This window comes from Pseudomonas sp. dw_612, from assembly GCF_018449725.1.
Lineage (GTDB): Bacteria > Pseudomonadota > Gammaproteobacteria > Pseudomonadales > Pseudomonadaceae > Aquipseudomonas.
Genome location: NZ_JAAVVC010000002.1, coordinates 1 through 57671 on the forward strand (window position 1 = coordinate 1; position 57671 = coordinate 57671).

Annotated in this window: 55 protein-coding genes and 2 pseudogenes (1 of these 57 running past the window's edge); 27 read left to right on the forward strand and 30 right to left on the reverse strand. The window is 59.6% G+C overall.

What is annotated here, in order from left to right; all coding sequences use genetic code 11:
- From HB680_RS03185 to HB680_RS03200, 4 genes and pseudogenes are all read right to left on the reverse strand, one after another.
- Window positions 1-186, reverse strand: a pseudogene (locus tag HB680_RS03185) (hypothetical protein); the annotation flags it as partial.
- Window positions 187-589: 403 nt separating this feature from the next.
- On the reverse strand, window positions 590-1315 hold the full coding sequence (locus tag HB680_RS33010; protein ID WP_213937111.1) for a hypothetical protein: 726 nt from the start codon (window positions 1313-1315) through the stop codon (window positions 590-592).
- Window positions 1279-1452: a hypothetical protein gene (locus HB680_RS03195; RefSeq protein ID WP_213937112.1), complete on the reverse strand. Its 174-nt coding sequence runs from the start codon at window positions 1450-1452 to the stop codon at window positions 1279-1281. The genes HB680_RS33010 and HB680_RS03195 overlap by 37 nt, the downstream gene beginning before the upstream one ends.
- On the reverse strand, window positions 1449-1592 hold the full coding sequence (locus HB680_RS03200) for a hypothetical protein (RefSeq protein ID WP_213937113.1): 144 nt from the start codon (window positions 1590-1592) through the stop codon (window positions 1449-1451). The genes HB680_RS03195 and HB680_RS03200 overlap by 4 nt, the downstream gene beginning before the upstream one ends.
- Window positions 1593-1772: 180 nt before the next feature.
- Here HB680_RS03200 and HB680_RS03205 point away from each other — a divergent pair, with 180 nt between their 5' ends.
- Window positions 1773-3197 carry an IS1182 family transposase gene (locus tag HB680_RS03205; RefSeq protein WP_213937590.1) on the forward strand — a complete coding sequence of 475 codons (1425 nt, stop codon included), beginning with the start codon at window positions 1773-1775 and terminating at the stop codon, window positions 3195-3197.
- A 134-nt stretch (window positions 3198-3331) separates the two neighbouring features.
- On the opposite strand, the gene HB680_RS03210 is transcribed toward HB680_RS03205, so the two are convergent.
- From HB680_RS03210 to HB680_RS03250, 9 genes are all read right to left on the reverse strand, one after another.
- Complete coding sequence (locus tag HB680_RS03210; RefSeq protein WP_213937114.1) at window positions 3332-6928, reverse strand: glycosyltransferase; 3597 nt, start codon at window positions 6926-6928, stop codon at window positions 3332-3334.
- Between the two features lie 116 nt (window positions 6929-7044).
- Window positions 7045-8625, reverse strand: a complete 1581-nt coding sequence (locus HB680_RS03215; RefSeq protein WP_213937115.1) for a flagellar hook-associated protein 3 — start codon at window positions 8623-8625, stop codon at window positions 7045-7047.
- 13 nt (window positions 8626-8638) lie between these two features.
- The gene (flgK, locus tag HB680_RS03220; protein ID WP_213937116.1) at window positions 8639-10678 is read right to left on the reverse strand and encodes a flagellar hook-associated protein FlgK; all 2040 of its coding nucleotides are present in this window, start codon (window positions 10676-10678) and stop codon (window positions 8639-8641) included.
- 23 nt (window positions 10679-10701) lie between these two features.
- Window positions 10702-12006 (reverse strand): flagellar assembly peptidoglycan hydrolase FlgJ, encoded by a 1305-nt coding sequence (gene flgJ, locus HB680_RS03225; protein ID WP_213937591.1) that lies wholly within the window; start codon window positions 12004-12006, stop codon window positions 10702-10704.
- Window positions 12007-12020: 14 nt separating this feature from the next.
- A complete protein-coding gene (locus HB680_RS03230) occupies window positions 12021-13109 on the reverse strand; it encodes a flagellar basal body P-ring protein FlgI (RefSeq protein ID WP_163909044.1) in 1089 nt (362 codons plus the stop codon).
- Between the two features lie 27 nt (window positions 13110-13136).
- The gene (flgH, locus tag HB680_RS03235; protein ID WP_213937117.1) at window positions 13137-13832 is read right to left on the reverse strand and encodes a flagellar basal body L-ring protein FlgH; all 696 of its coding nucleotides are present in this window, start codon (window positions 13830-13832) and stop codon (window positions 13137-13139) included.
- Between the two features lie 52 nt (window positions 13833-13884).
- The gene (gene flgG, locus HB680_RS03240; protein WP_054049256.1) at window positions 13885-14670 is read right to left on the reverse strand and encodes a flagellar basal-body rod protein FlgG; all 786 of its coding nucleotides are present in this window, start codon (window positions 14668-14670) and stop codon (window positions 13885-13887) included.
- 46 nt (window positions 14671-14716) lie between these two features.
- The gene (locus HB680_RS03245) at window positions 14717-15457 is read right to left on the reverse strand and encodes a flagellar basal body rod protein FlgF (protein WP_213937118.1); all 741 of its coding nucleotides are present in this window, start codon (window positions 15455-15457) and stop codon (window positions 14717-14719) included.
- 258 nt (window positions 15458-15715) lie between these two features.
- A complete protein-coding gene (locus HB680_RS03250) occupies window positions 15716-17278 on the reverse strand; it encodes a sigma-54-dependent transcriptional regulator (protein WP_213937119.1) in 1563 nt (520 codons plus the stop codon).
- 406 nt (window positions 17279-17684) lie between these two features.
- Here HB680_RS03250 and phhA point away from each other — a divergent pair, with 406 nt between their 5' ends.
- The 5 genes from phhA to HB680_RS03275 all read left to right on the forward strand — a co-directional run bounded on the left by phhA (window position 17685) and on the right by HB680_RS03275 (window position 22108).
- Window positions 17685-18476 carry a phenylalanine 4-monooxygenase gene (phhA, locus tag HB680_RS03255; RefSeq protein ID WP_054049250.1) on the forward strand — a complete coding sequence of 264 codons (792 nt, stop codon included), beginning with the start codon at window positions 17685-17687 and terminating at the stop codon, window positions 18474-18476.
- A gap of 113 nt (window positions 18477-18589) precedes the next feature.
- Window positions 18590-18946 carry a 4a-hydroxytetrahydrobiopterin dehydratase gene (locus HB680_RS03260; protein WP_123509107.1) on the forward strand — a complete coding sequence of 119 codons (357 nt, stop codon included), beginning with the start codon at window positions 18590-18592 and terminating at the stop codon, window positions 18944-18946.
- On the forward strand, window positions 18943-20139 hold the full coding sequence (locus tag HB680_RS03265) for an aromatic amino acid transaminase (protein ID WP_213937592.1): 1197 nt from the start codon (window positions 18943-18945) through the stop codon (window positions 20137-20139). The genes HB680_RS03260 and HB680_RS03265 overlap by 4 nt, the downstream gene beginning before the upstream one ends.
- A gap of 482 nt (window positions 20140-20621) precedes the next feature.
- Entirely contained in the window at window positions 20622-20804 is a 183-nt protein-coding gene (locus tag HB680_RS03270) for a hypothetical protein (RefSeq protein WP_213937593.1), read from the forward strand.
- 104 nt (window positions 20805-20908) lie between these two features.
- A complete protein-coding gene (locus HB680_RS03275) occupies window positions 20909-22108 on the forward strand; it encodes an MFS transporter (protein WP_213937120.1) in 1200 nt (399 codons plus the stop codon).
- Here HB680_RS03275 and arfB read toward each other — a convergent pair.
- From arfB to HB680_RS03290, 3 genes are all read right to left on the reverse strand, one after another.
- The gene (arfB, locus tag HB680_RS03280; protein ID WP_213937121.1) at window positions 22105-22518 is read right to left on the reverse strand and encodes an alternative ribosome rescue aminoacyl-tRNA hydrolase ArfB; all 414 of its coding nucleotides are present in this window, start codon (window positions 22516-22518) and stop codon (window positions 22105-22107) included. The two genes, HB680_RS03275 and arfB, sit on opposite strands and share 4 nt — an antisense overlap.
- A gap of 678 nt (window positions 22519-23196) precedes the next feature.
- Window positions 23197-23895: a DUF4225 domain-containing protein gene (locus HB680_RS03285; protein ID WP_346657339.1), complete on the reverse strand. Its 699-nt coding sequence runs from the start codon at window positions 23893-23895 to the stop codon at window positions 23197-23199.
- On the reverse strand, window positions 23888-24388 hold the full coding sequence (locus HB680_RS03290) for an Hcp family type VI secretion system effector (protein WP_213937122.1): 501 nt from the start codon (window positions 24386-24388) through the stop codon (window positions 23888-23890). Before HB680_RS03290 ends, HB680_RS03285 begins: the two co-directional genes overlap by 8 nt.
- 268 nt (window positions 24389-24656) lie before the next feature.
- Between HB680_RS03290 and HB680_RS03295 the strand changes: the two genes are divergently transcribed.
- Window positions 24657-25499 (forward strand): alpha/beta hydrolase, encoded by an 843-nt coding sequence (locus tag HB680_RS03295; protein ID WP_213937123.1) that lies wholly within the window; start codon window positions 24657-24659, stop codon window positions 25497-25499.
- Between the two features lie 451 nt (window positions 25500-25950).
- Here the strand turns inward: HB680_RS03295 and HB680_RS03300 are convergent, their stop codons facing one another.
- Window positions 25951-27372, reverse strand: a complete 1422-nt coding sequence (locus HB680_RS03300) for an amino acid permease (RefSeq protein WP_213937124.1) — start codon at window positions 27370-27372, stop codon at window positions 25951-25953.
- A 928-nt stretch (window positions 27373-28300) separates the two neighbouring features.
- On the opposite strand from HB680_RS03300, the gene HB680_RS32625 reads away from it, so the two are divergent.
- A complete protein-coding gene (locus HB680_RS32625; RefSeq protein WP_054049237.1) occupies window positions 28301-28435 on the forward strand; it encodes a hypothetical protein in 135 nt (44 codons plus the stop codon).
- 69 nt (window positions 28436-28504) lie between these two features.
- Window positions 28505-29470, forward strand: coding sequence for a leucyl aminopeptidase (locus HB680_RS03305; protein WP_213937125.1), 966 nt, complete (start codon window positions 28505-28507; stop codon window positions 29468-29470).
- 201 nt (window positions 29471-29671) lie between these two features.
- Here HB680_RS03305 and rluB read toward each other — a convergent pair whose 3' ends face one another.
- The 6 genes from rluB to HB680_RS03335 form a co-directional block, all read right to left on the reverse strand.
- The gene (rluB, locus tag HB680_RS03310) at window positions 29672-30964 is read right to left on the reverse strand and encodes a 23S rRNA pseudouridine(2605) synthase RluB (RefSeq protein WP_213937126.1); all 1293 of its coding nucleotides are present in this window, start codon (window positions 30962-30964) and stop codon (window positions 29672-29674) included.
- Window positions 30965-31119: 155 nt separating this feature from the next.
- Window positions 31120-31311, reverse strand: a complete 192-nt coding sequence (locus tag HB680_RS03315) for a DUF1289 domain-containing protein (protein ID WP_213937127.1) — start codon at window positions 31309-31311, stop codon at window positions 31120-31122.
- 102 nt (window positions 31312-31413) lie between these two features.
- Complete coding sequence (gene scpB / locus HB680_RS03320; protein WP_213937129.1) at window positions 31414-32406, reverse strand: SMC-Scp complex subunit ScpB; 993 nt, start codon at window positions 32404-32406, stop codon at window positions 31414-31416.
- Between the two features lie 11 nt (window positions 32407-32417).
- Window positions 32418-33176, reverse strand: a complete 759-nt coding sequence (locus HB680_RS03325; RefSeq protein ID WP_177331463.1) for a ScpA family protein — start codon at window positions 33174-33176, stop codon at window positions 32418-32420.
- Window positions 33177-33236: 60 nt separating this feature from the next.
- Window positions 33237-33866, reverse strand: a complete 630-nt coding sequence (locus HB680_RS03330) for an L-threonylcarbamoyladenylate synthase (protein WP_213937130.1) — start codon at window positions 33864-33866, stop codon at window positions 33237-33239.
- A 13-nt stretch (window positions 33867-33879) separates the two neighbouring features.
- Entirely contained in the window at window positions 33880-34743 is an 864-nt protein-coding gene (locus tag HB680_RS03335; protein WP_213937132.1) for a PHP domain-containing protein, read from the reverse strand.
- Between the two features lie 87 nt (window positions 34744-34830).
- Here HB680_RS03335 and HB680_RS03340 point away from each other — a divergent pair, with 87 nt between their 5' ends.
- From HB680_RS03340 to HB680_RS03365, 6 genes are all read left to right on the forward strand, one after another.
- On the forward strand, window positions 34831-35427 hold the full coding sequence (locus tag HB680_RS03340; RefSeq protein WP_213937135.1) for a septation protein A: 597 nt from the start codon (window positions 34831-34833) through the stop codon (window positions 35425-35427).
- A gap of 1 nt (window position 35428) precedes the next feature.
- Entirely contained in the window at window positions 35429-35728 is a 300-nt protein-coding gene (locus HB680_RS03345; protein WP_213937137.1) for a YciI family protein, read from the forward strand.
- A gap of 110 nt (window positions 35729-35838) precedes the next feature.
- Window positions 35839-36249 carry a translation initiation factor 2 gene (locus tag HB680_RS03350; protein WP_213937139.1) on the forward strand — a complete coding sequence of 137 codons (411 nt, stop codon included), beginning with the start codon at window positions 35839-35841 and terminating at the stop codon, window positions 36247-36249.
- Between the two features lie 7 nt (window positions 36250-36256).
- Complete coding sequence (locus HB680_RS03355) at window positions 36257-36934, forward strand: response regulator transcription factor (RefSeq protein ID WP_123598925.1); 678 nt, start codon at window positions 36257-36259, stop codon at window positions 36932-36934.
- A 311-nt stretch (window positions 36935-37245) separates the two neighbouring features.
- Window positions 37246-37695, forward strand: a complete 450-nt coding sequence (locus tag HB680_RS03360) for a Spy/CpxP family protein refolding chaperone (protein ID WP_123509089.1) — start codon at window positions 37246-37248, stop codon at window positions 37693-37695.
- A 175-nt stretch (window positions 37696-37870) separates the two neighbouring features.
- Entirely contained in the window at window positions 37871-39211 is a 1341-nt protein-coding gene (locus HB680_RS03365) for an ATP-binding protein (RefSeq protein ID WP_213937140.1), read from the forward strand.
- Window positions 39212-39323: 112 nt separating this feature from the next.
- Here HB680_RS03365 and HB680_RS03370 read toward each other — a convergent pair whose 3' ends face one another.
- Window positions 39324-39890 (reverse strand): nitroreductase family protein, encoded by a 567-nt coding sequence (locus HB680_RS03370; protein WP_213937142.1) that lies wholly within the window; start codon window positions 39888-39890, stop codon window positions 39324-39326.
- 121 nt (window positions 39891-40011) lie between these two features.
- Between HB680_RS03370 and HB680_RS03375 the strand changes: the two genes are divergently transcribed.
- Window positions 40012-41466, forward strand: a complete 1455-nt coding sequence (locus tag HB680_RS03375; RefSeq protein WP_213937144.1) for a TrkH family potassium uptake protein — start codon at window positions 40012-40014, stop codon at window positions 41464-41466.
- Here HB680_RS03375 and HB680_RS03380 read toward each other — a convergent pair.
- Complete coding sequence (locus HB680_RS03380; protein ID WP_213937145.1) at window positions 41423-42484, reverse strand: AraC family transcriptional regulator; 1062 nt, start codon at window positions 42482-42484, stop codon at window positions 41423-41425. The genes HB680_RS03375 and HB680_RS03380 overlap by 44 nt on opposite strands.
- A 160-nt stretch (window positions 42485-42644) precedes the next feature.
- Here HB680_RS03380 and HB680_RS03385 point away from each other — a divergent pair, with 160 nt between their 5' ends.
- The 3 genes and pseudogenes from HB680_RS03385 to HB680_RS33065 all read left to right on the forward strand — a co-directional run.
- Window positions 42645-42956: an Mpo1-like protein gene (locus tag HB680_RS03385; RefSeq protein WP_213937151.1), complete on the forward strand. Its 312-nt coding sequence runs from the start codon at window positions 42645-42647 to the stop codon at window positions 42954-42956.
- Between the two features lie 96 nt (window positions 42957-43052).
- Window positions 43053-43643 (forward strand): HD domain-containing protein, encoded by a 591-nt coding sequence (locus tag HB680_RS03390; protein WP_213937152.1) that lies wholly within the window; start codon window positions 43053-43055, stop codon window positions 43641-43643.
- A 19-nt stretch (window positions 43644-43662) separates the two neighbouring features.
- Window positions 43663-43752 (forward strand): annotated as a pseudogene (locus HB680_RS33065) (DUF4381 domain-containing protein); the annotation flags it as partial.
- 25 nt (window positions 43753-43777) lie between these two features.
- Here HB680_RS33065 and HB680_RS03395 read toward each other — a convergent pair.
- On the reverse strand, window positions 43778-44593 hold the full coding sequence (locus HB680_RS03395) for a UDP-2,3-diacylglucosamine diphosphatase (RefSeq protein ID WP_095051704.1): 816 nt from the start codon (window positions 44591-44593) through the stop codon (window positions 43778-43780).
- A gap of 128 nt (window positions 44594-44721) precedes the next feature.
- Here HB680_RS03395 and HB680_RS03400 point away from each other — a divergent pair, with 128 nt between their 5' ends.
- Both HB680_RS03400 and HB680_RS03405 read left to right on the forward strand, forming a co-directional pair.
- Window positions 44722-45486 carry an AraC family transcriptional regulator gene (locus tag HB680_RS03400; protein ID WP_213937154.1) on the forward strand — a complete coding sequence of 255 codons (765 nt, stop codon included), beginning with the start codon at window positions 44722-44724 and terminating at the stop codon, window positions 45484-45486.
- Window positions 45487-45742: 256 nt separating this feature from the next.
- Window positions 45743-46633: a DMT family transporter gene (locus HB680_RS03405; RefSeq protein ID WP_213937156.1), complete on the forward strand. Its 891-nt coding sequence runs from the start codon at window positions 45743-45745 to the stop codon at window positions 46631-46633.
- On the opposite strand, the gene HB680_RS03410 is transcribed toward HB680_RS03405, so the two are convergent.
- The 4 genes from HB680_RS03410 to recQ all read right to left on the reverse strand — a co-directional run bounded on the left by HB680_RS03410 (window position 46627) and on the right by recQ (window position 51769).
- Window positions 46627-46914, reverse strand: a complete 288-nt coding sequence (locus HB680_RS03410; protein ID WP_054049193.1) for a SelT/SelW/SelH family protein — start codon at window positions 46912-46914, stop codon at window positions 46627-46629. The genes HB680_RS03405 and HB680_RS03410 overlap by 7 nt on opposite strands.
- Window positions 46915-47204: 290 nt before the next feature.
- Window positions 47205-48959 (reverse strand): FimV/HubP family polar landmark protein, encoded by a 1755-nt coding sequence (locus HB680_RS03415; protein ID WP_213937157.1) that lies wholly within the window; start codon window positions 48957-48959, stop codon window positions 47205-47207.
- 129 nt (window positions 48960-49088) lie between these two features.
- Window positions 49089-49523, reverse strand: a complete 435-nt coding sequence (locus HB680_RS03420; RefSeq protein ID WP_213937159.1) for a MarR family transcriptional regulator — start codon at window positions 49521-49523, stop codon at window positions 49089-49091.
- Window positions 49524-49642: 119 nt separating this feature from the next.
- Window positions 49643-51769, reverse strand: coding sequence for a DNA helicase RecQ (gene recQ / locus HB680_RS03425; RefSeq protein WP_123509076.1), 2127 nt, complete (start codon window positions 51767-51769; stop codon window positions 49643-49645).
- 397 nt (window positions 51770-52166) lie between these two features.
- Here recQ and HB680_RS03430 point away from each other — a divergent pair, with 397 nt between their 5' ends.
- From HB680_RS03430 to ptuB, 6 genes are all read left to right on the forward strand, one after another.
- Window positions 52167-52754 (forward strand): YecA family protein, encoded by a 588-nt coding sequence (locus tag HB680_RS03430; protein ID WP_213937161.1) that lies wholly within the window; start codon window positions 52167-52169, stop codon window positions 52752-52754.
- A 10-nt stretch (window positions 52755-52764) separates the two neighbouring features.
- Window positions 52765-53160 (forward strand): YbaN family protein, encoded by a 396-nt coding sequence (locus HB680_RS03435; protein ID WP_213937163.1) that lies wholly within the window; start codon window positions 52765-52767, stop codon window positions 53158-53160.
- Between the two features lie 234 nt (window positions 53161-53394).
- Entirely contained in the window at window positions 53395-54099 is a 705-nt protein-coding gene (gene lapG / locus HB680_RS03440) for a cysteine protease LapG (RefSeq protein ID WP_213937164.1), read from the forward strand.
- 22 nt (window positions 54100-54121) lie between these two features.
- Window positions 54122-56029 (forward strand): cyclic di-GMP receptor LapD, encoded by a 1908-nt coding sequence (gene lapD, locus HB680_RS03445; protein ID WP_213937165.1) that lies wholly within the window; start codon window positions 54122-54124, stop codon window positions 56027-56029.
- A gap of 126 nt (window positions 56030-56155) precedes the next feature.
- Window positions 56156-57559 carry an AAA family ATPase gene (locus tag HB680_RS03450; protein ID WP_213937166.1) on the forward strand — a complete coding sequence of 468 codons (1404 nt, stop codon included), beginning with the start codon at window positions 56156-56158 and terminating at the stop codon, window positions 57557-57559.
- 17 nt (window positions 57560-57576) lie between these two features.
- Window positions 57577-57671 carry the start of a retron Ec78 anti-phage system effector HNH endonuclease PtuB gene (gene ptuB / locus HB680_RS03455; RefSeq protein WP_213937167.1) on the forward strand. It continues 556 nt past the right edge of the window, so the window shows 95 of its 651 coding nt (coding positions 1-95); its start codon is at window positions 57577-57579; the stop codon falls past the right edge of the window.

Sequence of the window (57671 nt, forward strand, 5' to 3'; positions counted from 1 at the left end):
GATGTCGACGTTGATTGCTTCGCTCGAGGTCGAGTAGTCGACGGTGTCGGTACCCAACCCACCGTCCAGCTTGTCCGCGCCTGCGCTACCGATCAGGACATCATTGCCTCCCAAACCATTGATCTCGTCATCGCCACTGGTACCTGTCAGCGTATCCACGCCATTTGTCCCGCTAATCACTGCCATTTTTTTCTTCCTTGCCCTGTTGGTAAAACCGGTACTGGTGAATGGGCTTACATGCCGACTGGTGGTTCACCACTTGCTCAATAAACGAATCTGTCATGAGATATCGACGGGAGCAGCCCGAAACTTTATGCCTATCCAAAAATTGTTCGAAGGACCAGTCTGCGTGTTGGTGCAAAAAAAAAACCGGACCAGTCATGATCAGGTTCCCTCTCGTACCCCCTCATCTGCCCTCAATCACATTCAGGCATTGAAGACAGAACGGCGCAGGTATCAGCCAAACATGCTGAACGCATCCGCGTTGACCGGCAGGATGTCGCAATTGGCTGCCTGGAGATGCTCGATGGTGTTAGAGCCTGCGTACCAGCCCTGAAGTTTCACACCATGGTCAGGCTCTACGGCCTGACTATCCAGGCGACTGTAGAGAGTCTTCCCCCACCCGCATGACGTTCAGGTCGGCGGCAGTGGCAACGTTGTTCAGTGCCAGTGTGTCGCCTGTGGCATTGCTCCGGCCACCATTAAGGATCGTCACCAAGCTGCTGGTGTTGACGATATAGGTGTCGTCACCGTCGCCCCTTTCAAAGGTGACGCCGCCGAAGGAGGTAGTGAACGTGTCAGCTCCGAACGAACCAATGACCTTCTCCACATTCGTCAACATATTGCCCCCGGCACCTGCGTCGACACCTTCGCGCAGGTTGATGTTCACGGCGTCATTTGACCAGGAGTAATCCACGGTATCGAAACCGTCCCCGCCATCGAAACCAATCTGCACGTCAATCGCCCGAAAATGGTCGTCGTAGTTTGAGCCACTCACCCGCTCAATTCTGGTGTAGGTATCACCCAACGCTGCGCCTGTGCTCAGTTGCCCGGCTATTAGGTCTACCGTGACCCCCTCGGTACTGGCGGCATAGCTCGCGGTGTCCATGCCTGCGCCGCCGATCAAGTGGTCCGCGCCCTCGCCGCCCACCAGCACGTCGTTACCCGCACCGCCGATGAGGGTGTTGTCGCCGGCATTGCCGTAACCGGTGAATTTGCCGGTGCCGGAATAGGTCAGGCGTTCGATGTTGTCGTTCAGGGTGTAGTGGGACAGGTTGGTCAGGACTTGATCGTCATAACCGCCCCCCCCAACCACCCTTCAATGATTTTGGTGCCGCCGGCATTGACGACGCAGGTGTCGTTACCCCGTCCGCCTTCAAGGGTCCTGCCGGTCAACGTGGTGGTGAAGGTGTCATCGTAATCACTGCCAATGACCTTCTCGAAATTCTTCAACGTATCGCCTTCGGCATCGCCGCCGACACCGGGCCGGCGGCGCCGATCAGGACATCATCGCCACGCAGGCCATTGATCAGGTCATCCGCATTCGTACCGATCAGCGTGTCAATGCCGGCTGTTCCGTTAATAACTGCCATGCTGCCTTCCTTGCCGTGGTGTAAAAAAACGAAATCATTGGGCAACTATCGACTGTTGAAAACAGAACCTTGAAGCGGCGACCAAAAAAAGGCGACCCAGCAGACTGTGTGAAAACCTAGCAATCTGCGCACGGCTCAAAGAAAATGCTCCGTATCGAAAGATACGGAGCATTTTTCGTTATGGCTTACATCCAAGGAGAGTCCCGCAGCCAGACCAGTCTGTTTCCGGTCTCGCTGGAAGAACTGATCCCCGAGGATCACCTCGTTCGGGTTATCGACCTGTACGTCACCAAGTTGGATCTGGCGCAACTGGGCTTTGATAAAGCGCGGCCCAAAAGCACAGGTCGCCCCTCTTATGATCCTGCCGATCAGCTCAAACTCTACCTCTACGGCTATTTTCAGCGGATTCGCTCATCGCGGCGTCTCGAAGCCGAGTGCCAGCGCAACATCGAAGTGATGTGGTTGATCAACCGGCTTAAGCCCGACTTCAAGACCATCGCCGACTTTCGCAAAAACAACAAACTCGCCTTTGTGGCGACGTGCCGTGCCTTCGTCCGGTTTTGCCGCACCGCTGGGCTGATCGCAGGCGACTTGGTGGCCATCGATGGCAGCAAGTTTCAGGCGGTCGCTTCCTCGCGGCGCCATATGAACCTCAAGCAGCTCAAGCGTCAGGAGGAGAAGCTAGATAAGCGCATCGCCCAATATCCGGCCGAACTGGATGAGGCCGACAAGGCCGAAAGCACCGAGGTGATTGATCGTGGCGCGATCAAAACAGCGTTGGCGCAGCTTGAAGTTCGCCAGCGGGACAATCAGAGCTGCCAAGCGCTGATGGACGCGATGGGCCTGGAGCAGTTCAACACCCACGAAAGCGATGCCCGCATGATGCGCACGCCCAAGGGGCCGCGTGTGTCCTATAACGTGCAGAGCGCCGTGGATGCCGAGCATTGCCTGATTCTGCATCATGAGGTCACCCAGGATGGCGACGACCGTAAGCAACTCGAGCCAATGGCTAAAGCCGCCAAAGAACAGCTGGAACAAGATGTCCTGACCGTGACTGCCGATGCCGGCTACTCCAACGGCCAGCAGTTTCAGGCCTGCGAGGAGGCATCGATCACCGTTTATGTGCCGCCCAACCGTTCGGTCAATCCCGGCAGTCAGGAAGAGCCGCTCTTTGAGCGAAAAGACTTTACCTACGACCCCCAACAAGATCGCTACCAGTGCCCGGCGGGCAAGTGGTTAACGCTCAAGCAACGCAACAAGGGTGATCGGATCTATCAGGCAGATATCAGCGACTGCGCTGCCTGCCCGCTCAAATCCCAATGCACTGGCGCTCAGCGCCGCTACGTCTCACGCCATGCCCATGAGGAAGCCTTTGAGCGAATGGAGCAACGAATGCTGGCCCATCCGCAGATGATGGCCAACCGAAGATCCAGCGTTGAGCACCCCTTCGGCAACCTGAAGCAATGGGTGTTTGGCAATGCTCGCTTCCTGTTGCGTCAACTGGAGGGCGCGAGAGCGGAAATGGCCCTGGCAGTGAACGCCTACAACCTAAAACGCGCAATTAGCGTGCTCGGAGCCCGCCAGTTGATGGCGCTAATGGGCTGAAAGGCCTTTTTTCGTCTGTCGCCCGCACAAAAACAAACGCCCCGAACAAGTCGAGGCGTTTGTTGGGCTGGCCGTCAGTGCGTTTTCACACAGTCTGCCAGGGTCGCCTTTTCCTTCAAAAACAATTTGAACGATCAGTCTTCCAGCCAACCGTTCTCCCAGTAGCGCAGGTTGTCGCCGCGCAACACGTAATCGCGCAGGACAATCTCACGCAACTCATCGCCCATGCGGTAGCTGGCGTCCGGGTCGGCCAAATGCATGCGGATCGCTTGCAGCCATTCATCCGTGGAGTTGCTCTTGACCCGAGTACACGGCAAATACCCGCGATAGGCTTCGGTGTCGGAGCAGATCACCGGGAATCCACAGGCACCGTACTCCAGTAAGCGCAGGTTGCTCTTGCAGTCGTTGAAGATGTGGAATTCCAGCGGCGCCAGCGCCAGGTCTAGGTTGAGGCTAGCCAGTTTCGCCGGGTAGTTATCCAGCGGGATCACGCCATGGAATTCATGCATGTACGGCAGCAAATCATCCGGACACATGCCGAAGAACACCCATTCGACTTCGTTGGCCAGTTCCCGGACCACGTCGGCAATCACCGCCAGGTCCCCGTGGTGACTGGTACCGCCGCCCCAGCCGACCCGTGGTTTTTTCGACGTGCGACGCTGGCTGCGCATGTCGCCCCACAGGTGTTTGGCCAGCATGTTCGGCACGACGCGAATGTCGTGGTGCATGTCTGACAAAACGTTCGCCAACGGCTCGGTCGATACCACCACGCGATCGCACATCGCGATGGCGCGCCGCACCAGGCGCTCCATCTCATCCCGGTTGGGCATGTTGCGGATATGCGCATTGCGATGGGGGACGTCGATGACGTAATCGTCCAGCTCGTAGATCCGCCGCGCATTAGAGAAATTCTGCAATGGCGCTACTTCATTGATCGAGCCTTCGGAGTAACGACCCTGCAGGATGATCACGTCCGGTGACTGGCGCTCGATTTCAATGATCGTCGGCATGTTGTAGTGAATGCGGCCCTCGGCCCTGCCCGCTTCTTCCAGCTCGATCATCGGCTGGGTCACGCGGTAGTGACCGATGGCAGAGGCATTGAGCGGCAAGGCGAGCACATTCGGCAACTGAGCCTTGGAAAACGGATTCCAACCGGTACGCAGGCCCGGCTCCAGGCTGAAGCTCGAACCACCCACGCCGTGCAATGACAGGTTGACGTTGTAGGCCGGGTCACGGGCGACGATCGGCAACCAGCGTTTGTAGAACACGTCCTGTTCCTGGCCGCGCAATACCTGCTCATTCTCTTGTGCCACGCCGGCCGGCCGGGCGCCCAGCGCCAATCGGGCGTAAGGCGTCCACACCACCAGATAGCCGTCCTGGCCAATGCGCAGGCACAGGTCGACTTCGTTGAGGGTCAACGCCAGGTTTTGCTCATCGAGACCACCGACTGCCTTGAACACCGCTTTGCGGACCATCAGGCAATCGCCGCCGACGGCGCTCAAGTCATGGGCCACTTGCAACCGGAACATATACCCCGCCGCTTGCAGGGATTCGCCGTAAAACGGTACGCCGACCGGCCCTTGCAACCCCAGAATCAGACCGGCGTGCAGCACGCAGCCATCCGGATTGAATAGCTTGGCGCCGACCACGCCGACTTCCGGTCGCTGGGCGTGATTGAGCATTTCGTCCAGCCAGTCACCTTGGGTAATCACGCTGTACGGGTTGAGCATCAGGACGTATTCGCCACTGGCCTGCCCCACGGCGAAATTACGCACCGCCGCATCATTCCCCTGTTGCGGATAGTCCAGCACGCGAATGCGCTCACTGCCCAATTGCGCCATGCCGGCGAGCCAGGCCCGCGCCTCTGCGCTCTCACTGCCGTTATCGACCAGCAACAATTCGTAATCGGTGTAGAGGGTCTTTTCCAGCAGGGTTTCGACGCAGCGTTGCAAGGCCAGGTGCTGGTCCTTGGTAACGATAATGATCGAGACCGGTGGCCGGTCTTCATGGTGATAATCGACACGGTTGAGCAGATCGGAACTGCCGCTGCGGATATCATGAGCGATGCCCAGGCGTTGCAAGTGGGCTTCCAGCAACCGGGGATTGGTTTCCACCACTTCAGGCAGAGACAACCACTTGGCCAGATCAAACGCCGACTCCAGTAACACCTCTGCAATGTGCCCGACCACCTGCGGGCCATCCTGCTCGACCATGCGCCAGAGCACATCGTGAGGGGCCAGTTCCGCGAAGGTCGAATCGAAGCCGCCCAATGCCACGAAACACTCCCGCTCAAAGGCCAGGGCGCGACCGACATACGGGTAGCTGCGCATGAGGTCCAGGTTGAAGTCAGGCTTGAACGCAGGCTCAGCCGACTCCCCTTGACGCAGACTGCCTTCGTCGCTGTACAGGCACTTCAGGCTACTCGTAAGCGCGATACGATCGGCCATGACCAGCAAGGCCGGCGTCACCAGTCGATCACCGGCACGCAGCAGGTAGAACCAGTCAGCGCCGTCCAGTTGTGGCAGCAGTTCATTGATCTGCGCCAGACTGTCGTCTTGCAGGGGCAAGCGGAACACCCGCTCTTCCAGCTCGGCCTCAGTGCACGAGGCGGACAGCACCAGTGTCAATTCCGGGGCGTAGTCTTGCGCCGCCAGCGACTGCAACGTGAGTTCCAGAGCCGAGCGACTGCCCTGCTCGTCAATGATGATCGGCACAATCTTGGGCGTGCGCGGCCAACTGGCCAAGGTGTCGGGCAGCAGTTTGCGCTGGCCGTCGGTGAGGACACGACAGGCCAGCCATTGGGCGTAGAGGTCGGCAAAACTCACACTGTCGATGCCGACGCGCCAGGCCAGGTTGCTTTGCTTGGTGCCCAAGGTCCGGCTCAACGGCAACTCTTCCCAGACCCGGGGCGACTCGTCGGCCCGGGTCAATGGCATATAGCGAATCCAGCCCGGTGCCGGCGCGGACTCGCCACTGCGGGCCTTGAGCATCTGCGTGACCCATTTGCGCTCGACTTCAACCGCATCCTTCATGGATTGCTGAGCGCTGAAGCGCTCCGGATACAGGCGCTCGACGCTGAGCACATTGTTGGACATGACCAGGTTGCCGCGACGCAGCAGGCACACGTACAAGGCAAAATCGAGGGTCGCTACAAAGCAATGACCCGGTTGGGTCAGGGCTGGCAACAACTCCACCACGTCAGTGCGACGGAATAGGGCATTGCTGAAGCCCCCCAGGATATTGACCGGGAAGCGTTCGAAAATCCCCAATAGGTCATCACCCTTGAACAGACCACTGACCGGGGACAGCGAGGTGTTCTCCAGGCGCTCCGGCAAAATCATGTCGTCGGCGTCCCAGAACAAGCGCTGGGCCAGCACCAGGCTCACCTCTTCGCGCGCCATCAGCTCACGGGCCTGCTGCTCGATGCAGGCAGCAAACAGATGATCGTCATCGCACAGAAACTTGATGTACTCGCCCTGGGCTTCTGCCAGGCACGCCTGCAGGTTCCCGACCATCCCCAGGGCCCGTGGATTGCGCACGTAGTGCACGGCCACGCCCGTTTGTTCCGACACGGAAATGACCGCCTCTTCGATCTCATTGCCACGACTGTCGTCGCACACAATGATCTCAAGATTGCCATAACCCTGACTCACGGCACTGTGCAACGCCCGACCAAAAAATCGCGGATTGAACGCAGGAATGACAAGGCTGACTAGAGGAAGTGAATTCACGGCGGACTCGCAGGCGGCGCGAGCTCGCCCAGTAAAGCGAGCCCTTTGAACCGCGGAAAAAGACAGTAGCTATTGGAAGGGCGGCGGGTACCGGGCGCCTGCGCGCCCGGACTCCGTCAGATCTTGTTGAACAGGCCCAGCGACGTGATCTTGCTGAACGCCAGTTGCGCGGCTTGCAGCATGGTCTGCTGCAGGGTCAGGCGCGTCATGACTTCGGCAGGGTCGGAATCGCGAATGGCGCCCTGAGTGGCGGTGTTCGCCAGGCTCAGGCTCTGATTGGTCGTGGACTGATCGTCCAGCGACTGACCGCGTGCGCCAATCGAGGTGACGGCCGAGCCCAACTGGTCGCTGGCACTGTCCAGGTTCGCCAGGCCGGAATCCATGGCCGCCTGGAATTGCTGCTTGGCCACGGTGTTACCGTCGATGGGTGTGTTCAGCGCGGTGATCATCTTGCCCAGGGTGTCGAGTACGTTCTGGGTCTGGTGATCATTGGCCTGCACGACGAACTGGTCGCCGGCGGCCGGTGCGCTACCGCCGCCCAGGGTGAAGGTCACGCCCGCTGCGGTCGCCGTGTCGGGAGGACCGGCCACAACAGTGCCCGACGATACGGGACGGCTGTCGGCGGTCACTGGCGCTGCGTACAAATCGAACGCGGTGGCGCTGGTGAACTTGAGGACCGCACCGCCGTTCGGGAAGGCTTTGCCGTAGGCCACCGGGTCAGTCACGCTGGAACCGGTGATGACGGCAGTGGACGGGTTGCCGGCGCTGCGTACCGCGCCGATGGTGTCCGGGTTGGCCGTCAACTGGAAGGTGTGGCCGGCAATGACCGTGTCCGGCACGTCGCCCGACTTCAGGTTGATGTTCAGGTTCAGGTCGACGCCACGGAAGTTGACCACCTGGTTGGCGCCGTTGCTGTTGCTGAACGCGCCGTTCTGGCTGGCCTCGGTGGTCACGTCGTTGCCCAGACCATCGGTGATCTTCAACTGAGTGCTGCTCAGGAAGGTGACAGTATATGGCTGGCCGCTGGCGAACTTGGAATCGTAGGTGGCGCTGTTGGTCACCTGTCCGTTGGACAGAACCACGCGACCGTCATCCACCGCCGGAGCCGTCATGGCGGCCTGGGTGCGGCTGGTGTTGATGGTCTGCTGGAACGCGTCCCAACCGGTGGTGTTGCTGGCCACGGTCAAACCGTCGCCAATGCCCAGATTGATGCTGGTCTGGTCACCGTTGTAGGTGTAGGTGCCGTCGGAATTCTGCGAGTACGGTGGGGTGTCGGTTTTCGAGCCGGAGAACAGGAAGTTGCCGGCCGAATCCTTGGAGTTCATCAGGCCTAGCACTTGTTGCTGGATCTGGCCCAATTCCGCCGCATAAGCTTTACGGTCATCGTCGGTGGCAATGCCGTTGTTGGCACTGAGGGCGATTTCCTTGGCGCGCTGCAAGGCGGTACCAATGGAGTCCAGAGTGGTTTCTTGCAGGCTCAGCGAACTCTTGGTCGAACTGATGTTGCTGGTGTACTGATCCAGCATCGCGCTCTGCTGACCCAATTGCAGCAAACGACCGGCACCGAGCGGATCATCGGCGGCGGTGTTGATGCGGGTCAGGCTGCTCGCTTCGTTGCTGGTCGCGATCGCCTTGTTGAAGTTGCGCTGATAGTTGGCAGCGGTTGTCTCGTAATACTGGGCGGTGGAAATGCGCATGAATTACGACTCCTTAAAGGCTGTTGATCAGCGTGCTGAAAGTTTCCTGCGCAGCCTTGATGATCTGCGAAGAGGCGGTGTAGTACTGCTGGTATTTGACCAGGTTGCCGGTTTCCTCATCCAGGTCGACCCCGGACAGCGAATCCCGGGCGCCTTTGGCCTGGGTCAGGATCGCCGTGGTGGCGTCACTGTCGGACTTGCCCTGGGCAGCCTTGGAACCGACGTTGGTCACCAGGGTGTTGTAGGCGTCGGTCAGGCTGATGCCCTTGCTCGCCGAACCGGTGTCCACGGTCTGTTTGGTTTGCAGGCCGACCAATGCTTGAGCGTTGCGGTTGTCCGAAGACGCCGCGCCGGTCAGGGACATGGAGAAGCTTTCACCGTTGGCGGGCGAGCCGCCCACGGTGGTCTGCACGGTGAAGGTTTTCTGCACCGGCGGCGCACCGCTTGTGATCGGAGTCCCCGTGGCGTCGACCATCGGGACGTTCAGGTTCAGGGTGTTGTTCTGCCCCGGAACGATGCTGCCACTGCCCAGCGGATTGCCTTGGGCGTCGCTCAGCGTGTAGGTCTGGCTGCCACCGCTCGGCGCACCGAACGTGATCTTGACCGGCGTCGAATACTTGAGCCCGGTCTGCATGTCGGACTGGTTCGTCGCGTTGTAGATATCGATGGTGCTGGTCAGCGTCGGCTGAGTGTAGGTGCCGGTCGCCTTGGAGCTGGCCACGCCGGTCAACGGTGCTGCCGCCGCGATTTTTTTCGGGTCGGTCAGTACGGTCTGGATGCTCGCTGCGGCGCCACGGGTCGGGGTCACCTTGAAGCTGTCGCCGGCGCTCAGGGCACCACCGTTCAGGGACAGGCTGAAGCCGTCGATCACCGGTGGCGGCGTGGTCGTGGTGCTGAAGGTGCCCATGTCGGTGCCATCGGAACGCTTGACGCTGTAGTCGGTGGCGCTGGTGAAGGTCACCTGATAGTCGCTGGTGGTCAGCTTGCCGGTGTCCTTGATGGTGACATCGAGGTTGCCGGAGCCGGCGCTGTTGCTCGCATTACCAATGCTGCGCTGACTGATCAGGGCAGCGCTGTTGATGTTGTTGAAAATCGCCGCGCCAAATTCACCGTTCTTGTCGATGCCTTGGGCTTGCTGGCTGTTGATCTGGTCGGCCACCACCAGGGCCACGCGCCCCAGCTCGTTGAGCGATGGGTCGAGCACTTCCTTGCGGTAAGTCAGCAGACCACCGATTTCGCCGCCGCTGACCACCGACGTGATGTCGATGGTGCTGGAGCCACGGTTCATTTGCAGGCCCATGCGCGACGGATCGTCCTTGCTCGGCACGGTTTCCAGGGTATTGGTGGTGTTGCCCATCACCAATGGCTGGCCGCTGCCGACGTAAATGTCGTAGCTGGTGCCGCGCTCGACGACCTGCGCGCCGACCATCTCGGACAGTTGACGCACCGCTTCGTTACGGGTGTCGAGCAGGTCGTTCGGCTGGCCGCCGCTGGTGGAGATTTCGCCGATCTTCTGGTTCAGGTTGGCGATTGAGGTCGCCAACTTGTTCACCTGGGCCGCCATGTCCGCCAGGCTGCCGTTGACCGTGGTGTTCTGGTCGTTGAGCTGCTTGGCGAGGGCGTTGAAGCGCGAGCTCAACGCCTGGGCGCCGGTCAGTACGCCTTGGCGCGACGTGTCGTCAGTCGCCGAGGTCGAGACCCCTTGCATCGAGGTGAAGAATTTCTGCAACACGCCGGTCAGGCCGGTGTTGGTGTCGGACAGCGAGGCGTCCAGCGGCGTGGCCTGATTCAGGTACGCGGCGGATTCACTGTTGAGCGAGGTGGCGGTGCGCAATTGCGAATCGAGGTAAGAGTTGTACACCCGACGAACGTCGGCCAGGGTTGTGCCCGTGCCGATAAACACATTGCCGACCTGTTGCGAGGCCTTGGTGCTCTGCACGGTTTGCTGACGCGAATAACCGGCGGTGTCGACGTTGGCAATGTTGTTGCCTGTCACAGCCAGGGAGGATTGGCTAGCCGCCAGACCCGACATCCCGATATTGAGCAAACTCATGGTTCAGACCTTATGCCTTGTGCCTATAAAGGCGTGGTGGAAGCGCCCGCCGCAGCGTAGTTTTGGTAACTCGTCATCTGCTTGGCAATCTGCGAAATCTTGTTTGCGTAGTTCGGGTCGGTTGCGTAACCGGCCTTTTGCAACTCGCGTACAAACTGTTCTGGGTTATCGGCCGACTTCACCACATCTTGATAGCGATTATTGCTTTGCAGCAAAGTTACAAGGTCATGGAAGCTGTCCTTGTAAGAGGCGTAGGAACGGAACTCGGCCGTCTCCTTGACCATCGCGCCATCCCTGAATTCGCTGGTGATCGCCCGCGCCGAATCGCCCTTCCAACTGCTGCCGGTCTTGATACCGAACAGGTTGTGACTGCTGCTGCCATCCTGGGCACGCATGACCGATTTGCCCCAACCGGTTTCCAGGGCCGCCTGGGCCACCAGGTAACGCGGATCGACGCCAATGCGGTCGGCAGCTTCCTTGGCCATCGGCAACATGGTGTTGACGAATTCGTCGGCGGAACTGAAGGCTTTCTTCGCCGGAGCGAGAGGAATCTGTGCCATCGCACGCCCGTAAATCTGCATCTGGCCGCTCGACGCGGATGCCGTTGCCGACGGCAGCCAGTCGCCGTTGTACAGCGGGCCGGCGCCAGTAGTCGTGGAGGTGGCGCGTTCAGGCAACAGATTTTTGAGAGTTGTCGCCGCCGTGGTGCTGGTCGCGGTGGACGGCACCAGACCGGCGAGCAAGCGGTCCGCCAGTTTCGGCGGCAAGGCCAAACGCCGCTGATTGAGCAGTGCCACGTCATTGCTGTGAGCGGCGGTCGCGGTCGGCGACTTGACCCCGCGCGAAGCCCACAACGGACGCTCGCCGTTGAGGCGCGACAACGGACCGTTGGTGGCGATCGTACCCGCAGCCACCGGCGTCGTAATCGCTTCAGCCTTGGCTTTCGCCGCCTCTTGCTTGGCTGCCGAATTCGCCGCTGCCTCACCCGGGGCCAGCGGTTTGTTCTTCGACATCTGGCGCAGCAACACGTCCGCCAAGCCGATACCGCCGCCTTCGCGGGACATGGAAACGGCCAACTGCTGGTCGGACATTTCCTGGTATTGCTTGGCGGCCGGCGTGTTGAGCGGATTGTCCTTGCCCAGCTCGTCAGTGGCCGAACGCATGGACTTGAGCATTTCACCGAGGAACAGCGATTCGAATTCCTGCGCAACTTTGCGCATGTTCGCGTCGCTGTTCTTGTCGCCGACTTTCAATTGATTCAGGCGATTAAGGTCGGAGTAAGACCCCGAATCACCCGTGCCGACCAAAGCGCCCTTGCGCATATCCACCATGGTCGTCGTCCTCAGATCACGATCAAGTCGGCTTGCAACGCGCCGGCCTGTTTCAGTGCTTCAAGGATGGCCATCAAGTCACCCGGCGCCGCGCCGACCTGGTTCACCGCACGCACGATTTCGTCGAGGGTGGTGCCCGGGCCGAACTTGAACATTGGCTTGGCTTCTTGCTGGGCGTTGACCCGCGAGCGCGGCACGACCGCTGTCTGCCCGTTGGACAGAGGGCCAGGCTGGCTGACGATCGGGTCTTCGGTGATGGTCACGGTCAGGCTGCCGTGGGTCACGGCGGCCGGGGACACTTTCACGTTCTGGCCGATCACGATGGTGCCGGTCCGCGAGTTGATGATGACCTTCGCCACCGCCTGGCCTGGATCGACTTCGAGGTTTTCGAGGATCGACAGGTAATCGACTCGCTGACTCGGATCGAGGGGCGCCGTGACGCGGATCGAACCGCCGTCGATGGCCTGGGCCACGCCAGGGCCGAGCAGGTCGTTGATCTTGTCGACCACGCGCTTGGCGGTGGTGAAGTCCGAACGGTTGAGGTTCAGGGTCAGGCTGTTGCCCTGGTTGAAACCGCTCGGCACCGAACGCTCGACCGACGCACCGCCGGGGATACGACCGGCCGACGGAACGTTGACGGTGATCTTAGAACCGTCGCGACCCTCAGCATCGAAACCGCCGACCACCAGGTTGCCCTGGGCGATGGCGTAGACGTTGCCGTCGATACCTTTGAGCGGTGTCAGCAGCAAGGTGCCGCCGCGCAGGCTCTTGGAGTTACCGATGGACGACACGGTGATATCGACCTGCTGACCCGGTTTGGCAAACGCCGGCAAATCAGCACTGATCGACACTGCCGCGACGTTTTTCAACTGCACGTTGCCCGAACCCGGCGGCACCTTGATGCCGAACTGCGAGAGCATGTTGTTGAAGGTCTGCAGGGTGAACGGGGTCTGGGTCGTCTGGTCGCCGGTGCCGTTAAGCCCGACCACCAGGCCGTAACCGATCAATTGGTTGGTCCGCACGCCGGAAATACTGGCGATGTCCTTCAGTCGCTCGGCTTGAGCGGTAAAGGCTGCGGACATCAACAAGGCAGCGACCATGAGACTCTTGAAGTTCAACGTAGCCACCTAGAAAGGGAACAGCGGGCTGAGGAAGAAACGGTCGAACCAGCCTGGCTGACTCGCATCGGCAAACGCACCGGTGCCCGAATAGGTGATACGTGCATCGGCGACACGGGTCGACGACACGGTGTTATCGGTCGCGATGTCATCGGCGCGAACCAGGCCGGCAATCCGCACCAGTTCATCGCCGGAGTTGAGGGTCATCCACTTCTCGCCGCGCACGGCAATGATGCCATTGGGCAAGACGTCGGCGACGGTCACGGTGATCGAACCGGTCAGGCTGTTGCTCTGGCCGGACTTGCTGGCGCCGTTAGTAGCGCGGTCGCCGCTGTAGCCCGCGTCGAGGCTCAGGCTGCCACTGCCGACCGGATCACTGGTACTCAGGCCGCCACCGAACAACGACGTCAGGCCGATGCTGGTCTTGCTGGTCTTGTCGATCTGCGAGTTGGCGCCCTTACTGGCCTGGGTCTTCTCGTTCAGGGTGATGGTGATGATGTCACCGACCCGGAATGCCTTGCGGTCGCTGTACAGATTCTGTTCGAAACCGGCCTGGTAGATCGAGCCATTGTTGGCGGCAGCCGGCAACGGCGTGCGCGGCAACACCGGGGCGTAATAAGGGTCATTGGGCTTGGGCGTCGGCGCGACGCAGCCCGCGAGTGCGACTACCCCACTCAGTGCCAGAACAGATACAAAGCGATTCATGACCCTACCTCACGGTGTTGCTGGCGACCTCATGGCCGCCCCATAGACTTGATTACAGATTCTGCGTTACGAACGAGAGCATCTGGTCGGCGGTGGAGATCACCTTGGAGTTCATCTCGTAGGCGCGTTGGGTGGTGATCATGTTGACCATCTCCTCAACGGTGCTCACGTTGGAGCCTTCCAGGGTGTTCTGCAGCGTGGTACCGAAACCGTTCAGGCCCGGGGTGCCGACTTGCGGCGCGCCACTGGCGGCGGTTTCCAGGAACAGGTTGTTACCCACCGCTTGCAGGCCGGCCGGGTTGATGAAGTCGGCGGTTTGCAGGTTGCCGATCACCTGGGAGGCCGGGTTGCCGGGAACAGTGATGGACACCGTGCCGTCGGTACCGACCGTGAAGGTCTGGGCGTTGTTCGGGATGACAATCGCTGGCTCCAGGGCGAAACCGCTGGCGTTCACGATCTGGCCGTTGGAATCGAGGTGGAAGGTGCCGTCACGGGTGTAGGACGTGGTGCCGTCCGGCTGCAGAATCTGGAAGAAACCGCGACCATCAACCGCCAGGTCCAGCGGCTGCTCGGTGGTTTGCAGGCTGCCGGCGGAGAAGTTTTTCTGGGTGCCGACGATGCGCACACCGGTACCCAATTGCAGACCGGACGGCAGTTCGCTGTCCTGGGTCGACTGGGCGCCAGGCTGGCGTTTGATCTGGTAGAGCAAGTCCTGGAACTCGGCGCGGTCACGTTTGAAACCCGTGGTCGACACGTTCGCCAGGTTGTTGGAAATGGTGGTCAGGTTAGTGTCCTGGGCGGACAGACCTGTTTTGGCAACCCATAGAGCCGGAAGCATTTCGATTCTCCTCGTGCGCCTGTTTTACGGCGCGACGTTCTGATAATTAGCTGATCTGCAAGACCCGAGCCATGGCCTGGTCATCGTCTTTGGCGGTGTTCATCATCTTGATGTGCAGCTCGAACTGCTTCGACAAGGCCAACACCGAGGTCATTTCTTCCACGGCATTGACGTTGCTCGATTCCAGGAACCCGGACACCAGTTTGACGCCCGCATCGGCTTGCGCCGGTTTGCCGTCCTTGGTGTGGATCGAACCATCCAGGCCTTTGGTCATGTTCTTCAGGTCAGGGTTGACCAGTTTGATGCGGTCGATTTCGGCCATCACGCGCGGGCCTTCGCCCATCGAACGAATGCTGATGGTGCCGTCCTCGCCCACTTCGATTTTCTGCTCGGGCGGCACGGCAATCGGCCCGCCATTGCCCATCACCGGCATACCGTTGCCGGCGCGCAACACGCCGAGGGCGTCAATGTTCAGGCTGCCGGTGCGCACGTAGCTTTCGCTGCCATCGGGGCTCTGCACCGCGATCCAGCCGTCGCCGGTCACCGCCACGTCGAGGTCGCGACCGGTTTCCACCATCGAACCCGGGGAGAAATCAGTGGCCGGACGCTCGGTCATGGCAAAGGCACGCGCCGGAAAGCTGTCACCAAACACCGGCATCGAGCGGGCCTGTTCCAGGTCCTTTTGAAAACCGTTGGTGGAGATGTTCGCCAGGTTGTTCGCATGAGCCTTCTGCGCCAGTGCATTCTGGCTGGCGCCGGTCATTGCCACATAAAGGTACTTGTCCACACTCAATCCTCTGCATGCCGGACGTTTGCCGCCCACTGCTGTACTGATGAGCCTTAAGCAATTTGCAGACCAACTTTTTTCTGACGGCCCGGGACCCGGTAAACAAAGGACTTGAGGGGTTTAGAGGGGATGAGGGGATTGTGTCGAAGTCGAAAAACCGGCGGTGTTATGCCGCTTCGCGGCAATAGATCAAAAGATCGCAGCCTCGTTTCACTTTGTAGGAGCTGTCGAGTGCAACGAGGCTGCGATCTTTTGATCTTAAACGCCGCTGTCTTTACCCACTTCATACTCCCGCAACTTATTGGCAATGGTCGTATGCGAAACCCCCAACCGCTTACCCAACTGCCGACTGCTCGGATGCTCGGAATACAAGCGCTCCAGCACCGCTTTCTCGAAGCGCCCGACAATCGCATCCAGCCCGCCTTCCAGCGAGAAATCGCCAAGCGGCTGACGCACGCCGTAATCCGGCAAGCGGATGTGCTCTGCTTTGACCGTCCCGCCCTCGCACAGGGAAACCGCCTGGAACAGCACGTTTTCCAACTGCCGGACATTGCCCGGCCAATGGTAATGACTGAGCCGCTCCATGGCCGCCGGCGCCAGTTTCGGCAACGGGCAACCGATCTGCCGACTGGCCTGGTCGAGGAAGTGCTCCACCAGTGGCGTCAAACCGTCGAGGCATTCGCGCAGCGGCGGGATGTGCAGCGACAGCACGTTCAAGCGGTGATACAAATCCTGGCGAAACTCGCCGCGCGCGCACAACTCGGACAAATCCACCTGGGTCGCGCAGATCACCCGCACATCCAGGTAAACCTCTTCATCACTGCCGACACGGCGGAAGCAGCCGTCCTGCAAGAAGCGCAGCAATTTCACCTGCAAGCGCGGGCTCATTTCCCCGACACCATCGAGAAACAGCGTACCGCCGGCGGTCAATTCCAGCAGTCCGAGCTTGCCTTCGGCCCGCGCCCCTTCGAAGGCGCCGGGGCCATAACCGAACAACTCCGTCTCAGCCATGGATTCCGGCAGACCGGCGCAGTTGAGCGCCATCAACGGCGACTGCCCGCGTGGACTGGCCAGGTGACAGGCCCGCGCCAGCAGCTCTTTGCCGGTGCCGGTTTCGCCTTCTATCAATAGCGGCGCATCCAGCGGCGCCATGCGCCGGGCCTCGCGCACCACCGCGGCCATGACCTTCGAACTCTGGAAGATGCTGTCGAAACCGCGCAGTTCTTGTTTGCGCACGTTATAGATGCGCTCACCAACGCGGTCCGCGCGGTGCAACGTCAACACCGCGCCGGCCATGGCCTCGCTCTCGTCGTGCTCCGATTGCAGCGGGGCGATGTCGGCGAGAAACACGTCGCCCTTGACCTTCACCCGCAAGCCGTTGATCCGCGACTTGTTGGCGCGCACCAGTTCCGGCAAATCGAAGTCTTCGGCGTAGCGGGATAAAGGAATGCCCGGCACCTCGTCCACCCGCACCCCGAGCAATTGCGCCGCCGCGCGGTTGGCCGCGACGATGGAGCCGCCCATGTCGATTGACAACACCGGGAATTCCAAAGCACCGAGCAGTGCGTTGAGTTCCATGTGCCGACGCTCGCTGGGCATAAGCCCTACACGCTTGACGCCGAATACCCCGCCAATCGCCTCGAATTTCGGACGCAGCGCCTGGAACTGGATGTTGATCAGGTTCGGGCAGTGCAGGTAGATCGCGTTGCCATGCTCACCGCCGACCTCGCCGCGAGCGACGTTGATCCCGTATTCCACCAACAGGTTGAGAATGTCACGCAGGATGCCGATGCGGTTTTGGCAGTGGACTTTGATACGCATATAAAAGGCCTGAAAAAGCGGTGAGTGAATTGGATGCCAAACACATGACCCTGTGGGAGCGGGCTTGCTAGCGAAGGCGGTCTGTCTGATACATCAATGCTGGATGTGCCGACGCTTTCGCGAGCAAGCCCGCTCCCACAAGGGGTATTGCGGTGTCCTCGGGCTTATTTTTCTGCAAGGACGCTCAGATAGTCGTCAAGATTATGTGACACCCACAGCGCTTTTCAAACCCGAAAAACTCAATACCTGCGCCTCAGCCGCCAAACCGTAACGAAAAGTTTACGAAATCAACCGAATTTTCCTACGTGCGACCCAAACCTCCTGCTGCATCACCGCACTCCTTGGGGTATCTCTAAGTCCATAGCTGTACATAACAAGAACGACTTCCCCCTAGCAGGAGAGCAGCATGAAGCAGACGCAATACGTGGCTCGCGAGCCCGATGCGCAAGGTTTTATCGACTACCCCGCCGAAGAACACGCGGTGTGGAACACGCTGATTACTCGCCAACTGAAAGTGATCGAGGGTCGTGCGTGCCAGGAATACCTGGACGGTATCGAAAAACTCGGTCTGCCCCACGATCGCATTCCGCAACTGGGTGAGATCAACAAAGTCCTCGGTGAAACCACCGGTTGGCAAGTGGCCCGGGTGCCGGCGCTGATCCCCTTCCAGACCTTTTTCGAATTGCTCGCCAACAAGCAGTTTCCGGTGGCGACGTTTATCCGCACCCGCGAAGAGCTGGACTACCTGCAAGAGCCGGACATTTTCCACGAGATCTTTGGCCACTGCCCGCTGCTGACCAACCCGTGGTTTGCTGAATTTACCCACACCTACGGCAAACTCGGCCTACAGGCCACGAAGGAAGAACGCGTTTATCTGGCGCGTTTGTACTGGATGACCATCGAGTTCGGCATGGTCGATACCCCAGAGGGACTGCGCATCTACGGCGGCGGCATTCTGTCCTCGCCTAAAGAAACCGTTTATTGCATGTCGGACGAGCCAGAGCATCAGGCTTTCGATCCGCTCGAATGCATGCGCACGCCGTATCGCATCGACATCCTGCAGCCGCTGTACTTTGTGCTGCCCAACCTCAAGCGTCTGTTCGACGTGGCCCATGAAGACATCATGGCCATGGTCAAGCAAGGCATGCAGTTGGGCTTGCACGCACCGAAATTTCCGCCCAAGCCAAAAGCCGCGTGAACCGCGTTTTTTACTGACAAGTGTGTCTGTCAGTCGGCGCGGCTTTGGTTTAGCGTGACGGCATTGACGACCGATATAGCCCATACAAAAAAGCTCGAGACAGGAAACAACCCATGTCCACATTGAACCAAGCCCACTGCGAAGCCTGCCAGGCCGGCGCCCCCCAGGTCAGCGACGAAGAGTTGCCGGTACTGATCAAACAGATCCCGGACTGGAACATCGAAGTGCGCGACAGCGTGATGCAACTGGAAAAGGTTTTCCTGTTCAAGAATTTCAAGCACGCCCTGGCCTTCACCAACGCTGTCGGTGAAATTTCCGAGGCTGAAGGTCACCACCCGGGCCTGTTGACCGAGTGGGGCAAAGTCACCGTGACCTGGTGGAGCCACTCCATCAAAGGCCTGCATCGCAACGATTTCATCATGGCCGCGCGCACTGACGACGTGGCCAAGGATGCCGAGGGCCGCAAATAATGCATTTCGACGCCATTGGCCGAGTACCCGGCGACCCGATTCTCGGCCTGATGGAGGCCTATGCGCAGGACCCCAACCCGCGCAAATTCGACCTTGGCGTGGGTGTCTATAAAGACGCCCAGGGCCTGACGCCGATTCCGCAATCGGTGAAACTCGCCGAGGCGCGCCTGGTGGATCGCCAGACCACCAAAACCTACATCGGTGGTCACGGCGAACCGGCGTTCGGCAAAGTGATGAACGAATTGGTGCTTGGCGCCGATTCAGCGCTGATCGCCGAGCAGCGGGCCGGCGTCACCCAGACCCCGGGCGGCACCGGCGCATTGCGTTTGAGCGCGGACTTCATCGCGCAGATGCTGCCGGGCCGTGGCGTGTGGTTGAGCAATCCGACCTGGCCGATCCACGAAACGATTTTCGCCACCGCCGGGGTCAAGGTCAGCCACTACCCGTACGTGGGCAGCGACAACCGTCTCGACGTCGACGCCATGCTCGCGGTGCTCAACGAAGCGCCCAAGGGCGACGTGGTGTTGCTGCACGCCTGCTGCCACAACCCGACCGGTTTCGACCTGTCCCATGACGATTGGCGCCGGGTGCTCGACGTGGTCCGCCGCCGCGATCTGTTGCCGCTGATCGACTTCGCCTACCAAGGCTTCGGCGATGGTCTGGAACAGGATGCCTGGTCCACCCGATTGTTCGTCGACGCATTGCCGGAAGTGCTGATCACCAGTTCCTGCTCGAAAAACTTCGGCCTCTACCGCGACCGCACCGGTGCGCTGATTGTCTGCGCGAAAACCGCTGACAAACTGGTGGATATCCGCAGTCAACTGGCCAACATCGCCCGTAACCTGTGGTCGACCCCGCCAGATCATGGTGCCGCCGTGGTGGCGACCATCCTTGGCGACCCGGAGCTGAAAAGCCTCTGGGCCGACGAAGTGGAAGCCATGCGTTTGCGTATCGCACAACTGCGCAGCGGTCTGGTGGAAGCGCTTGAGCCCCACGGCTTGCGCGAGCGCTTCGCGCACATCGGTGTGCAACGCGGGATGTTCTCCTACACCGGGCTGACGGCGGAGCAGGTTAAACAACTGCGCGATCATCACAGTGTGTACATGGTCAACTCCGGCCGGGCCAACGTCGCGGGGATTGATGCGACGCGCCTGGCACTGCTGGCCGAGGCGATTGCTGAAGTCTGCAAGTAATCCAGGCCCATTACACATCCCCCTGTGGGAGCGGGCTTGCTCGCGAAAGCGGAGTGTCAGTCGACATAAACATTGACTGACACACCGCATTCGCGAGCAAGCCCGCTCCCACATTTGATTTGCGTGACTGCTATTGACCTGTCTAGACAATCCCATTCGTCGAAACAAACGGATATAAAAGTCTGTTTGTCATTTCTCCTGCTGTATCCTGCCCAAGCTTTTTAAAAGCGCGGATCTACCAGATCTATCAACAGACTTTGCGAGGAGCGCGAACATGCACGAGATCCCTAATCTCCCCTTCCCAAGCCTGCACGAAACTGAGCAGACAACCCCGCAACAAGCCAGTGCCCAACAGCCTGAGCCGAAAGAAGCCACTGACAGTCGAAAGACTGACAGCGAAGACTGAAACACCTGCAATGCCAGACCGTGTGGAAAGCGCTAACATGCGCTTTCCACACCGCCTGAACCCCGAGCACCCCGCCATGACTGATGAATTCAGCGAAACCCAAGCCAGCGTTCTGATCGGCACCGCCGAGAAAATGATCGAGATCTGGAATCGCCTCTCCCCGGAAAAACAAGCCGCCCTGCTCGCCCGTTTCGGCAGCGAAGAAAACGCCCTCGCCGCCCTGGTCACCACGCAACTGGTCGCCCCGACCAAATCCTGATTCATCCCCGCCCGGCAAATAGTTTTACTTTTCCACGACCGCTCGCCCCTCGCGCCGCTATCATAAGCAGCCTATCTATCCTGCTGCCCCGTGGACCTTTACCCATGTCAGAAAACCAGCGCCCCCTGGCGGTCACGCTGCAAGTCGTTTCCATCGTCCTGTTCACCTTCATCGGCTACCTCAATATCGGCATTCCCCTGGCCGTATTGCCGGGTTACGTCCACAGCGACCTGGGCTTCGGCGCGGTGATCGCCGGACTGGTGATCAGCGTGCAATACCTGGCCACCCTGCTCAGCCGGCCTTACGCCGGGCGCATCATCGACAACAAGGGCAGCAAACTGGCGGTGATGTATGGCCTCGCCGGTTGCGGTTTGAGTGGGGTGTTCATGCTGATTTCGGCGTGGACCCAAAGCCTGCCGATGCTCAGCCTGATCAGCCTGTTGATCGGCCGGCTGGTACTCGGCAGCGCGGAAAGCCTGGTGGGCTCGGGTTCGATCGGCTGGGGCATCGGCCGCGTGGGGGCGGCGAATACCGCCAAAGTCATTTCCTGGAACGGCATCGCCAGTTACGGCGCCATCGCCATCGGCGCCCCGCTCGGCGTCATGCTGGTCGATAAAATCGGCTTGTGGAGCATGGGCGTGAGCATCGTGCTGCTGGCCGTTCTGGGCCTGGCACTGGCCTGGCCGAAAACCGCCGCGCCGATTGTGGTCGGTGAACGCCTGCCGTTCATGCATGTGCTGGGCCGGGTGTTGCCCCACGGTTGCGGTTTGGCGCTGGGCTCCATCGGTTTTGGCACCATCGCCACTTTCATTACCCTGTATTACGCCACGCAGCATTGGTCGAACGCGGTGCTGTGCCTGAGCCTGTTCGGGGCCAGCTTCATTGGTGCGCGACTGTTGTTCGGCAACCTGATCAACCGCCTCGGCGGGTTTCGCGTGGCGATTGCGTGCCTGTCGGTGGAAACCCTGGGCTTGTTGCTGCTGTGGCTGGCGCCGGACGCCCATTGGGCACTGGCGGGGGCGGCGCTGAGCGGTTTCGGTTTCTCGCTGGTGTTCCCGGCGCTGGGCGTGGAAGCGGTGAATCTGGTGCCGGCCTCCAGTCGGGGCGCGGCGGTCGGGGCGTATTCGTTGTTTATCGATTTGTCGCTGGGGATTACCGGGCCACTGGCCGGGGCCATTGCTGCGGGGTTTGGTTTTGCGTCGATCTTCCTGTTCGCTGCCCTCGCCGCGCTTAGCGGTTTGGCGCTGAGCGTTTATCTGTACCGGCAAGCACCGAAGTATCGCGAAGAAAGAGAGCCCCGCTAGAAGTCGATCTTACCGCGCCCGGCCTTGATGCTGCCGCGCTTGGTCTTGGACTCCAGCCGACGCTTCTTCGAACCGAGGGTCGGCTTGGTCGGGCGGCGTTTCTTTTCGACTTTGGTGGCGCTGAGGATCAACTCCACCAACCGCTCCAGCGCATCGGCGCGATTGGCTTCCTGCGTGCGGTATTGCTGGGCCTTGATGATCAACATGCCGTCGCTGGTGATACGGCTGTCCCGCAACGCCAGCAGCCGCTCCTTATAGAACTCGGGCAAGGACGAGGCCGGTATGTCGAAGCGCAGGTGCATGGCGCTGGAGACCTTGTTGACGTTCTGCCCACCGGCGCCCTGGGCACGAATGGCAGTCAATTCGATCTCGGCATCCGGTAGGTGCACGTTGTTGGAGATTACCAGCATGGAAAAGCGTCCGGGTTCAGGACGTGCAGGATACCGCGAATGACGAACTGAATATCAGATGTTCATTGAAATAGACGAGCTTACTGAACCATTCAGAACCAGAATTAATATACCTAAAAAATAGTTGCTTTGATTCGACTAACTTTACTAACCTAACACCTCATATCAATGAGGCCCCACAACTGATGCTTGAAAAAATCCGATATTATCTTGCGGCCACTCTTCTAGTCCTAGGCTGCTCTGGACTACCCTCCGGACTGATTGTATTCGGCATAAGGAAAATAATTCACATAGATGAACAGCATTTAAACAAAGCTTACTTGGCATCATATGTTATCGTTGTTTTTTTCGGCTTGCGAATTTACATACCAAGAATGCGCGGCATGACGTAAACCGAATCAATCTACCCAACAAGATCAGATTAAAAACCCACGGAGCGCGACATCAATGACATTAGAAAATATTCGATACCTCCTATCAGTTACCTGCCTAGTTCTAGGTTGCTCAATCCCCATTATGGGTGCGGTGGTCTGGGTCATCACAGAAATTATTCCACTAGAGGGACGCGCGCTAAACATAGCCTATATTGCAACGTATATTCCTATTGCATTATTTGGCTTGCGCTTTTACATCCCAAGACTAAGAAACTCAGCATAATACTTCTCACATGATCGACCTTCAGTTTCCTCTCCGCACAGACGTACCCTCCTCAGCAATAGCATTTATAGTTAAAAAGTCAACTAACGCCTCAAACACAAGAGCTAGAGCACCAGCTTGCTTGTAAGCCCTTTCATTGCTACGGGGATCGAATCTAAAAAGTTGCGCAGAGTCGGGCTTGCGTACAAGCCTGAACATGCCATACCCAGACAAAATCAAGTCGGTAGAATAGTACGCCACATTCCCTTTATAACTATCCCTGAACAGCGCCTGATACCCACCTCTAATGGGCCCCAGGGTGCCTGGCACGCCCGGGCCATTGTAAATATTCCCCACTCCTTCGGCGACGTTATTAACCCCGTGACCGATTAGAAAGGCTCCCGGCACGACAGCAACCCCACGCGAAGCACCTGTTATCGCCACCCCCAGTTCAATTTGCATTAGTCCCGCTAAGACGCCGATTCCATTTTGAGTATAAAACCGCGCTTTCGAAGACAACGCTTCATACTCAGCCCTGATTTCCTGGACCCCTTCCCAAGCACTGATCAGCCCTTCATCGACCGCCTGGATAACTTCATTGGCATAGGAGGAAATAATAGAACCAAGCCGAAGCCGCATAAAACCGTCAGGAAAATGCGTCATACCAATATTGCATCCAATAGCGACCAGATCAGAAGCTGCTCTCGTTACATCATGAATATCACAGACGTCCTCACTCACCCTCGTCCCTCCATGAACTATAAGCGCTTGTCGCTGCGGTTACATGGGCCCAGGCAATCTCTCTATACCGAATAGCCACTTGTTCTTGCGGCTCTGCATCATTCATACGAATAGCGTGGGGAACTTGTTGACTGATGTGTGCAATACGCGCACCGGTGAGGTGTATTGAGTAATATCGCTCTTGTCCTCCAGCCGAGGCGGTGCGGTAGAAATTGATCGTACATTCGACCTCCTCACGCTCATGCAACGCACTCGCCAGCAAGGGTGATGCTTTATCAATCGCTTTGGTGATCACGATCGGCATGTGTTTACCACGATCACCGGCCATGTTGCCTTCATTACCAGTCGTCATATCGTGCGAGAACGCCAACACCATGATCTCGTCTTCGTGATCAAACTGGCATTTGTTCCCAATAGAGCTATTTCCTGAGCAACCGGCAGAGATAAAACCTTGACGTTTACCGGTAATCGTCATGTAGCTGTTACTGGCCATATACGCCGCTCGTTAATGTTTTCGGGACGTCAGACTAAGATAAAAAAGACCCTGTAGGTTGTAGTCCACTTCCGAATTAACAAGCTTCATTCTGTTTTTGCAATTTTCCGAAACCACTGTAGTACGTGGCAACTCCGCATGTAGGAACCAGACTTCAGAAGCGATCCGCAATATATCTTTATATAGCTACGCCTGGCCTTCTGATTGGTAGGCTTCTACGCTAACGCATCCGGATCCCGCCGATCAGGCCTTTTGAATGGAGCCACCTATGCCCCGTCGCTTGCTTGCTGCTTTCTGTGTCCTGTTGTCATTCAACATTGCTCACGCCGCCGAACGCTGGGAAACACTGCCGGCCACCCCTGCCCCGATCACCAGCGCCAAAACCGGTCGTGCCGACGTCAACGGCATCAAGCTCTATTACTCGATCACCGGTCACGGCTCCCCCGTCGTGCTGCTTCACGGCGGTCTGGCCAACTCCGATTACTGGGGTAATCAGGTCAAGGCGCTTTCGGCGAAGCACACCGTCATCACCCTCGACAGCCGTGGCCATGGTCGCAGCTCGCGAGATGCGCGACCTTTCGGGTATGACCTGATGGCGGACGACGTCATTGCGGTGCTCGACAAGCTGAAGATCGAACGCGCCGACTTCGTGGGCTGGAGTGACGGCGCGATTCTCGGGCTGGATCTGGCCATGCGCTATCCGCAACGTGTCGGCAAAGTGTTTGCCTTCGCCGCCAATACTCAGACGTCGGGGGTCAAGGAAGGCGTCGAGAAGAACCCGACCTTCGCCGCCTACATCGAACGCGCTGGCAAGGAATACGCGAAGCTGTCGCCCACGCCCAAGGAATACGATGCGTTCGTCGAGCAAATCAGCCATATGTGGGCGAGCCAGCCCAACTGGACCACCGAAGACCTGGCGAAAATCAAAAGCCCGGTGTTGATCGTTGACGGCGACCATGATGAGGCGATCAAGCGCGAGCACACCGAATACATGGCCTCGGCCATTCCCGGCGCCGGCCTGTTGATCCTGCCGAATGTCAGCCATTTCGCGTTTATCCAGGACCCGGCGTTTTTCAATGCGTCAGTGCAGAGTTTTCTGGATGAAAAGTAATCACTGACCCAGCAGATCAAAATGTGGGAGCGAGCCTGCTCGCGAAAGCGGTGGGTCAGTCAATATCAATGCTGAATGTACCGGCCTCTTCGCGGGCAAGCCACGCTCCCACAGGGGATCGGTGGTGTTCGCAAAGGTCAGGCTCGGCACACGCCCAATGTGGGAGCGAGCCTGCTCGCGAAGGCGGTGGGTCAGAAACATCAATGTTGAATGTGCTGGCCTCTTCGCGGGCAAGCCACGCTCCCACAGGGGATCGGTGGTGTTCGCAAAGGTCAGGCTCGGCACACGCCCAATGTGTGCGAGCTTGCTCGCGAAAGCGGTGGGTCAGTCAACATCAATGCTGAATGTACCGGCCTCTTCGCGGGCAAGCCATGCACCTATAGGGGCTGTGTGAACCCTGAAAACAACAAACCCGGCACATGGCCGGGTTTGTTGTTACTGCGCTCTGCGCTTATTTCGCGCTTGAACTCGCAGCCTGCAACGCGTGTTGCGCGCTGCGTTTGTTCTTGATGCCGTAGCAGATCCACATGAACGCAACCCACACCGGGATCGCGTACACCGAGATCTGGATGCCCGGAATCAGCAGCATCACGCACAGGATGAATGCCACGAACGCCAGGCAGATGTAGTTCCCGTACGGGTACCACAGGGCCTTGAACAGCGGCGTCTGGTTGGTTTTGTTCATGTGCTGACGGAATTTGAAGTGCGAGAAGCTGATCATCGCCCAGTTGATCACCAGGGTCGCCACGACCAGCGACATCAACAACTCCAGCGCATTTTGCGGGATCAGGTAGTTCAGCAGCACGGCAATCAGCGTCACCGCCGCCGAGGCGAGAATCGAGCGCACCGGCACACCGCGCTTGTCGATTTTCGCCAGGGCCTTCGGCGCATCGCCCTGCTCGGCCATGCCCAGCAGCATGCGGCTGTTGCAGTAGGTGCCGCTGTTGTACACCGACAACGCGGCGGTCAGGACCACGAAGTTGAGGATGTGCGCGGCGGTGTTGCTGCCGAGCATCGAGAACACCTGCACGAACGGGCTGCCGCTGTAGGAATCGCCGGACGCGTTCAGCGTCGCCAGCAGGCTGTCCCATGGCGTCAGCGACAGCAGGATGACCAGGGCGCCGATGTAGAAAATCAGGATCCGGTAGATCACCTGGTTGATGGCTTTCGGGATCACGGTTTTCGGCTTGTCGGCTTCGGCTGCGGTAAAACCGAGCATTTCCAGACCGCCGAAGCTGAACATGATGATCGCCATGGCCATCACCAGACCGCTGACCCCGTTCGGGAAGAAGCCGCCGTGGGACCACAGGTTGCTTACCGAGGCTTGCGGTCCGCCATTGCCGCTGACCAGCAAATAGCTGCCCAACGCAATCATGCCGACAATCGCCACGACCTTGATGATCGCGAACCAGAACTCGGCCTCGCCGAAGACTTTGACGTTGGCCAGGTTGATCAGGTTGATCAGCACAAAGAAACCGGCGGCCGAGACCCAGGTCGGGATGTCCGGCGCCCAGTAGTGGATGTACTTGCCGACCGCGGTCAACTCCGACATGCCCACCAGAATGTACAGAATCCAGCAGTTCCAGCCCGACAGGAAACCGGCGAAACCGCCCCAGTATTTATGGGCGAAGTGGCTGAAGGAACCGGCGACCGGCTCTTCGACGATCATTTCGCCGAGCTGGCGCATGATCATGAAAGCGATGAAGCCGCAGATGGCGTAGCCGAGGATCATCGACGGGCCGGCGGATTTCAGGACGCCGGCCGAGCCGAGGAACAGCCCGGTTCCGATCGCGCCACCGAGGGCGATCAGTTGAATATGGCGATTTTTCAGGCCGCGTTTCAGCTCGCCTGAATGCGAGTTTTGTCCACTCATGAAAAGGGTCTCACGCAAGGTTTGATGATGTTCAGTAGACGTTGCTGCTCGGTTGCAATTTCAAGCAGCGCCGATCAAACCCCAGCGCAAGCACCAGGAGTTCAGCGTATTTACAACGGTCATGCGTCACCTGTTTGTTTTTATCTGTGACGAAATCGAACCCGACACGCTTGTGGCGCGGCGGAGTGAACAAGACGGGTAGCCTTGAAATTTGCGCAGATACGCAGGAGGTCACAGTTAAAACGCGGCGCATTGTACACCGCTAACCCCCTGCTGCCAGACACCACTGGATCAGCGCGTCGGTTGCCGGGATTGCCTGTGTCCGCCTCGGGGGTGCCGGGCGGCTGCAAAAAAGAAGTCAGACCTTTGCAGGTCATCGACGCAGGCGATGGAAACATCGGCCCACGGGGAGGGATGGAAATGAGTCACGGCGTTCATTGCGCCTCCTTCTTGTTATGCACCTGCACGGCAGGCATGGGTCGCATCTCACCCTTCAAACGTGGCTGAAACAAGCGCGCCAGAGCCTTGCGAGACGGCGTAGAGACGGACTGGCGGAAGGATTTCCTTACAGCCCTTGTGAAGGGGTCATCCCACGGGGTTTGGTCACGGATTTCGTCAACTTCCCGTTACGGCCCGTAACGAAAACTTTACAAATCAGATCTCGCGGCAAGCTGACTGCAAATTGACGTTAGGAAGCTTCCTAAGGAAAAGGTCGAGTTAGTTTTTTGTTTTTTAATAACTAATTCCGCCTCTAAAAACAGAATAAAAAGTTCAAACAAATCTTATTTAATTATTTTTTTGCGTTTTAAAAACCTGTGAACTAGGTTTTCAGCGACTTGCCGAGCCGCATCGACCGCAAGTCGGAGTTGTATTCATAGATTGAAAACAACTTCGCTGTTCTTCTCAAAAGTCATCTAGGAGATTCACTATGCAACTGGACAAAGACTTGGAAACTGAACTGCAACTGGACGATTGGTTTGAAGCGCCGACCCATGAAGCCGCCGTTGAAATGATGCAAGCCGACGCGGTTGTTCCGTTCGGCACGGCGATGTGGCCCCTGTAAGCCATCCCGGCGGGCACGATCCGGCCGGTTGTGCCTGCCACATTTGCTCGGTTTGTCAGGGAGGACACCATGGATAAGCAACGCGCCATCTCGCATTTCCTTTACTACCTCGAACAACACCCGGCCCTTGTCGGCATCAACCCGGCGAAGGTCTTGCTCGGCCACACCGCTGATTACGAAGCGCTGACCGGCGCCATCGTCGAACAGGCGGGTAACAGCTCATCGTTCAGCTTCAGCGCCATGCGCCTGGACCTCGAACCCAAGGATCTGCTGGCTCAGGCGATTGCCGACAACGATCTGTACATTTTCTTCTACGACTCTTCCACCCTGCCCAACCCACGCCCCGACGGCCCGCAATTCGTCCGTGCGCTGCAAGGGGTGATGGCGCAAAACTGGAAGAAGTCGCTGCTGTTCAAGGATTACGGCGATTATTTCTACGATACCTTCAGTGTCACCCCGCAGCGCATTGCCGGGTTGAACAGCCACTTGATCCAGCGCATGTCCCACGCGACAACACTCAGTTTCAAAGATGACCATGGCTCGTGGTTTGAAACGCCGCTGAGCAGTATCAAGAAGTGGACTGACATCAACGGTGTCGGCAACTTAGATCTGGCGCCCGGTGAAATTGCGACCCACAGCGAAGAGATTAATGGCCGGGTGAAGTTCATGGGGACGTTTCTCAGCACCATCCCGTTTGCCCGCAAGTACGGGGTGCTGGAGTCGCCGCTGGAGTTGTGGATCGAGAACTCGATCATCAGCAAAATCGCCACGGACGTGCCGGGGCTGGAGCATGATTTCAATAAATACCTGGATGCCAATCCGTCGAACCGGCGGATCGAAGAGTTGGGCATTGGCACCAACGAAGGCGTGAAGGAGCTGTATGCACGCAATGCCGGGTTCGAGGAGCGCCATTGCGGCTTGCACCTGGGATTGGGCGGCGGGGCCAAGGGCAGCCATCACCTGGACCTGATCTTCTCCGGTGGCGTGTTGGCGCTGGATGATGAGCCGGTGTTTGATGGGCGGTTTGTGTTTTAACTGCTGAAATGGCGGTGCTGCTACTGGCGCCTTCGCGGGCAAGCCCGCTCCCACATTTGATCGCATTTCTGCGAGACAACTCGGTTACCTGTGGGAGCGGGCTTGCCCGCGAAGAGGACTGAACATTCATCCCGTCACTAAAACCAGACCAAAAAAAAACGCCAACCCTGAGGTTGGCGTTTTTTATGGGGCGCTTACCGATTACTCCGGCTTACGACGCCCAAAGCCCGGACGCTGGCCCGAACCGGCTGGCGCGCCACGGCGTTTGCCCGATGGCGTGTCCTTGTCGACCAGAACGATGCCTGGGCGTTTCTTCCCGACTGGCTTGGCCGGACGCTTGGTGTCGGCCGGACGGTCTGCCACTGGCGTACCGCGACTCGAATCACCGCGAGCCTCACCACGAGGAGCACCGCGATCGCTACGACCACCCGACGGAGCACCACGGCCTTCACCGCGTTCGGTACGGCCATTGGCCGGACGTGGCGTGCGTGGACCGCGCTCGCCATCAGCGCGTGGCGCTGCTGGTTTGCGGGCTGGACGCTCGCCTTCGATTTGCGGCTCACGGGAGTCACGCGGTGTAGCAGCAGTCTGGTTACCAATGGCTGGACGCAACGAACGCACGCGCTCGGTCTTGCCCATCGGACGCGACGATTTACGCTGCATGCGATCGAGTTTGTCTTTGCTCTTGGCGTTCATCTGCGGCATGGCCACCGGCGTCAGGCCCACTTCAGCACTCAGAATGTCGACTTCGTACTGGCTCATTTCGCGCCAGCGACCCATCGGCAGGTCGGAGTTGAGGAACACCGGACCGAAACGCACGCGTTTCAGACGGCTGACCACCAGGCCCTGAGATTCCCACAGACGACGGACTTCGCGGTTGCGACCTTCCATCACCACGCAGTGGTACCAGTGGTTGAAACCTTCGCCACCTGGGGCTTGCTTGATGTCGGTGAACTTGGCCGGGCCGTCTTCGAGGACGACGCCTGCTTTCAAGCGCTCGATCATCTCGTCATCGACTTCGCCACGCACACGCACCGCGTATTCACGGTCCATCTCGTAGGACGGGTGCATCAGGCGGTTGGCCAGTTCACCGTCGGTGGTGAACATCAGCAGACCGGTGGTGTTGATGTCCAGACGACCGATGTTGATCCAGCGACCTTCTTTTGGTTTCGGCATCTTGTCGAAAACGGTTGGACGGCCTTCCGGGTCGAGGCGGGTGCAGATTTCGCCGTCGGGCTTGTTGTACATGATCACGCGGCGTACCGACTCGGCGGCTTCTTCGCGCTTGATCACCTTGCCGTCGATGGTGATGGCGTCGTGCATGTCGACGCGCTGCCCGAGGGTGGCGTCTTTGCCATTGACTTTGATGCGGCCGTGGCTGATCCAGGCTTCCACGTCACGGCGCGAGCCGACGCCGATACGGGCGAGGACTTTCTGCAGTTTTTCGCCTGCTGGGCCGATTTCGGCGTCGTCTTTCTGGTCGTTGATACTCATCTGGGCACCTCCCGGTGTGGTCTGTTCAGGCAGCTCTGAAGTGAGGGCCTGAAGCGATGTAAAACGAGTTCTTGGGCGAAGGGATCGCCGAAGGGTCGCGAATCATACGCTCATGCAAGCGTTAGCGCATCAGAGACTAGCTGATGAATGGTGACTTACTTGTGTTTCCGCCGACCGGTGGCGCCGAGTTTGATCAGGCGCAGGGCCGATTCGGCCAACACCGTGCGCTTGTCGGATTTGTCGAGTTTCTTCCAGGCCTTGATTTCACGCTTGCTGCGGCCACAGCCGAGGCAGATGTCGTCGGTAAATTTGCAGACGCTGATGCAGGGGTCTTTGGTTGAGCTCATTGATGCCTCCAATATCAAAAGATCGCAGCCTTCGGCAGCTCCTACAGGGGGAATGAGTACATCCGTAGGAGCTGCCGAAGGCTGCAATCTTTTAGCGGCCTCTCAGTCGTCGAATTCGCGGCGTTCGGCTTCGATGGCTTCGGCCAGGGCGCGGGCTTCGGCTTCTTCGTCGCTCAGTTCGGGTTCGGGCTTGGGTTGTTCAAGCGCGGCGACGGCGGCCAGAAGTTTTTCGCGCGCTTCGGCGACACCGAGCACATCGTCTTCCAGCTCTGCTTCCGGTTCTTCTTCGATTGTGGCTTCAGGCTCGGGCTGAAGTTCAACTTCAATCTCCGGCGCGGGTTCCGGCTGTTCCAAAACCTCGTCAGTCTCCGTCACCGCCCCATCACGCAACAAGTCATCAAAGTCAGTCTTGATCCCCTGCTCCATGTCATCCAGTTCCAGCAACAGCGTGTGGAAACTGGTTTCTTCCTTGGGTTCTTCCGGTTCGGCGCTGGCGTCGGCCAGTTCCTGCAACCCGGCCGGCACCGGGGCGTCGTCGAAATCGAGCACCGGGTCGGGCTCCATTTCCCGCAGTTCGGCCAGCGGCGGCAAATCGTCGAGGTTCTTCAGGTTGAAGTGATCAAGAAACACCTTGGTGGTGGCGAACATCGCCGGTTTGCCCGGCACATCACGATACCCGACGATGCGAATCCACTCGCGCTCCAGCAGCGTCTTGACGATGTGGCTGTTGACCGCCACGCCCCGCACGTCTTCGATCTCGCCCCGGGTGATCGGTTGGCGATAGGCGATCAGCGCCATGGTTTCGAGCATGGCCCGGGAATAACGCTGCGGGCGCTCTTCCCACAAGCGGCCGACCCACGGCGAAAACTTCTCGCGAATCTGTAAGCGATAGCCGGAGGCGACTTCCTTCAACTCAAAGGCGCGGCCGTCGCAGGACTTGGCCAGGATCGTCAGGGCTTTCTTGAAGACCGGCGGCTCCGGCCGTTCGCCCTCTTCGAAGAGCTCGAACAGGCGTTCAAGGGATTGCGGTTTTCCCGAGGCCAACAGAAAGGCTTCAAGCAGTGGCGCCAGCTCGCGGGGTTCAGTCAGGTTCATGATTCAACTCGTTATTCGGCTCGGGCCCGCACATGGATCGGCGCGAACGCCTCATTCTGCACCAGCTCGACCAAGGATTCCTTGACCAGTTCGAGGATCGCCATGAAGGTCACCACCACACCCAGCCGACCTTCCTCAGCGGTGAACAGCTCGACAAAAGGCACGAAACCGCCGCCCTTGAGCCGTTCCAGCACATCGCTCATGCGCTCGCGGGTGGACAACGCCTCGCGGCTGACCTGGTGGCTTTCGAACATGTCGCCACGGCGCAGGACCTCGGCCATGGACATCAGCAATTCTTCCAGGCTCACGTCCGGCAACAGCTTGCGCGCCCGGGCTTCCGGGGCGTCGAGCTTGGGCACCACCACATCGCGACCGACCCGGCTCAAGCCATCGATGCCTTCGGCAGCAGCCTTGAAGCGTTCGTATTCCTGCAAGCGGCGGATCAGTTCGGCGCGCGGATCGTCTTCTTCCGCTTCGATGGTTTCCGCGCGCGGCAGCAGCATCCGCGACTTGATCTCGGCCAGCATCGCGGCCATCACCAAATACTCGGCGGCCAGTTCCAGGCGCACCGACTGCATCAACTCGACATAGCCCATGTATTGCCGGGTGATTTCCGCCACCGGGATGTCGAGGATGTTGATGTTCTGTTTGCGGATCAGGTACAGCAGCAGGTCGAGCGGGCCTTCGAAGGCTTCGAGGAATACTTCGAGGGCGTCCGGCGGGATGTAAAGGTCCAGCGGCATTTCCATGACCGCCTGGCCATAGACCATGGCGAAGGGCAGCTCTTGCTGGGCTCCGGCCTGACTGTCGACGGGTTCTACTGCAGACATCTACGCCTCGGCCATAAACGGCGTCGGGTCACCGCAACCGACGCGGATCACTTCGGGTTCGCCGTCGGCCAGGTTGATCACCGTGGACGCCTTTATCCCACCGAAACCGCCGTCGATGATCAGGTCCACCTGGTGTTCCAGCAACTGACGCATTTCGTGGGGATCGCTCAAGGGATCGGTGTCGCCGGGCATGATCAGGGTCACGCTCATCAGCGGCTCACCGAGTTCAGCCAGCAGCGCCAGGGCGATGGGATGGCTTGGCACCCGCAGGCCGATGGTGCGCTTCTTGGCGTGCAGCAACAGGCGCGGCACTTCGCGGGTGGCATTGAGGATAAACGTATAAGGCCCAGGTAAATGGGCCTTGAGGATGCGGAAAGTGCCGGTGTCGATCTTGGCGAACAGCCCCAACTGGGACAGGTCACTGCAAATCAGCGCGAAGTTGTGCTTGTCGTCGAGCTGGCGCAAGCGGCGTACGCGCTCCACGGCGTTCTTGTCGCCGATCTGGCAACCAATGGCGTAGGACGAGTCTGTGGGATAAATCACCACCCCGCCTTTGCGGATGATCTCGACAGCCTGTTTAATCAGGCGCGCTTGCGGGTCTTCCGGATGAATCTGGAAAAATTGACTCACATTCTCTACCTGTTCAGACGGCGGCAATAATTGGGTCATGTTTGAATCGACACCATAACGGTGGCAGATCCTCCGGAACCGGGCGGTATTCACCGATTTCCGACCAGCCTCCTGGGCCATGAAAATCACTGCCGGCACTGACCAGCAGACCGAACTCCCGGGCAAGAATGGCCAGGCTGCCCACCTGTTCGGCGGGCTGATGGCCATTGACCACTTCGATAGCGTGGCCCCCTGCTTGAATATAGTCGGCAATCAGGCGCCGACGCTTGCTGCGCGTGAAATCGTAGTGCCACGGATGCGCCAGGCTGACCCAGGCACCGGCGGCGCGCAGGGTGGCGACGGTGTCTTCCAGGGTCGGCCAGTGTTGCTTGACGTCCCCCAGCTTGCCGGCGCCCAGCCATTTGCGGAACGCTTCGGCGCGATCCTTGACGAAACCTTCGCGCACCATCCAGTCGGCAAAATGCGGACGGGCCGGTGCGTTGCCGCTGTCGCCCAGTGCCTGTTGCATCGCCCGGGCGCCTTCCATCGCGCCCGGCATACCCTTGAGCGCCAGTTTGCGGCTTATTTCTTCGGACCGTAGCCAGCGGCCATCGTGCAATTTGGCGATCGCTTCGACCAACGGTACGGCGTTGACGTCGAAACCGTAGCCCAACACATGAATGGTCGCGCCGCCCCAGGTGCAGGACAATTCGACGCCGTTGACCAGTTGCATCCCCAACGCCGTCGCGGCGCTGCGGGCCTCGTCGAGGCCTTCAAGGGTGTCGTGATCGGTCAAGGCCAGGACTCGCACGCCTTTCTCGAACGCACGCGCAACCAGTACCGCAGGCGCCAGGGCGCCATCGGAGGCCGTGCTATGGCAGTGCAAATCAACATTCACAGGGCTTTGTAACCTCAAATCAGCTGGCGCTATCGCGCGCCAATATGTTTGTTATTATGCCGACACATCCTGCTTCTGGCTGCCACTGTGAAACAATTCATCGACTTCATCCCGCTTCTGCTGTTTTTCATCGTCTTCAAAATCGATCCACGGGTCATCGACATTGCCGGTCATGAGGTCACTGTAGGCGGTATTTACAGCGCAACCGCGATGTTGATCATCAGTTCCCTGGTGGTGTACGGCACGCTCTTCATCAAGCAGCGCAAGCTGGAGAAGAGCCAATGGCTGACCCTCATCGCCTGCCTGGTCTTCGGTAGCCTGACCTTGGCGTTCCACAGCGAAACCTTCCTGAAATGGAAAGCCCCGGTGGTCAACTGGCTGTTCGCCCTGGCGTTCATCGGCAGCCACTTCATCGGCGATCAACTGCTGATCAAACGCATCATGGGCCACGCGCTGACCCTGCCGGATCAGGTCTGGACCCGCCTGAACATCGCCTGGGTCGGGTTTTTCCTGTTCTGCGGCGCCGCCAACCTGTTTGTCGCGTTCACGTTCCAGAACTACTGGGTCGACTTCAAAGTCTTCGGCAGCCTGGGCATGACGCTGCTGTTCCTGGTCGCGCAGGGCATCTACCTGTCGCGCCACCTGCATGACGCCGATACCACCACGCCAAAAACCGAGGACTGACATGCTTTATGCCATCGTTGCTACAGACGTCGCCAACTCCCTGGAAGCTCGCCTGGCCAACCGGCCCGCGCACCTTGAGCGCCTGAATCAGCTCAAGAGTGAAGGTCGCATCGTTTTGGCCGGCCCCAACCCTGCCGTCGACAGCAACGATCCGGGCGCCGCTGGTTTTACCGGCAGCCTGATCGTTGCCGAGTTCGAATCTTTGGCTGCCGCACAAGCCTGGGCCGAGGCTGACCCATTTGTCACCGCAGGCGTCTACGCCAACGTTTCCGTGAAGCCGTTCAAGCAAGTCCTGCCTTAAAATCTCCCCGCGCGATGAACCTTGTCGGTTCATCGCGCTCTCAATCGCTCATTATTCTCGTTTGCCTGCCGACAACTTGCCCAATAACTTGATTGGAATCAGGAGTCGTGATGCGCAAGGGTCCGTTGTGTCTGATGTTGGTGACGTTGTCGATCGTGGCTCCCGTGCACGGTGAAGAAGCCGCTGGCGGCAATTCCACGCCACTGTCCTTGAGCGCCGGCAGCCAGATCGCCGAGTTGCAGCAGCGCTTGAAGGTCAGCGAGCAGCAACGAGAAGAATTGAACAAACAACTGCAAAGTGCCGATGCTGAGCGCGAAAGCGCCCAACTGGCCCGGTTGCGCCAGGAGAACCAGCGTCTGAAGCTGCAACTCAAGGAAGCCCAGGCTAACGGTCCGGTGTCGCGCCTGCTGACCGATCAGCAGCAATGGTTCGTCACCGGGGGCGGAGTAGCGCTATTGGCCCTGCTCTGCGGTATCTTTGCCAGTGGAGCAAGTCGAAAACGTCGGCAATGGCTAAATTGAGTGAGTCATGAGCGAGCTGTTATTAATTGATGATGACCAGGAGCTGTGTGAGCTCCTGAGCAGTTGGTTGAGCCAGGAAGGCTTTGTGGTCCGTGCCTGTCACGATGGCCAGAGTGCCCGCCGTGCGCTGGCCGAAACCTCCCCGGCCGCTGTGGTACTGGACGTGATGCTGCCTGACGGCAGTGGCCTGGAATTGCTCAAGCAACTGCGCAACGACCATCCGGACCTGCCCGTGCTGATGCTCTCGGCGCGCGGCGAACCGCTGGATCGCATCCTCGGCCTGGAACTCGGCGCCGACGATTACCTGGCCAAGCCCTGCGACCCACGAGAACTGACAGCCCGGCTGCGCGCGGTATTGCGCCGCAGTCATCCGGCTGCGGTGTCCAGCCAGCTCGAACTCGGCGACCTGTGCTTCAGCCCGGTGCGCGGCGTGGTCAGCATCGATGAACAGGAATTCACCCTCACCGTCTCTGAAAGTCGCCTGCTCGAAGCCCTGATCAAGCAACCCGGCGAACCCCTGGATAAACAGGAACTGGCGCAGATCGCCCTCGGCCGCAAGCTGACCCTGTACGACCGCAGCCTGGACATGCACGTCAGCAACCTTCGCAAGAAGATCGGCCCGCACCCCGACGGCCGCCCGCGCATCGTCGCGCTGCGTAGTCGCGGCTATTACTACAGCCTCTGACACGGTCCCCCTGTAGCAGCTGTCGAGCACCGCGAGGCAGCGTTCGGCGGCGAAGCCGTCGCAAAACCAGGCAACGCGGTGCGTCAGTAAAACCTCGCGTGCAGGATTGACGACGGCTTCGCCGCCGAACGCTGCCTCGCGGTGCTCGACAGCTGCTACGGAGCTCGCTTCGTCTGCAAAGTGGCAGATTTGTCAGGAACGCCGAAGTTCGTCTTTACCCAAGCTTTACGCTCCGCTGACCGCCGCTGACCTTGATCTCCGTAATCTGAACTCATCCGGAACGTACCGGGAACGAGACAAGGAGATTCACCATGCGCAAGACTCTTATCGCTCTGATGTTCGCCGCCGCCCTGCCAACCGTTGCCATGGCCATGCCTGAAGGTGCCGGCCCGATGGGTGGTCCGATGGACGGCCCGCGCCACGGCGGTCAGATGTACCATCACGGTAAGGGCGGCCCCTACAGCCAGCTGGACCTGAGCCGCGAACAGCGTGAGCAGATCCGCAAAATCATGGGCGAGCAGATGCATGATCGCAAACAACTGGTCGAGAAATACCTGGAGAAACTCTCCCCGGCCGACCAGAAAGCCATGAAGGACGAAATGGCCACCAAGCATCAGAAAGCTCAGGCCGATGTCCGCGCCGTGTTGAAACCGGATCAACAGAAGAAATTCGACGAGATCCAGAAAAAACAAGCCGAGCGCCGCGCCGAGTGGGCTGAGTTCAAGGCCTGGAAAGCGCAACAGCCGCAAAAAGCGCAATAATGCGTTAACCCTGGACCCGACGGCCTACACCGTCGGGTCTGATTCACTCAGTCTAATGTGGGAGCGGGCTTGCTCGCGAAAGCGGTGTGTCAGGCAAAGTATGCATTGACTGACACACCGCTTTCGCGAGCAAGCCCGCTCCCACATGGGATTTGTATTTGTTTGAGGACTTTCTGTGCGCTCATTGTTCTGGCGTATTCTGGCCAGCTTCTGGCTGGCCATCGCTCTGGTTGCAGGGCTATCCATCCTGCTGGGGCACATGCTCAATCAGGATGCGTGGATTCTCAGCCGTCATCCGGGCCTCAACACCCTGGCCGAAGAGTGGACACAAACCTACGAAGCCCAGGGCGAAGACGCCGCCCAGGACATCCTCGAACAGCGCAAACGCCAATATCACATCGACGTTCAGGTGCTCAACGAGAGCGGCGACCCGGTGGTGCGCGGCACTTTCCCGCGTCGGGCAGCCGCATTTGAAGCGCGGCAGAACGACGATGATCGTCGCCTGCCGTGGCGCCGCCTGACCGCCGAATACACCAGCGAAAAAACCGGCAACACCTACCTGCTGATCTACCGCATCCCGCACCCGGAACTGGATTCCTGGCACCGCGAGAGCCTGCTCTGGCCGTTGAGCGCGCTGGGGATTGCGCTGGTGGTGCTGACCCTGTTCAGTCTGCTGGTAACGCTCTCGATCACCCGCCCGCTCAGCCGTTTGCGCGGCGCGGTGCATGACTTGGGGCAAACCACTTATCAGCAGAACAGCCTGGTGAAACTGGCCAACCGCCGCGATGAATTCGGCGTGCTCGCCAACGATTTCAACCGCATGGGCGCGCGCCTGCAAAGCTTGATCGGCAGCCAGCGACAACTGCTGCGCGACGTATCCCATGAATTGCGCTCGCCGCTGGCCCGATTGCGCATTGCCCTGGCGTTGGCCGAACGCGCCAATCCAGAGGAACGGGAAAAACTCTGGCCGCGCCTGACCCGTGAATGCGACCGACTGGAAGCACTGATCAGCGAAATCCTGGTCCTGGCGCGGGTGGACGCGGACAACGCCAGTGCTGAAGACGTCGATCTCAACGCCTTGCTCCACACCCTGCAAAAGGACGCGCAACTGGGCTTCCCGGAACAAACCGTGCGTCTGGAAGCCGAGCCGCAGCTGAATCTCAAGGGCTGGCCGACCATGATCGAGCGCGCCGTGGACAACCTGCTGCGCAATGCCCAGCGTTTTAACCCGGTGGGTCAACCGATTGAAATGCAGGCCTCACGCCAGGGTGAACGGATGGTGGTGAGCGTGCGCGACCATGGGCCGGGAGTCGAGGCCGAGCACTTGAACCTGCTGGGCGAGCCGTTTTACCGCGCGCCGGGGCAAACAGCGGCCGGGCATGGCCTGGGGCTGGCCATTGCACGCAGAGCCGCAGAACGGCACGGCGGCAGCCTGGTGCTGGCCAATCACCCGGACGGCGGGTTTATCGCCAGTCTGGAATTACCGTTGGTGCCTGGGGCTGTGGTCCAGCCGTAAAAATGGGTGATGCAAAAAGATCGCAGCCTCGTTGCACTCGACAGCTCCTACAGGTGTTATGTGAACGCCCGTAGGAGCTGTCGAGTGCAACGAGGCTGCGATCTCTTGATCTTTAAGCTTTACCAGACCAGGCGCTGACGAATTCGGCCAGGTCAACCTTCTCTGCCACCCGTGGCTCTTTCTGCGGTGTGCCGAGATAAAGGAATGCAATCACTTCCTCCCCGTTCGCCAAGCCCAACCCCTTGGCCACATGCGCCGAATACGCCAGCTCACCGGTACGCCACACTGCGCCAATCCCCTGGGCATACGCCGCCAGCAAAATCCCGTGGGCCGCACACCCCGCCGCCAACAGTTGCTCGGACTTCGGGTATTTGACGTGATCCTGCAACCGCGCAATTACAACAACCACCAACGGCGCGCGCAGCGGACCATTGCGGGCCTTGTCCAGCACCGCTTCGGGCGCTTCGCTGTCCTGCAACTTGGCCGCCTCAGCCAGCAACTCGCCCATTTGCTCACGCGCCGCGCCTTCAACGGTCAGGAAGCGCCAAGGCTGCAAATGACCGTGGTCGGGCGCCCGCAGCGCAGCGCCAAACAGCACTTCCCGCTGCTCGGCGGTAGGGGCCGGTTCGACCAGACGTGGAACGGAAACACGGTTGAGCAAAGCGTCGAGAGCCTGCATCGGCCACCTCCAGAGAAAAATGTGCAGCTATTCTAGCCACAAGCGCTCCGGGCTGTTGGTTTACATGCCGGGCCTCGCAGGTAGAATGGCGACCTTCCCACTTTCAGCCCGAGCGGACCTCATGGCGTTGCCGACCTTACGGACTATTGGTTTCATCATCGGCATCTTCCTGATCACGCTGGCCATCGCCATGGTCGTGCCCATGGCCACGCTGGTGATTTTCGATCGCACCAGCGACCTGCCATCGTTCCTCTGGGCCAGCATGATCACCTTCGTTGCTGGCCTGGCGCTGGTCATTCCCGGACGCCCCGAACACGTGCACCTGCGTCCCCGGGACATGTACCTGTTGACGGTCAGCAGTTGGCTGGTGGTGTGCATCTTCGCCGCGCTGCCATTCCTGCTGACCCAGCACATCAGCTACACCGACTCGTTCTTCGAAAGCATGTCCGGCATCACCGCCACCGGCTCCACGGTGCTCAACCACCTGGACGACATGTCCCCCGGCATCCTGATGTGGCGCTCGTTGCTGCACTGGATCGGCGGCATCGGCTTTATCGGCATGGCGGTGGCGATCCTGCCGCTGTTGCGCATCGGTGGCATGCGGCTGTTCCAGACCGAATCGTCGGACCGATCCGAAAAGGTCATGCCCCGCTCGCACATGGTGGCGCGCCTGATCGTGGCGGCCTACGTCGGCATCACCATCGTCGGCAGCCTGGCGTTCTGGTGGGCCGGGATGAGCCTGTTCGATGCGATCAACCACGCGATGTCGGCGATTTCCACCGGCGGTTTCTCCACTTCCGACCAGTCCTTGGCCAAGTGGACGCAGCCAGCGGTGCACTGGGTCGCGGTGGTGATCATGATTCTCGGCAGCCTGCCGTTCACCCTGTACGTGGCGACGTTGCGCGGCAACCGTAAAGCGCTGATCAAGGATCAACAGGTTCAGGGCTTGCTCGGCATGTTGCTGGTGACCTGGCTGGTGCTCGGCACCTGGTACTGGTGGACCACCAACCTGCATTGGCTGGAAGCGCTGCGGCACGTGGCGTTGAACGTGACCTCGGTGGTCACGACGACGGGGTTCGCACTCGGGGACTACAGCTTGTGGGGCAATTTCTCACTGATGCTGTTCTTTTATCTGGGCTTTGTCGGCGGCTGTTCAGGCTCGACGGCAGGCGGGATCAAGATTTTCCGTTTCCAGGTTGCCTACATCCTGCTCAAGGCCAACCTTAACCAGTTGATTCACCCGCGAGCGGTGATCAAGCAGAAGTACAACGGTCACCGGCTCGACGAAGAAATCGTGCGTTCGATCCTGACCTTTTCGTTCTTCTTCGCCATCACTATCTGCGTGATCGCGCTGCTGCTGTCGCTGCTGGGCGTGGACTGGATGACCGCGCTGACCGGCGCGGCGAGCACTGTGTCCGGCGTCGGCCCGGGGCTGGGGGAAACCATTGGTCCGGCGGGCAACTTCGCCACCCTGCCGGACGCCGCCAAGTGGATTCTCTCGTTCGGCATGCTGCTGGGCCGACTGGAGATTATTACGGTGTTCGTTCTGTGCATTCCGGCGTTTTGGCGTCACTGACCTGTTTCGGCGCGTCCATCAACCGCGCCCGGTACTCGCCGGGCGTGGCGTCGAACCAGCGGCGAAACGCGCGAAAGAAGTTGCTCGGATCAGCAAATCCCAATAGATAGGCAATTTCCAGCAGGGTCATGGTTGGCTGCGCCAGGTATTGCTCGGCCAATTCACGGCGGGTGTCATCGAGCAAGGTCTGGAAACTCGTGCCTTCTTCCTGCAAGCGGCGCTGCAAGGTGCGTTGCGACAGGTGCAACGTCTGCGCCACCGTATCGCGCTTGGGTTCGCCCTGGGGCAGCAAACGGCAAAGTACTTGCCGGGCCTTGTGGGTCACGCGACTTTCGGAAAACCGCGCCAGGTACTCGCCGGCAAACCGGTCATGCAGCAGCGCCATGGCCTCGTTGGCCGTCGGCAGCGGCGCCTCCATGTCGGCGCGCTCGAAGATCAACGCGTCGTAAGGCGCGTTGAACACCAGCGGCGCGTGGAAGGCTTGTTTATAGGGTTCGAGGTCGACGGGCTCATCGCCCTGCACCAACACCTTGCGTGGTTGCAGGGTGCGGCCGGTCAGCCAACCGCACAGCGCCAAGGCGCAGGCCAGTGAGGCTTCGGCGCTTTGCCGGGTTGGCGGCAGGTGGTCGCCGTGGACCGTCAGAATCAGCGCGTAGCCTTCTTCCAACAGTCGAAAACTCAGGTCGGCACTTTCGGCAATGATCCGCTGATAACGCACCAGCCGCTGGAAACCTTCGGCCAGGGTCCGGCTGGACATGAGCGCGTAACCGGCGACATGAAAGGATGCCGGTCGCACCACTTTGCCCATGTTCAGGCCGATCGCCGGGTTACCGGACAGCTCGACCGCGCGCTGCCAGAGCCGCGTCATGGAATCTTGCGGGAAGCGTGCATCCGGATCATCCAGTGCCGCGTAGTCGAGCCCTAGCTGCTTGAACAGAACCCGGCAATCCAGGCCGTCCATTTCCAGTGCTTTGACAATCCCCATCGCCCAGCTTGCAGAAGTCGTTCGTTCGCTCATGGCGTTTTCTTACATGATGAGCCGCATGCTACGGCCAATTACCGAAGGATACTAAAGTGGCGCCCATTGTCACTGGCTGATGCCAATGATCACTCTAGACTCAAATAAGCTCCCCGCAGAACAACTTGCCATCAGAACAATAACCACAGAGATCGCAGTCGTGGAAAATACCAAGCGTTTCAACAGCTTCGCTGAGTTTTACCCGTATTACCTCAGCGAACACAGCAACAGTACTTGCCGACGATTGCACTTTATCGGCACCTCCCTGGTTATTTTCATTCTGGCGCTGACCATCGGCAAAGGTGCGTGGTGGCTGCTGATCGCCCTGCCGCTGGCCGGTTACAGCTTCGCCTGGGTCGGGCATTTCTTCTTTGAGAAGAATCGTCCGGCCACCTTCCAGCATCCGTTCTACAGCCTGCTCGGCGATTTCGTCATGTACCGCGACATGATTCTGGGCCGCGTGCCGTTCTAGGCTTCCCGGGCCAGCAAAGCGTCCCATGCAGACAGTGCGCCCGTGGATCGAGGTTCTACACTCAATCCGTCACTTCGCAAAACAAGAAGATCGCCGATGAACGCCAATGCCCGCTTCACCCACATGCAGGACGGCACGCAGGAAGACTGGGCGATCATCGCCGCCGACTTCAGTGCCTACGCCCGACAATTGCCGACACGGATTGTGGCGCACCTGAAGTTGCTGGAGGGTGATTTTGGCGGCTTCCCGGTGGATCGCCTGACCCACTCCCTGCAAACCGCCACCCGCGCCTTTCGCGATGGTCGCGACGAGGAATACGTGGTCTGCGCCCTGCTCCACGACATCGGCGACACCCTCGGCTCCTACAACCACCCGGACATCGCCGCAGCGATCCTCAAGCCATTCGTCAACGCCGAGAATTTGTGGATCGTGGAGAAACACGGGATTTTCCAGGGCTACTACTTCTTCCATCACCTGGGCATGGACCGGCATCTGCGCGAGCAATTCAGCGGGCATCCGCAGTACCAGGCGACCATTGAATTTTGTGCCAAATACGATGCGGCGGCGTTTGATCCGGCGTATGAGACACTGCCATTGAGCTTCTTTGAGCCAATGATGGAACGGCTGTTTGCACAGCCGAAGAATTCGATCTACAAGGCGGCGATGGAAGAACACGCGCCGGCCTGAAGACGCACCACAACCCAATGTGGGAGCGGGCTTGCTCGCGAAAGCGGTTTCACATTCAACATCTACGTTGACTGATACACCGCTTTCGCGAGCAAGCCCGCTCCCACAGGGGATTTGTGGTGGCCATCAATTTGTTACGCCGGTTCGGCAACCTTCACCGCTTTCAACTCCGCCTCCCGCGCCTGGGCATCCGCCAGGCGATACAACTCGATCGAGCCATCCCAATGCTCGATCAACGCCGTGCATGACTCCACCCAGTCCCCGCAATTGAGGTAGTCCACCCCGCCCACCTTGCGAATCTCGGCATGGTGAATATGCCCGCACACCACGCCATGCAACTCGCGTTTGACGCATTCGTGGGCGATGGCTTCTTCGAAGTCGCTGATAAAGCTGACTGCGGTTTTCACTTTGTGCTTGAGGTACGCCGAGAGCGACCAATAACCGTAGCCGTAGCGAGCGCGCCAGTGATTGAGCCAGCGGTTGAGGGTCAGGGTGAATTCGTAGGCCGAGTCGCCGAGGAAGGCCAGCCAGCGGTGATAACGGGTGATCACGTCGAACTGGTCGCCGTGGATCACCAGCAGATGCCGGCCATCGGCGGTCACGTGCACTGCCTCGTCCACCAACTGAATGTTGCCCAGGATCAGCTTCGAATAACGACGCAGGAATTCGTCGTGGTTGCCGGTGACGTAAATCACTTCGGTGCCGCGCTTGCTCATGGTCAGCAGGCGGCGGATCACGTTGGTGTGGGCCTGGGGCCAATACATGCCGCTGCGCAGCTTCCAGCCATCGATGATGTCGCCCACCAGGTAGACTTTGTCAGCGTGGTAGCCCTTGAGAAACTGCGACAGGTGCTCGGCCTGGCAATCCCGGGTGCCCAAATGCACGTCGGAAATCCATAAGGTGCGGACACGTTGTTTACGGCTGGGTTTGGCGAGCTCGGCGCTGGTCATGGGCAACCCTCTGGGATGTTTTTACAAGCTTGCGCCGGTCGGGTTAATTGCCCATGACAGTGACGAGTCAATCCTGTGACAGCGTCCGGCCGGTGTAGACTGGCCGCATCTTGCCCCGGAGACCTGCGATGAGACCGATCCTCACGCTTCGCCAGTACAGCCCCGACCTGATCGTCCACAGCCACGACCACGCGCAACTGGTGTTCGGCTTGTCGGGCGCGCTGGATTTCGAGGTCGACGGCCACGGCAGCCAGGTGGTGCAGCAGAGTTTCGTGGTGGTGCCGTCCGGGGCGCACCACGCCTGCGGCAGCGCCAATGGCAGCCGTTGCCTGGTGCTGGATGTGCCCGGCGATCAATGGGTTTCGCAGTCGCTGGGGGAGCACGCCGACGCCAGCCGCCGCTTGCTCGACAACGCCGGGCGCCTGCCGCTGGATGCCGGGCAAAGCCAATTGGTCCGTTGGCTGGCGGGCAGTCCGGTGAGCGATCCGCTGATTGCCCAGCAAGGCGCGGTGCTGTTATTGGCCAGCCTCAACCACATCAAACCGGACGTCATCGGCGGACGACGCCTGCCCTATGCGGCGCTGAATGCGCACATCGATCAACACGCGGCTTATCCGCTGCAAGTGGCCGATCTGGCGCGCATCGCCGACCTCTCCAGCGCTCGCCTGCATGCGCGGTTCGTGGCCGAATGCGGGCAGACGCCGATGGACTACATTCGCAGTCGGCGGCTGCACATGGCCGTGGACTTGTTGCGGGATTCGGCGCTGCCGATTGGCGAGATCGCCAGCCGGGTCGGTTACAGCTCCCAAAGTGCGTTTGCGGCGGCGGTGTTGCGCGAGTTTGGCGCTTCGCCCGGACAATTGCGCCGCGAGGCTGGCGACAAAAGTCGATAGTTTGCCGACAGACCTGACCCGCCGTAACGCGATTAAATGTAGCAGCTGGCGAAGCCTGCGTTCGGCTTGTAGCAGCTGCCGAGGCATGAGGCTGCGTTCGGCTGCGAAGCAGTCGTGAAATCAGGCGCTGCGGTGTTTAGAAAGGCCGCATGCTCAGGTTTGACGACGGCTTCGCCGCCGAACGCTGCCTCGCGCTGCTCGGCAGCTGCTACAGGACGGCGATATCGTCGACCTACTACGTTTATAAAGGACTGCAATGACTCCCCGTACCGCCCTTGGCGCCCTGCATATCGGCGCATTGATGTTTGGCCTGACCGGAGTGTTCGGCAAACTAGCAGCCGCCTCCCCCGCCGTCATTGTTTTCGGCCGTGCCGCATTCGCCGTGCTGGCGCTGGCATTTTTTGCCCGGTTCGCCAGCAAGACCCGCTGGCAAAAACTCGAAGCCGTGGACTGGCGCCGCTTGCTGCTCAGCGGTTTGCTGCTGGCCGGGCACTGGGTGAGTTTTTTCATTGCGGTCAAAGTCGCGGGCGTGGCGATTGCGACGTTGGGGTTTGCCAGTTTCCCGGCCTTTACCGTGATCCTCGAAGGGCTGATCTTTCGCGAGAGAATCCGCGCCAATGAAATTCTGCTGGTGGTGCTGGTCAGCGTCGGTCTGGTGCTGGTTACGCCGGCCTTCGACCTCGGCACTGGCGCGACCATCGGCCTGCTCTGGGCGGTAGGCTCAGGGTTGCTGTTCGCCCTGCTGTCCCTGACCAACCGCGCCAGTTCCGCACGCATCCCGGCGGTGCAGGCCGCGCTGTGCCAGAACGTAGTGGTCGCGCTGTGCCTGCTGCCGGTCGCCGCGCCACAGTTGAGCGAAGTGCGCGCCCTCGACTGGTTGTGGATCGGCCTGCTCGGCGTGTTCTGCACCGGCGTCGCCCACAGCCTGTTTGTTGCCAGCCTGGCGGTGATCAAGGCGCGGACCGCAGCGGTGGTGTTTGCCCTGGAACCGGTCTACGGCATCACCATGGCCTGGCTGCTGTTCAATGAAAACCCGACCCTGCGCATGCTGCTCGGCGGTGCGTTGATCATCGTCGCCATCGTGGTCAGCAGTCGGTTATCCGGCAACAGCAAAAAAACCGTGGCCGCCGAAGCCGCCTCTCACTGAGTGCGGTCGTTGTGGCCGAGGTCGCGGTCCGGGTCGATCTGATCCCGGACCCGCTGCTTGAGCACCTTGGCTTCCGGGAAACCACCGTCAGCCTTGCGCTCCCAGATTTGCACCTCGTTACAAAAAATATGAAAGACCCCTCCCGTGCCCGGCACCAGGGACACTTTGCCCAAGTCATCGCCAAAGGTGCTGAGCAGTTCCTGGGCCAACCAGGCGGCGCGTAGCAGCCACTGGCATTGCGTGCAATAGGTGATGACGATTTCCGGTTTTTGCATGGTCATGATCGCTGAAACTCCTGAGCCAGAGGGGCGCCGCTATAATAGCCGCCTTTGTCGCTTGCCCCGAGATTCACGATGCGCCCTGGCCGAAGATCGGCGGCATTCTTAATGATGCGGATGAACAGGCGGTGTATTTGAATTTGGGGCAGACGTTTTAGTCCCGCCCACCCCTTCAAGTCTAAACATACAAGCGGGCTTGCTCGCGAAAGCAGTGTGTCAGTCAACGTAGATGTTGAATGGCAGGCCGCCTTCGCGAGCAAGCCCGCTCCCACATTAGGGATGGAGTGCCGGGGCTAGCGGATGCCGGCCAGCAGATTGCGCGCGGTCTGCTTGAGCGGCTCGTCGCCCTCTTTGAGCAAGTCGTTGAGCAACTCGATGGCGCTATCCAGATCGCCGTCATCGATGCAGGTCTGGGCTTGTTCCAGTTTGCCAGCGCCAGCCGACACGGGTTGGGGCAACGGTTCAAGTTCCAGCGACTGGCCGGGCTCGCTGAACGCGTCAAGAAAGTCGTCGTCCAGCGTTTGTGCTTCGGGTTCGGCGTCCCATTCCAGCTCGGGTTCGCCCAGTGCCGGTTCATCGGGCATTTCGTAGACATCGGGCATGACGTGCAGGTTGGACGTGAACGCCGGTTCGTCAGGTAGCGGCGGTTTGGTCGTCGGCGGTGGCGAGTCGTCGAAGGGGCTGACCAGATCCCAATTGGAGTCCATCGACAGGTCATCCAGATTCAACTGGAACTCATCGGCGGGTGGCGCTTCGGGGGCCTCCGCCGCGACGGTCGCAGTGACCGGCGCAATGACTGCGACCGGAGCGGCATTCGTCAGTTTGGGGAATCGTGCGCGAAGGTCCGCCAACTGCTGCGAGTCAATCCCGGCGTCACGCAGGCTGCTTTCCTGCGCATCGTACGCCGCCACGTCGCCCTGTTTGCCCAAGATCTCCAATAATTGCAACGCCAGGTCGGTACGCTGCGGTTCCTTGACCAACGCCTCACGCAACAGGCCGGCCGCTTCGGAGAATCGACCGTAAGCCAGGTAAATACCCACCCCTTCGAGTACATCGTCGGCGGGGGCTTCTTCGCGATGATCGGGGGCCGCTGCGACGCTGATCGGCTGTGGCGAAACTTCACGCACGGGCTCATCGCGCGCAATCGACAACGGTTCGGTCAACGCCTGCTGCCGTTGACGGCGCACAAACAGGCCCAGAACCACCAACAGCACGAGCGCCAGCAATCCGGCAATCAATAGCCAGTCACTGGTTTCCGGTTCTTCAACCACAACAGGCGCGGCGGCGACGGCGACCGGCGGGACGGCAGGCGTCTGCGCGACCTCGGACAATCGGGTCTGCAAGTCGCTGACCTGCTTTCTCTCGTCAGCGATCTGTTCATCCTGAGTCTTGAGCCGGGCATTCAGCTCATCGATGGTTTTTTGCAGCTGCTGGTTTTGCAGGACGCTGGCGGCCAGTTGCTCGGCCACCTCATCGTTTGCAGGCGCAGCCGCCGGGGGAGCAGCGCCGGCGGCAGGTGCAGGCGCCTTGCTCTTGGGGGCCGGTGGCGGCGCTTTGGCCGGTTCCACGCTCGGGAACCCGGAGGTCGGGGCTTTGGCCGCCGGTTCGTCAGTGGCCGGAACAATCCCGGGTGAACCGGGCGGATCGATCAACACCGTGTACTCGCGCAGCAAGCGCCCGTTGGGCTGATTGAGCTGCACCAGGAAATTCAGGAACGGTTCATTGACCGGTTTGCTGGAGGTCACCCGGATCAACGTGCGGTTGCCGCGCAGGATCGGTGAGAATTTCAGGCTATTGAGGAAGAACACACGCTCGACGCCCGCGCGGCTGAACTCGTCGGCCGTGGCCAGGCTGACCGACAGATCGTTTTCCGCCAGACCCGCGGCGTCCACCAGCGCGATATCAGCGCTGAACGGCTGGTTCAACGCCGAATGCACGGTGATGTCACCCAACCCCAGAGCCGGTGCCAATGCCGAGTAAGTGACCGCAACGCCGGCCAGAAGCAGCCGAGTGCAATACCGCAAAACCACGTGCCAACTCTCGAGCATGAGCATCCCTTAGATTAAGCAGAACCAACCTGTACGTGTTCGCACATCCGGTACGAACACGATATTGCCTAGTAGTTCTTTATAGTCTGCCCAACGGGGTATCTCAAAAACACGGCGTAAGGTTTTGCCTCAAGACTTTTCGAGGTTGTCCAGGATGTGACCGTGAACACGCATGCAGACCTTCAAATCGGCCTCATCGACGCCATCGAACAGCTCATGGCGCAGCTGAGTGGCAATGGTTTCAATCTGTTCGATCAATGGCAGGGCCGGGGCACAGAGCACGATTTTTTTCGCCCGGCGGTCTTCCAGCACCGATTGGCGCTGCACCAGGCCTTGGGTTTCCAGGCTGTCGAGCAGTCGGGCCAGGGTCGGCCCTTCGACGCCGACGCTTTGCGCCAGTTCGCGCTGGGTCGGGGCGTCATCGAAACGCGCCAGGTGCAGCAGCACCAGCCAGCGCGCCTGAGAAAGTCCCAGGCCGGCCAGACGGCGATCCAGTTCGGCGCGCCAGCCACGAGACATCTGGGCCAATTGCATGCCAAAGCGGTGTTGATCGGTTAACGGCATAAAAAACTCATGATTAGGCTGAAATAGAGAAAAACTAATTATTAGTCAGCTAAGCATGACCTTTCGCTATAGGCAAGGCTTGCCCTGTACTGAATCGTTACATCTATGCGATCGGTCACTTAAATCTCGAATTCAGATTGCAGCGCCGCCCGCACACAATACAAAACCCCTTCCGGCACACGACCGGCAAACAGCGCGGCAATCTCCGCCACCGCTGGCAACTCGCCTTCGCCGTCGAGGAATGCGTCCTGGATTTCGCCCATCAGCTCTTCTGGCAGGTCCAGCGCCTGTTCCAGTGACAATTGTTGCTTGCCGATCGCCTCGGCGAGCATGGTGTAGACGTTCTTTTCCGAGCATTGCAACTGACCGGCGATTTGCAATGGCGTCATGCCGGCGCGGGCCAGGGTGATCAGCTCGTGGCGTACGTCGGCCACCACTTTCGGCGCCTCGACCTGGCCGCCGAGCACCTCGAGGAACGCCTCGCCGTATCGCTCCAGCTTGCGTGCGCCGACACCGCTGACCGTGGCCATTTCCGCCAAAGAGGTGGGCTGGCTGCGGAGCATTTCCAGCAAGGTCGAGTCCGGGAAGATGACATACGGTGGCACGCCGTGTTCTTCGGCGAGCTTGCGACGCAGGGCTCGCAGGGCTTCCCACTGTTCGCGCTCTTCGCCACGGACCAGTTGGCTCGCCTGGCTCTTACTGCTCTTGGCGGTGGTTTGCGGCTTGAGATCGCGGCGCAGTTCCAGGGTCACTTCGCCCTTGAGCAGTGGCCGGCAGGTGTCGCTCAAACGCAGGCCGCCGTAGCCTTCGAGGTCGATGTCCGCCAAACCACGGGCCACCAATTGGCGGAACAGTGAGCGCCATTCGCTCTCGCCCATGGCTTTGCCGACACCGTAGACCGACAGATGCTGATGGCCGAAGCTGCGGACTTTTTCGTTGTCCTTGCCTAGCAGCACGTCTACCAGATGACCGACGCCGTAGCGCTGGCCGGTGCGGTAGATCGCCGACAGGGCCTGACGGGCCGGCTCGGTGGCGTCCCAGGTCTGCACGCCGTCGACGCAGTTATCGCAGTGGCCACAAGGCTCGGGCATGTCTTCGTCGAAGTAGGCCAATAGCGTCTGGCGCCGGCAGCGGGTTTCTTCGCAAAGCGAGAGCATCGCGTCGAGCTTGTGCTGCTCCAGACGCTTGTGGCGCTCATCGCCTTCGGAGTTCTGCAGCATCTGCTTGAGCATCACCACGTCTTGCAGGCCGTAGGCCATCCAGGCGTCCGCCGGCAGACCATCACGGCCGCCGCGACCGGTTTCCTGGTAATACGCTTCAAGGGATTTCGGCAAATCCAGGTGAGCGACAAAGCGCACGTTGGGCTTGTCGATGCCCATGCCGAAGGCCACGGTGGCGACCATGATCAGGCCTTCCTCGTTTAGGAAGCGCTTCTGGTGATGGGCGCGGGTTTCGTTGGGCAGGCCGGCGTGGTACGGCAGCGCCGGGAAACCTTGTTCGCTGAGGAACACCGCCACTTCGTCGACTTTCTTGCGCGACAGGCAATAAACGATACCCGCATCACTGCGCCGCTCGGCGAGGAACGCCAGCAATTGCTTGCGCGGCTGCTCCTTGGGGACGATGCGATAGAAAATGTTCGGACGGTCGAAACTCGACAGGAAACGCTCGGCATCCTGCAAATGCAGGCGATCGACGATTTCTTCCCGGGTGCGCTTGTCGGCGGTGGCGGTCAGGGCAATGCGCGGGACGTTGGGAAACAGTTCCGCCAACTGGCCCAGTTGCAGGTATTCGCGACGGAAATCGTGGCCCCATTGCGATACGCAGTGCGCTTCGTCGATGGCGAACAGGGCGATTTCGAGGCTTTGCAGGAAGGCCAGCATGCGCGGCTGGACCAGGCGTTCGGGCGCGAGGTAGAGCATTTTCACTTCGCCGCGCTTGATCCGTGCAGCCAGGTCGCGTTGCTGTTCGGCGCTCAGGGTCGAGTTCAAGGCGGCGGCGGCCACGCCCAGCTCTTCGAGGGTCGCGACCTGGTCGTCCATCAACGCGATCAGCGGCGACACCACCACCGCCAGGCCTTCGCGCAGCAGCGCCGGGACCTGGAAGCACAAGGACTTGCCGCCACCGGTAGGCATCAATACCAAAGCGTCGCCGCCATTGGCCACGCGCTCAATGATTGCACCCTGGCGACCACGGAAACTGTCGTAGCCGAAGATGTCCTTGAGGACGCGTTGAGCCTGTTCGAGCATAAAAACTCCAAAAATCACCGAAACATCCCTGCAAGGCTGGTTCAGAACCACGCAGACTGCACTGACAAATCGTAAGTGCCCGTTGCATGACGCTTCACATCTCAGCCGCGACGCCAGCAGGGCATCACAAAACGCGGGAGTATACCCGAGCCCTCCCCTGCAAAGGGTGCCGCTGAGAAGACACATAAGGACAAACACTGATCCCCCGTAGGAGCTGCCGAAGGCTGCGATCTTTTGATTTTGCTTTTTAAAGACAAGATTAAAAGATCGCAGCCTTCGGCAGCTCCTACAGGGACAGACAGTGCGCATCGAGGGCAAATATCCCGCGCGGCTGGCCTGAGGGCTCAAGAAGGCCTAGAATTCCCGCATCTGTTTAAATTCCCAAGGTAGCCCTTTAATGTCCTTCGCTGAGCAACTAACCCGCCTGCAAGTCTTCCTCGACGCCGATGAACTGCATGACGAGGCGCTGGACTACGTGGCCGCCCACGGCTACCTGACTGCGCTGTCGATCTGTTCCGAAAACGTTCCCGACCGTGAATGGATCGACGCCCTCTTCGCCGAAGAGCCGCATTACGCCAACGACACCGAGCGTGAAGCGATCGAATCCACCCTGCTGGCCCTCAAGGCTCACATCGCGCGCCAACTGGCGTCCGACGAAGAGTTTGAGCTGCCATGCGACCTGGACCTGGGCGAAGAACCGGACGATTCCGACCTGCGCGGCTGGTGCATCGGCTTCATGGAAGGCGTGTTCCTGCGCGAAGCGGCCTGGTTTGAAACCGCCGAAGACGAAGTCAGCGAAATGCTGCTGCCGATCATGGTCGGTTCGGGCCTGTTCGACGAACAGCCGGAATTCGAAGACATCGCCAAAGACGCGAACCTGATGGACGACATGATCGTGCAGATCCCGGAAGCCCTGACCGCGCTGTACCTGCTGTGCCAGGCACCCGACGAAAAACCGGCAATCCTCAAGCCACGTCACCACTAAGGTCTTGCCTATGGACAAACCCATAGGCAACCGCTCCCTGATGTTGCGCTACGTGCTGCTGGCCATTGGCTGGCTGAGCGTAGCGTTGGGGGTGATCGGGATTTTCCTGCCGGTGCTGCCCACTACGCCGTTCCTGCTGCTGGCGGCCGCCTGTTTCGCCCGCAGTTCGCCGCGCTTCTATCAGTGGCTGGTCGAGCATCCACGGCTTGGGCCATGGATTCGCGACTACCTGGACGGCAACGGTATTCCGCTCAAGGGTAAGGTCTACGCGATCGGCCTGATGTGGGTGAGCATTCTGTTCTCCTGCTATTTGGTGCCACTGCCTTGGGCGCGGGGGTTTATGTTGACCAGCGCGGTATTGGTCACCGTTTACATCCTCAAACAAAAAACCCTGCACAAATCCTGAAAACACTCTATGTAGCAGCTGGCGAAGCCTGCGTTCGGCGGCGAAGCCGTCGTAAATCCTACATGCGAGGTTTTACTGACACACCGCGTTGCCTGGTTTTGCGACGGCTTCGCCGCCGAACGCTGCCTCGCGGTGCTCAGCAACTGCTACCCGTCCGCGTACCAACCCGACGATCTACCCCGCCTTTCAAAAACACCGCCTAAACTCCAGTCATCTGCACCCGAGCAGCCAGACATGTCCAGCAGTCGGCGTCGTCCAGGATGGCCAACGCTCCGACTTCGGTTCGGCGGCCGGCTGCTGGCGGTGTTTTTGCTGGCCGGGCTGGGCAGTGTGGGCGCCGACTGGGATTTCGCGCAGATCCTGCAAACCGCCGAAAAACGCTACGGCGCCCTCGGTTCGGCCAAGGGGCGGATCGAGGCCTGGAATCAGATGCTGCGCAGCGAACGCAACCAGCCAGAAGGCGAACAACTGAACGCGGTCAATCGCTTCTTCAATCAGCAATTGAGTTTTCAGGACGACACCCGCATTTGGCAGCAGATCGATTACTGGGCGACGCCTGAGGAGTCCTTGATCAAGGGCGCCGGCGACTGCGAGGACTACGCCCTGGCGAAATATTTCAGCCTGCGCCAGCTTGGGGTTCCCAGCGAAAAAATGCGCATCACCTACGTCAAAGCCCTGACCCAGAACCAGGCGCACATGGTGCTGACGTTCTACAGCAGCCCCACGGCCGATCCGCTGGTGCTGGACAACCTGATCGGCGACATCCGCCCCGCCTCACAACGCAAGGACCTGCTTCCGGTGTACGCCTTCAACGCCGAAGGCCTGTATTTGCCCGGTGCAAATGGCGGAAAGCGCAGCAGCGACTCGAAAAAACTTTCACGCTGGCAAGACGTGATGAAAAAGATGCAGGCCGAAGGGTTCGCCGTGGGCGACGGCTAGCCGCCACAGCAAGGAGCGTTTTATGTCACTGCGCAAACAATTGTTTCTCGCCATCTGCCTGTTTCTGCTGGTGGCATTCAGCGGCAGTTTTTTTGTCAGCCTGGAAAGCTCCCGCGAGCAAATGCTCGGCCAGTTGCGCTCCCACGCCCAGGACGCCGCCACGGCGCTGGGGCTGTCGCTGACGACGCAGATCGACGACACGGCGATGATCGAATTGATGGTCAGCTCGATTTTCGACAGTGGCTATTTCAGCAGCATCCGCATCGTCAACATCGCCGATGAACAGGTGCTGGTGGAACGCGATGCGCCGGCGCGAATCGAAGGCGTGCCCGACTGGTTCGTGCGCCTGGTGAACCTGCATCCGCAAGGCGGCGACGCGTTGATCATGCGCGGCTGGGAGCAAGTGGCGCGGGTCGAAGTGTTGAGCAATCCGCAATTCGCCTTGGCCAAACTCTGGGACAGCACACTTGGCAGCCTGGTCTGGTTGCTGCTGTGCGGGTTGCTCAGCGCGATGTTCGGCGGCTGGCTGTTGCGTCGGCAATTGCGCCCGTTGGACAAAATGGTCAAACAGGCCGAGGCCATCAGCAAACGCGAGTTTCTCAGCCTGCCGAAACTGCCGCGCACGCCGGAATTGAAACGGGTGGTGCTGGCCATGAATCAGATGGTCGAGAAGCTCAAGGCCCTGTTCGCCGAAGAGGCGGCGCGCAGTGAAAAGCTGCGGGCCGATTCCTATCAAGACAGCCTCACCGGGTTGGCGAATCGGCGCTTGCTGGATGAGCAACTGGCCGACCATTTGCTGATGTTGCGGATCAACGACCTGGCGGGCCTCAATCAGCGCCTGGGTGGCCAGCGCACCGATGCCTTGATCGGTACCGTCGGCGAGCTGCTCATGCGCCTGACCCAACTCCCGGAGCGGCGTACCTGGCTGGCGGCGCGCAATCGCGGCGGCGAGTTCAGCCTGCTGACCCCTGGCCTCGACGACAACGACGCCGCGCGCCTGTGCGCCGAAATCAGCGCCACCCTGGAAAACCTGCGCCTGACCGGTGACAGCGACAGCATGCCGGTGGCGCACCTGGGCAGCGTCGCCTACCAACCGGGCGAACCGGCCAGCGACGTGCTGCTGCGCCTCGATCAGGCCTTGACCCAGGCCCAGCAGCATCCCGAGCGGCCGTGGGTTCACCTCGATCACGCCAACACCGCGCCGAACCAGTCCCAGCACGACTGGCGAACCTGGATCGACGATGCCCTGACCCACGGCAAATTGCAGCTGTACTTCCAACCGGTAGTGCAATGCGCCGACACCAGCCAGGTGCTGCATCACAAAGTGCTCGCACGCCTGCTCGACCCGAATGGCGAAGCGATTGCCGCCGGGCACTTTCTGCCGTGGATCGAACGTTTGGGCTGGTCGGCCCGGTTCGACCTGGCCATGCTCGACGCCACGCTCGACTACCTCGCCGTCAATCGTTGGCCGCTGGCGTTGAGCCTGTCAGGCACCACGTTGCGTGATCCGCAGTCGCTGCGATTGATCCTGCAAACACTCGACTCCCTGCCGGAACTGGCGCCGCTGCTGGTGCTGGAAATCGACGAACGCCAACTGCCGCCCCCCGACGAATTGCAGCGCCTGAGCCAAAGTTTGCTCGGCACCGGCTATCGCATCGGGTTGCAGCATTTCGGGGGGAGTTTCAGTCAGATTGGCAACTTGACGCAGCTGGGGCTGGCGTACTTGAAGATTGACGGGAGCTACATTCGCGGGATTGATGAGCAGCGTGACAAGCGGCTGTTCATCGAAGCGATTTTCCGCGCCACCAACAGCATCGATTTGCCATTGATTGCGGAACGGGTCGAAACGCCGGGGGAGCTGGAGGCGATCAAGTCGCTGGGGTTGTTCGGGGTCATGGGGCGGTTGATCGGGCCGCCGGAGCCGATGTAGTTTTGCAAGGCCGTATGTCCGTGGTGTTCACGTGTTTTTATTCACAGTAGAATTCGCGCCATTATCTGTTCCCCGGGCACATCACCTCTGCCGCAGCCTGGCATCGGTCCACATGGAGGAAAGTCTGTGAATCTGATCAGGCTGGAGCTGGAAAACTATCGCTGCTTCCCAAAGCTCACTCTCGAGTTTGATAAACAACTGACAGTGTTGGTAGCGCGAAATGGTCAGGGCAAGACCAGCCTGTTGGATGCGATCAAGGTTGTGTTGTGGCCATATGTTCGTGGGTTTGATTTGGGTGGCACTACCAACGACGTCACGGGCATACAGCCTGATGACGTTTTTCTGCGACCGATTATGGCGCATCAGATGGAGCCATCTCTTCCCGCTAGTTTGACCGCCTATGCAGCCATTCAAGATAAGGGATTTCGTTGGTCACGCCGCAGGGACAGTATCCGCAAGGGCACACAAACCCGCGGTGACGAGGGAACAAGCGAATTGGGAAACTCGGCTCTTGCTCTGGAATCCCAGATATTCAACAGCGCCTTTCATGACCAATTGCCACCTGATCTTGCTGTATTGGCTTATTACGGCACCGGCCGACTCTGGAGCCAAAAAAAAATATCACTTGCCCATGAAAAAGCAGAGAACGCAGAGTTCTCCAGAACTTATGGCTATCGGGATTGCCTCGACCCGGCATCGAGCTACAAGCATTTTGCCAAGTGGTACACGCGCATTTTTCGCAGTTATCGTGAAGAACAGATTCGAAATATTGAACAAGGCAAACTAAGCATTGATGTGAAGGATGAGTTCATACACCCAGTGCTTGCTGTTCAAAATGCAGTGAATGCAGCACTCACTGCTCAAACAGGATGGCGAGATCTAGCCTACAGCAGTGAGTTCGCCGACCTGGTGTTGGAACACCCCGTTCACGGCATATTGAAAGTCAGCCAACTCAGCGACGGAATTCGCAACATCGTCGCCCTGACGGCTGACATCGCCTATCGCTGCGTAAAACTCAATCCACATTTGGGAATACTTGCCTGCCACGACAGCACTGGCGTCGTGTTGATCGACGAAGTGGACATGCATCTTCATCCCGCATGGCAACAGACCGTCATACCTGACCTGCTCAGTGCGTTTCCGCGACTCCAGTTCATCGTCACGACCCACAGCCCTCAAGTCATCACATCGGTGCCTGCGCACTGCCTACGCGTTCTGCAAACGGTGTCTGACAAAAATGGCCACGGCCAGCGTGTAACCGTCAGCAATGTAGAACAGCAGACTCAGGGTGTCGCCAGCTCTCAGGTACTGGCTCACGTCATGCAGATTGACCCGACGCCCGACAATGAGCCTGCAAACAAACTGAGTGCCTACCTGGCGCTGATTCAGCAGGATTTGCATGAGTCAAAGGATGGGCTAGTGCTGCGCAAATACCTTGATGCACATTTCGGGGCCAAACACCCTGGAATGCTGGATTGCGAAAGGCTGATCAGGTTGCAAATGTTCAAACGTAAACAGGCCAGACAGTAAGCGAAGGAAATTGGTACATGCGTAAGCTTGTTCGGGGTGAAGGACCACGCTGCCTTGGCCAATACAGACATGGGCTGCACCAGTGGTCCATGGAATCACCCACACGCGAAGA

Coding starts and splice junctions, on each gene's coding strand:
- HB680_RS03200 (WP_213937113.1), bottom strand. CDS start 1,592: ATGGCAGTTATTAACGGAACAGCCGGCATTGACACGCTGATCGGTACG.
- HB680_RS03205 (WP_213937590.1), top strand. CDS start 1,773: ATGGCTTACATCCAAGGAGAGTCCCGCAGCCAGACCAGTCTGTTTCCG.
- HB680_RS03215 (WP_213937115.1), bottom strand. CDS start 8,625: ATGCGCATTTCCACCGCCCAGTATTACGAGACAACCGCTGCCAACTAT.
- flgK (WP_213937116.1), bottom strand. CDS start 10,678: ATGAGTTTGCTCAATATCGGGATGTCGGGTCTGGCGGCTAGCCAATCC.
- HB680_RS03230 (WP_163909044.1), bottom strand. CDS start 13,109: ATGGTCGCTGCCTTGTTGATGTCCGCAGCCTTTACCGCTCAAGCCGAG.
- flgH (WP_213937117.1), bottom strand. CDS start 13,832: ATGAATCGCTTTGTATCTGTTCTGGCACTGAGTGGGGTAGTCGCACTC.
- flgG (WP_054049256.1), bottom strand. CDS start 14,670: ATGCTTCCGGCTCTATGGGTTGCCAAAACAGGTCTGTCCGCCCAGGAC.
- HB680_RS03250 (WP_213937119.1), bottom strand. CDS start 17,278: ATGCGTATCAAAGTCCACTGCCAAAACCGCATCGGCATCCTGCGTGAC.
- phhA (WP_054049250.1), top strand. CDS start 17,685: ATGAAGCAGACGCAATACGTGGCTCGCGAGCCCGATGCGCAAGGTTTT.
- HB680_RS03260 (WP_123509107.1), top strand. CDS start 18,590: ATGTCCACATTGAACCAAGCCCACTGCGAAGCCTGCCAGGCCGGCGCC.
- HB680_RS03270 (WP_213937593.1), top strand. CDS start 20,622: ATGACTGATGAATTCAGCGAAACCCAAGCCAGCGTTCTGATCGGCACC.
- HB680_RS03275 (WP_213937120.1), top strand. CDS start 20,909: ATGTCAGAAAACCAGCGCCCCCTGGCGGTCACGCTGCAAGTCGTTTCC.
- arfB (WP_213937121.1), bottom strand. CDS start 22,518: ATGCTGGTAATCTCCAACAACGTGCACCTACCGGATGCCGAGATCGAA.
- HB680_RS03290 (WP_213937122.1), bottom strand. CDS start 24,388: ATGGCCAGTAACAGCTACATGACGATTACCGGTAAACGTCAAGGTTTT.
- HB680_RS03295 (WP_213937123.1), top strand. CDS start 24,657: ATGCCCCGTCGCTTGCTTGCTGCTTTCTGTGTCCTGTTGTCATTCAAC.
- HB680_RS03300 (WP_213937124.1), bottom strand. CDS start 27,372: ATGAGTGGACAAAACTCGCATTCAGGCGAGCTGAAACGCGGCCTGAAA.
- HB680_RS32625 (WP_054049237.1), top strand. CDS start 28,301: ATGCAACTGGACAAAGACTTGGAAACTGAACTGCAACTGGACGATTGG.
- HB680_RS03305 (WP_213937125.1), top strand. CDS start 28,505: ATGGATAAGCAACGCGCCATCTCGCATTTCCTTTACTACCTCGAACAA.
- rluB (WP_213937126.1), bottom strand. CDS start 30,964: ATGAGTATCAACGACCAGAAAGACGACGCCGAAATCGGCCCAGCAGGC.
- HB680_RS03315 (WP_213937127.1), bottom strand. CDS start 31,311: ATGAGCTCAACCAAAGACCCCTGCATCAGCGTCTGCAAATTTACCGAC.
- scpB (WP_213937129.1), bottom strand. CDS start 32,406: ATGAACCTGACTGAACCCCGCGAGCTGGCGCCACTGCTTGAAGCCTTT.
- HB680_RS03325 (WP_177331463.1), bottom strand. CDS start 33,176: ATGGTCTATGGCCAGGCGGTCATGGAAATGCCGCTGGACCTTTACATC.
- HB680_RS03345 (WP_213937137.1), top strand. CDS start 35,429: ATGCTTTATGCCATCGTTGCTACAGACGTCGCCAACTCCCTGGAAGCT.
- HB680_RS03350 (WP_213937139.1), top strand. CDS start 35,839: ATGCGCAAGGGTCCGTTGTGTCTGATGTTGGTGACGTTGTCGATCGTG.
- HB680_RS03355 (WP_123598925.1), top strand. CDS start 36,257: ATGAGCGAGCTGTTATTAATTGATGATGACCAGGAGCTGTGTGAGCTC.
- HB680_RS03360 (WP_123509089.1), top strand. CDS start 37,246: ATGCGCAAGACTCTTATCGCTCTGATGTTCGCCGCCGCCCTGCCAACC.
- HB680_RS03370 (WP_213937142.1), bottom strand. CDS start 39,890: ATGCAGGCTCTCGACGCTTTGCTCAACCGTGTTTCCGTTCCACGTCTG.
- HB680_RS03375 (WP_213937144.1), top strand. CDS start 40,012: ATGGCGTTGCCGACCTTACGGACTATTGGTTTCATCATCGGCATCTTC.
- HB680_RS03380 (WP_213937145.1), bottom strand. CDS start 42,484: ATGAGCGAACGAACGACTTCTGCAAGCTGGGCGATGGGGATTGTCAAA.
- HB680_RS03390 (WP_213937152.1), top strand. CDS start 43,053: ATGAACGCCAATGCCCGCTTCACCCACATGCAGGACGGCACGCAGGAA.
- HB680_RS03395 (WP_095051704.1), bottom strand. CDS start 44,593: ATGACCAGCGCCGAGCTCGCCAAACCCAGCCGTAAACAACGTGTCCGC.
- HB680_RS03400 (WP_213937154.1), top strand. CDS start 44,722: ATGAGACCGATCCTCACGCTTCGCCAGTACAGCCCCGACCTGATCGTC.
- HB680_RS03405 (WP_213937156.1), top strand. CDS start 45,743: ATGACTCCCCGTACCGCCCTTGGCGCCCTGCATATCGGCGCATTGATG.
- HB680_RS03410 (WP_054049193.1), bottom strand. CDS start 46,914: ATGACCATGCAAAAACCGGAAATCGTCATCACCTATTGCACGCAATGC.
- HB680_RS03415 (WP_213937157.1), bottom strand. CDS start 48,959: ATGCTCGAGAGTTGGCACGTGGTTTTGCGGTATTGCACTCGGCTGCTT.
- HB680_RS03420 (WP_213937159.1), bottom strand. CDS start 49,523: ATGCCGTTAACCGATCAACACCGCTTTGGCATGCAATTGGCCCAGATG.
- recQ (WP_123509076.1), bottom strand. CDS start 51,769: ATGCTCGAACAGGCTCAACGCGTCCTCAAGGACATCTTCGGCTACGAC.
- HB680_RS03430 (WP_213937161.1), top strand. CDS start 52,167: ATGTCCTTCGCTGAGCAACTAACCCGCCTGCAAGTCTTCCTCGACGCC.
- HB680_RS03435 (WP_213937163.1), top strand. CDS start 52,765: ATGGACAAACCCATAGGCAACCGCTCCCTGATGTTGCGCTACGTGCTG.
- lapG (WP_213937164.1), top strand. CDS start 53,395: ATGTCCAGCAGTCGGCGTCGTCCAGGATGGCCAACGCTCCGACTTCGG.
- lapD (WP_213937165.1), top strand. CDS start 54,122: ATGTCACTGCGCAAACAATTGTTTCTCGCCATCTGCCTGTTTCTGCTG.